Below are 57,671 nucleotides of genomic sequence, written 5' to 3' on the forward strand. Positions count from 1 at the left end.
CTTTAAGCAAAGTTTTACGTTCTTCCGAAACATTATCAATATTTCGCATCAAATTATCATAGCCATTTGTTTGTACTTCATGACTGTCATAATACAACTCAAGAAATTCAGTCTTTCCAGACTTATAATCCTCAGAAGAATATTTATCATTAAGGATTATGTTCTGAATTGAATCGGCCCTTTTAAATCTTTCGTATAAACTAACTGATTCTGTAATATCAGTTACTAAATCTATTTGAATCTCTTTAAGAATTGTTGTTATCTTTTCTTTATTTATTCTTTTTTCATTGGCATTGTTTATATAAAGTGCAATAAGAATACCTATTACCACCAATATTATTTCACCTATGGCATAGACAAGATATTGGCTCACTTTATTTTGAGTCAATAATTTTTGTCGAATTTTTTGAAAAAATCTAATCATCCTTATTAAAACAAACCTCCCTGAATATTTCCTTTTATTTTTCCAAGATGTTTGTAAGCAAGTTCTGTGACTTCACGGCCACGTGGCGTGCGCATTATGAATCCTTGTTGAATTAGAAAAGGTTCATATACCTCTTCAATAGTTTCTGAACTTTCACTTACAGCCGTGGCAATCGTAGTAATTCCTACTGGGCCACCTTTAAATTTATCAATAATAGTCGCTAATATTTTATTGTCCATTTCATCCAAACCATGTGCATCAACATTTAACGCCTCTAAAGCAAATTTTGCTATTTTAATATCGATACTTCCATTGCCTTTTATTTGCGCAAAATCTCTAACACGACGCAACAAAGCATTTGCTATTCTTGGTGTTCCTCGACTTCTTCCTGCTATTTCAATAGCGGCTTCCATTGAGATTGGAACTTCTAAAATAGAGGCACTACGTTGCAAAATAGTCGTTAAAAGTTCGGTATCATAATATTGCAACCTACTTTGAATACCAAATCTGGCTCGCATTGGGGAGGTTAACAATCCTGAACGTGTGGTAGCTCCGATAAGGGTAAACGGGTTTAAATTGATTTGAACGGTTCGCGCATTTGGACCTGATTCAATCATGATATCTATCTTGTAATCTTCCATGGCGGAATACAAGTATTCTTCAACTATGGGGCTTAAGCGATGAATTTCATCAATAAATAAAACATCTCTTTCTTCAAGATTGGTTAACAAACCAGCTAAATCTCCTGGCTTGTCTAAAACTGGACCAGAGGTTACTTTAATGCCAACACTCAATTCGTTAGCAAGAATATGTGCCAAGGTCGTTTTTCCTAATCCTGGTGGACCATGAAATAGTGTATGGTCTAATGCTTCACTTCTTTGGTTTGCTGCCTCAACGAAAATTTTAAGATTCTCCAACACTTGATCTTGGCCCGTAAAATCGTCAAAAGTAAACGGCCTTAACTTTCTTTCTACATCATTTTCTTCTGGAGAAAAATGGTCGTTTGTTGCATCTAGGTTTTCATTCATAACAAACAAATATAAAGAAAAAGCCTTTCTAAAAATAGAAAGGCTTTTCAATATTAATGGTATTTTGTTTTAATTCAAAATGGTAAATTCACAACGTCTGTTAATATCATATTCTTCTTCGGCACAAATACCTTCTTTAACACAGTTGTTAAGTGGCTGCATTTCACCATAACCAACACTTTTCAATCGGTTTCTCTCAATACCTTGGCTTACCACGTATTCTAACGTAGACGCTGCTCTTTGTTTTGATAATTTTAAGTTATAGTCATCTGCTCCGCGTGCATCTGTATGTGCAGACACTTCTACTTCCATAGATGGATATTTTTTCATAAGGTCTACCAGAACATTTAATGTAATGGCAGCATCTTTGCGAATATTTGATTTATCAAAATCGAAGAAAATTTTATCTAACTCTATTTGTACAACGCCTTCTTCGGTTTCTTTAACTTTTTCTTCAGCATCAGCAAAAGCCTCTAAGGATAAATATATGTTATGTTGAATTTTTCCTTCACTATCTGTTGAAAATTCTACATCCTGAGGAATATAGGCTTTACGGGTTCCACGAACTCTATATTTCTTATTTGGTTCTATTTTGAAAAGGTAATATGCATCTTCTTTAACAATAGCATCTTGAATTACATCACCTGCTTCATTAAACAAAGTAACTAACGATCCTGCTAGTAATTCTTTGCTGTTTTTATCTTGAACAATACCTTCTACTTGATATTTAGATAAGACATTTTCTTCTCTTTCAAATCCATAAATTCTGTCATAACCCGTTCTGTTGGATGACACAAATCCTTTGTTCTCTTTTTCTCTTATAACATATGCAAAGTCATCAACGTTACTATTGATTGAACTTCCCAAATTTACTGGGGTATCAAATGTATCATTCACCATATTACTTCTAAATACATCTAAACCACCAAAACCTTCATGACCAATGGATGAAAAATATAATACGTTATAATCACTTATAAATGGAAATTGTTCTCTGTGTTTAGTGTTTATGGTTGTTCCTAAATTTTCTGGTTCTCCATAGGTTCCACCATCATTAATGGCCACTTTATAAATATCAAAACTTCCTATAGTTCCGGGCATATCGCTAGCGAAGTAAAGTGTTTTCTCATCTTTACTTAATGCTGGATGCTCTGTGCTATAGCTGTTTGATGTAAAAGGCAATGCCGTAACATTTGTCCAAACACCATCAACCAATTCTGCTTTATAAATCTTGATATGAGCAATTCTTTCTTCTTGTGTTTTTTTACGAGCGTTGTTAGTTCTATTAAAATACATGGTTTTTCCATCTTTCGTAAAAACCGCATTACTCTCATGAGATCCTGTATTGATAGCTTTTGAAAAAGGTGTAATGTTTTCTAAAACACCATTTATATTTAACGTAGCATGATACAAGTCTAAATAAGGTAAGTCATTCCAAGAATATTCCGGATTATCTTTATTTCTTGAGGATGCAAATACAACTTCATTATCGTTATAAAACGATAAACCAAAATCACTTCCTGCATTTGGATTATCAATTTCCTTTAACTTAAACATATGAGGTGTTGATGACTCTAAAGATTCAATAAACGCATTCGTATTAACGGGTTTATTAAAATATCTGCTTAAATGCTTATCTGCCTCTTTATAATTTCTCACACCCTTTAAAGCCTGAGCATACCTGAAATTATATTCTATATCAATTGAGTCCCCATACTCAAGAAACAATTCTCTATATGTTATAATGGCTTTTTGAAGACTCGTATTGTAGTAATAACTATCTGCCAAATTTTGAAGTACTTCTTGAGTACGCTCTTTGGTTTCATAAATTTCTGCCGCTTGATTATAAGCTCTCATTTCAAAAAGCTTATTCACGCGTTTTAAATTTCCTTTTTGCGCCAATGCAATTCCACTAACTAGTAAAAGGCTTGCAAGTATGTATTTATTTGTTTTCATAATTGTAATCATTAATAATTAGAAGAATCTTGGTGAACGGTCGTAACCTCCTTTAAAACCGAATAAATCAATATCAAACAAAATAAATATTTCATGAGATCCTGAACTATAACTGCTTAAATTAGAGGTTGTATAATCATAAGCATAGCCTATTCTTAACTCTGGCGTTATTCTAAAATTAACCAATGCACTTACGGCATCACCAAGTCTATAACCTAAACCTGCTTCTAGCCTTTCATTGATAAGAACATTTGCTGTAATATCAAGTGCCAATGGCGACCCTTTTACAGCTTTCGCCATAAATGCTGGTTTAAACTTAATATCTCTATCTATATCAAACACATAACCACCAGTAAAGAAATAGTGCACACTTTGGACACCCGTTGTTTTAATTCCATTTTCGTTTTCAATATGCTTAGTAGACAACATATTTGGAGCCGATAACCCCAAATAATAATTATCTGTAAAGAAGAAAGCTCCTATTCCTAAATTCGGGAACGTTTTGCTTATATTTTCATTAAAAGCAATATCTGTGCTTACATCACCAGATTGTAAAATGAATCCATCGAAGTTGGCATTAAAAAATGTAAAGCCAGCTTTTAAACCCAGCGATAATTTACTTTCAAAACCAACTGGTAATACATATGCGAAATCTGCATAAATATTATTTTCATCAACGACATCTCCTATATTGTCATTTGTAAATGAAATTCCTAATTCAATTTTTTCATTAACCGGAGTATGAGCAAAAAAGGATCCTGTTTTTGGTGCGCCTTCTACGCCTACCCATTGTGTTCTGTAAAGTCCTCCTAAGTTAAGTATGCCTTCGTCTGCCGTTGCATATGCAGGGTTAACTACACTCATGTTATACATATATTGTGTAAACTGAGGATCTTGTTGAGCAAAGCCTTGTATAGACCAAAGAGTCAAACATAACAAAGCAGCTATTTTATGATATCTATTTAAATTTTTCATTGTTTCTTAAATTTTAATTTATCTATAAATTATCTGCTTAAGTATAAGCGACCTTGTTCTGGTTTATTTTCATTATCATTAAATTTGAAGACATAGAAATAGACGCCTACCGCAAGTTTACCGTTCCCTATGCTCGATTGATTGGATATTCCATCAAAGCGAGGTGTAGCCGAATTTCCTTTATAAACCACATTTCCGTATCTATTGAAGATTTCAATTTCAAAATTCGGATATAATATTTCTAAATTATTGTAACTGTATGTATCGTTAACACCATCACCATTTGGTGAAAATCCATCAGGTAAAATTAATTTCCCACATGATGTTAAATCTGGTGTAATTGATAAGCGCACAGCACTTTCACAACCTGTTGCGGCATCATATAATGAAGCATAATAGGTTACGCCATTGCTCAATATTGAACTGCTTGAAAGAGGTGAACCACCTGTTTCAGTATCATACCAAACAATGTTATCTAATGTTGAATTGTACTCAGAAATGTTTAATGTTAAATCCATAATCGTTGGATCGTCATTAATACATAGTTCTTGATTTTGATCTATAACTGTTGGTGTAGGCGAATCGTTCACTGTCACATCTACTTGTACATTTTGTGATGATTCACAGCCTGTAGCATTAGTTTGCGTTGCAAAATAATCTTCACCATTAACAAGAACATCCGTTGCATTTAATACTGTTGTTAAAGCAGCATCTGAATACCAAGTAATAGTTCCTGTTGCACTCAATGATGCGTCCAAATCAGCAACAGTAGGATTATCTACCAAACAAAATGCTGGATTAGAATCTACAACTGTTGGTGCAGAACTATCATTAACTGTCACCGTAATTTGGGAAACTGCATCTATTGCGCATGGTGACGCTGCTGCTACTGTATAAGTATAAACTCCCGAAGCATCAGTATTTGGATTAAATTCTCCTGTTCCACTTGGTAAAGCTGGTGACCAAACACCATTCGTGTCTGGAGTTCCTCCTAATTGAGTAAATAAATCTATCGTTCCGTCAACAATACAAATTGAAATCGTATTATCAGTTCCAGCATCTGGAGCTTGAGTGACTGTTACAACAATATCACTTGAATCTGTTCCACATGCATTTGATATGGTATACGTATATGTTCCTGAAGGATCTACTGCCGGATCAAAAACACCTGTTCCGCTTGTTAAAGCTGGAGACCATGTTCCACCTGCATCAGCACTTCCTATGAGTGTAAATAAATCTGTTGTTAGGTCCACGCTACATGCATCTAAAGTGTTATCTGATCCCGCGCTTAATGGCGTTTCAATAGTCACTGTAATATCGGTAAATGCATCAGTACAAGGTGAGCTAGCCGTAACATAGTATCTAAATTGATACGTTCCCGGACTTACTAAGGTTCCATCAAATAGATTTCCTGTTAAAGCTCCTGTTCCATCCGTATCTTGCCAAGCGCCACCAGCATCTTGCGTGCCATCTAATCCTGTAAATAGGTCAATGGCATTATTATCTTCACAAGAAGAAATTGGTGTTGCACTAGGACTCCCTGAATTTGGAGATTGATATATAATGGCCGTGACAGCTACTCTATTTAATGATTCACATCCAACGGTTTGCGAAGCGTAATACACTTGCCCATCAATTAAAGCCGAAGTTCCTGCTAGTGCAGTGCCTCCTGAAGCAATATCATACCATTGAATGGCTGTACCTGTTGCTACTAACTCTAATACTGTTGCTGTATCACAAAATTCCTGAGTTGCGTTTATTACTGTTGGAGCAGGTGTGTCATTTATTGTTATACTTACCGTAACATCGACATCGTCACACGTACCAATAGCAGTTACATCATAAGTGAAATTATAAGTACCTACCGAAAGGCCATCTAATGTTATTGTGTTTCCACTTAATAATCCAGTGGTATCGTCATCTCTCCAAGTTCCTGTTTGATCTTCTCCATCTAATAAATCAAATAAATCAAATATTTGTCCTGTAGTTATTTCAGATATACAAAACTCTGGAAATATTGCTACTGGTGTTCCTGATTCTGGTGCAGGTTCTATAGTTACAACCACTGTTGAACTATTTGTACAACCATCAACACTTGTTATACTATACGTGAAATTATATGAGCCTATTGTTAAGACTGTTATATCCACATCACTTCCTGTTAAGGCACCAGTTGAACTATCATCAGACCATGTTCCTCCTGCTTCATTACCTGTTAATTGACCAAATAAATCTAATGGTGAATTGGCTGCTAAATCATTCTCACAAAATAGAGCTGTGGTTGGTGTTCCTGTATTAGGTTGTGGATTGATTGTAATTTGAACCGTAACATCGACATCTGAACAACTTCCGATTGGAGGTACAGAATATGTGTAATCATAGGTTCCATCTTCAAAAGATGAAATATCTATTGGGTTTGAAACTATTGTTCCTGAAGTATCTGTTCCTTGATACCAAGTTCCGTTAGTATCTTGGGTTCCATCTAATAATGTAAATAAATCAAATGGAGAACTTGATGCTGTATCTTCTTCACATATTTCTATTGGGGCTAAAGCAACTCCAGATTCTGGTGCTGGCTCAATGGTTATCGTTATAGTCTCTGAATCTTCACAAGTCCCATTTGATATGGTATACGTATACTGATATGGACTACCTACAACGGTAAATCCAGTAATATCTATATTATTTGAAACTGTATTAGTAGAAGAATCGGTCCACGTTCCACCATTATTATCTTGTGCGCCATCTAAAGCACTAAATAAATTAAAAGGTGAATTTGTAATTAAATCATTCTCACAAAATGTTTGATTTATAGCAATTCCAGCACTAGGATCTTGTAACACCACAACTTGAACCGTTGTTGATTCTTCAGGACAAGGATTTGGCAAGACATTTTGAGTATATGTAAAATTATATATTGCTGGTGTAAGTACCGATAAATCTATTGGTGAACTAACTATAGGATCTGTACTCAATGTACCTTGAGTCCATTGACCTCCCGGATCTTCGTTATCTAACAACGTAGATAAATCAAATGCTATTGGTAAATCTTGAACACAATATGTAGCCGGATTATTCGCTGAAATAGTTCCAGATGTAAATGTTTCGTTTATAGTAATCGTAACATTTGATGAACTTTCCGGACAAGCTCCGTTAGCTGGAACTGTATAGGTAAATGTATAAACTCCTGCGGTAGTTAGTGTTGAAATATTAACAGTTCCAAAATGGTCGGTAGATGTTGTTAATGATGCATCATTAGACCAAGTTCCATTCGGGTTTGGAGAGCCTCCTAGCAGATCAAATAAATCGAAATCTGTGGTTGGAACATTATCATCACAATATTCTAAACTTCCCGGTGTACCAGGATCAAAAGGATCATTAATTGTTACTGTAACCGGAACGGCATTACTATCGCATAAAATATCATCAATTTGCACGTAATATGTATTTCCATCTACTAAGGTTGCAGACAATGGTAATACAGGAAGAATTGGATTTCCATTAATATCAACATTATCATACCAGCTAAAAGCGCCAGTTGTTCCAGGATCTAAATCACCAATTGTATAACTGGCAGCCGAACAAAACGCTTGGGAACTTGCTGGTGTAGGATCTGCAGGGGCAATGGATATAATTGATTTTCCGAATTTAATCTGACTGGTACATGAAGAACTGTTTTCAAAAACACTATAAAGGTTTACAATACCAGAAGATAATAGGTCTGAAACATTTGCTTGTTCCGTTAATGCAAAGTCTTTATAAACAAATACATTTCCCCCTGGCGGAATAAATGATGCCAATGTATCATCAATATAGTCTTGGATGGTTGCATTATCATTGCTACAATAAAACTTATCTAAAGAAGCTCCAATTGGTACCGGATCGACTTGAAAAGTTACAGTTACTGAATTTCTGGAAACACAAGAACCTAAGCTATCATCTGCATAATACGTTCCTGGAGATACTAATTCTGTTGAGCCGAAGTCAATACCTCCTGTTAAGGCACTGTACCATACAATACCGCCGCCTTCGTCAGTAGCAAAATCTGCACTTAAATCGGCAAATGTATAGCCGGTAGCATCGCAAATAGCCGGTGGTGTTGAATCTGGTATTGTTGGACATTGAGCATTCGCTGAAATTAATGTCCAAATAAAGACAAAAATATAAGTTGTATAATCTAATACATACCTAAAAAGGGATTTTGTTTTCATAGATTTGGTAAATTAGTTACGTTAGTTTTACTAGGAAAAATCAAGGTTTCAATAACTTTTTATCCTATTAATTAATTCTAACAGGGTGCAATTTAACGATTTTTTTGGTATTTCATCGATTTTTTTCAATTATTTTACATTTAAACGTAAAAAAAATGATTTCGTCGATAAATCTACTAATTATTTGTACGTTTTTTCCTATTAATTTATAAGAATGCACAAAAAAGCCCATTTAAACAATGGGCTTTTTAATTATATAAATATGAGTATACTAATGCTGAAGTTCTTCTTCACCTTCCATTAAAGGCACATTTTGAGGAACAAAATCTTGTTCATGTCCGGGTTTACTATAATCATAAGACCAACGATATACATGAGGTATCTCACCGGGCCAGTTTCCGTGCATATGCTCTACAGGCGTTGTCCATTCTAATGTATTAGATTTCCATGGGTTTTGTACAGCTTTCTTTCCATAGAACATGCTCGCAAAGAAATTATATAAATACACTATTTGAACAACACCTCCAACTAAGGCAAAAATGGTAATAATAACATTCACATTGGCCAAATCATCAAATAATGGAAAGTTTGTATTTGTATAATAACGTCTTGGTAAACCTGCCATTCCAATAAAATGCATAGGGAAGAAAACGCCATAAGCACAAACGGCCGTTACCCAAAAATGTATATAACCTAAATTCTTATTTAGCATTCTACCAAACATTTTTGGATACCAATGATAGATACCAGCAAACATACCATATAATGCCGATATACCCATTACTAAATGAAAGTGAGCAACCACAAAGTATGTATCATGTACATTAATATCTAAAGCACTATCTCCAAGAATGATTCCTGTTAAACCTCCCGTGATAAACGTCGATACAAATCCAATAGAAAACAACATGGCTGGATTCATTTGTATATTACCCTTCCATAAGGTTGTGATCCAGTTGAATGCTTTAACAGCTGAAGGAATCGCAATTAATAATGTAGTAAATGTAAATACAGATCCCAAAAATGGATTCATTCCTGAAACAAACATATGGTGACCCCATACAATGGTTGATAAGAATGCTATGGCTAATATAGAAGCAATCATAGCTCTATACCCAAAAATTGGTTTACGTGAGTTTGATGCCATAATCTCAGACACAAGTCCCATCGCTGGTAAAATTACAATGTACACTTCAGGATGTCCTAAGAACCAGAATAAGTGTTCAAATAATACTGGTGACCCACCTTGATAATGCAACACTTCACCTTGAATAAAAATATCTGACAAGAAAAACGAGGTCCCAAAACTTCTATCCATAATTAATAAAAGTGCTGCTGATAATAACACTGGGAAAGAAATAACTCCGATTACAGCAGTTATGAAAAATGTCCATATTGTTAATGGAAGTCTTGTCATTGACATTCCTTTAGTTCGTAAATTAATTACAGTAACAATATAGTTTAATGATCCTAACAATGAAGATGCAATAAAAATAGCCATTGAAACAAGCCATAAGGTCATCCCTAATCCTGAACCACCCTGAGCCATTGGCAATGCACTTAATGGCGGATAAATGGTCCAACCTGCTGCTGCAGGTCCAGCCTCAACAAATAATGAAATAACCATGATGACACTTGAAAGGAAAAACAACCAGTATGATACCATGTTTAAAAATCCTGAAGCCATATCACGCGCACCTATTTGCAATGGAATTAATAGGTTACTAAACGTTCCGCTTAATCCCGCAGTTAATACAAAGAATACCATAATAGTACCATGAATAGTTACTAATGCTAAGTAAATATCTGCATCCATTACGCCATCTGGTGCCCATTTACCTAACAAGGCTTCAAATAAAACATTAGGCTCTTCAGGCCAAGCCAATTGCAAACGGAACATCATAGACATTAATACGCCTATAACGCCCATAATAGTACCTGTAATAAGGTACTGCTTAGCAATCATTTTATGATCCTGACTAAATATATATTTAGTTACAAAGGTTTCTTTGTGATGATGTCCGTGGTCTTCTTCGTGAGAATGAGTATCTTCGTGTGCTGACATAATCTATTTATTGGTAGTTAACTTATTAGTTTTAATTAATTAAAGAATTCTTAAATACGGTTTGCTCTTTAATCCAAGCATCATATTCCTCCTGAGTTTCTACTATTATTTTCATTTGCATATTGTAATGTGATTTACCGCAAATTTTATTACATAATAATAAATAATCAAATTCGTAACTATCAAGAGGTTCTTCTCCTTTAGCTATTAATTCTTTACTTTTCTCAACTCTAATTTTATTAATATTAGTAACCTTTTCTGTTATTTCAGGAGTTTGACGCATCTCTGCCGTTGTTACACTAGGCGTAAATCCAAATTGTGTAATCATTCCAGGAACACAGTTCATTTGTGCTCTAAAGTGAGGCATATATGCAGAGTGCAACACATCTTGAGAACGCATTTTAAATAATACTGGTCTTCCTACAGGCAAATGTAATTCAGTTGTTATAACATCATCTTGAGCGTCAGGATCTGATTCATCAAGCCCTAAAATATTAGCTTTATCAATATCAATTAATCTAACATTTGCTTTCCCTAGTGTATTATCTTCTCCAGCATATCTCGCTTTCCAATTAAATTGTTGCGCATATAACTCAACTACCAAAGGATCATCACTTTCATCAATACTTGTAATATTAATCCATGTATTCATCCCATAAATAATTAAACCTGCTAAAACAATTACAGGAATAATGGTCCATATAAATTCTAATTTATTGTTATCTGCGAAGAATAATGCCTTTTTTCCTTTTTCTCCTTTGTATTTATAGGCAAAATAATGAAGTAAAAACTGCGTGATCGTTTGAACAATAAAAATAAGCGTCAACGAAATAATCATTAAGTTATCAATTTGCGGGCCATGTTCTGAAGCCGAATTTGATAATAATGGTAAATCTCCCCATTTAACGAAGGATACTATAGTAATAACATATATGAAAGCTAAAAAAGCCATCATTATATATCCATTAAGTTTATTATCCTTATCAGTGGCTACTTGCGAGTTTTCAACTTTCGCTTGGGCTAAATCAAAAATCTTAACCATTTGCCAAATGGCTACTAAAATAAATACTAAAATTATTACTGTTAATAAAGCTGTCATTTGTGGTAGTTGAAGTTCTTTATATATATTTTATTTATATCTAATTAATAATGAAAATGTTCACTTTCTTTTCTAAAAGGATATCCTTTTACAAGCAGTGGTGCTTTTGTTAAAGCTGTAAATACAACAAATATGAAGAGTCCTGTAAAAAGTAATAGTGAACTAATTTCAGGGATTCCTATAAACCATCTATCTCCAACTGTTGCAGGCATAATCATATTAAAAATATCAATATAATGACCTGCCAAAATTACCATTCCAGTCATTACAACAAACCAAGGAATACGTTTATAATCTGCATTCATCAACATTAAAATCGGAAATACAAAATTCATGACTACCATTCCTAAGAAAGGTAATTTATAATCACTAAAACGAGTTACAAAATACGTTACTTCTTCAGGTATATTTGAATACCAAATTAGCATAAATTGAGAGAACCATAAATACGTCCAGAAAATACTAAAAGCAAACATATATTTAGCAACATCATGTAAATGATTTTCATTTACAAATTCCAAATAATTTCTAGATTTTAAATATATGATTATTAATGATAATACCGTAATACCAGATACAAACATACTTGCAAAAACATACCATCCAAATAAGGTGCTAAACCAATGTGGATCAACACTCATAATCCAATCCCAAGACATCATAGACTCTGTGTAAATAAAGAATACTAAAAATCCTGCAGCAATACGAAATGCTTTTTTGAAGTTACTATTATCTTCAGCTGTATCCTGCGCAATTGAGAATTTACGGGCAAAGTAACGGTACAAACTCCAACCTGCAATAAAAATCAATCCTCTAATAATAAACCAAGGCACATTTAAGAATGATGATTTACCATCAATTAATTTATCATAATGTTCACTTTCAGGATTTATTACTTCCGGATCCATCCACATAAATATGTTATTATGACCAATGTAATGAGACGCCGCTGCAATTCCTAAAACAATTAAGGCCCCCGGCAATACATAAGCAGTCATACCTTCCATTACTCTAAAAAGTACTGGAGACCAGCCTGCCTGAGACGCAATTTGTATCGCATAAAACGCAAGGATTCCTAAAGAAATCATCATAAAGAAAAATGCTGCAACATACAGCGCAGACCAAGGTCTATTTGCTATTTGATGTTGAACGTGTTCTGCATGTTCATCGCCGTGATGCACTTCTTCTGCACTCACTTCATGAGTAGATTCACCATGAGCTTCTTCAGCTACAGTATGCAACGCAGCTTCTTCATGGCCTCCTCCGTGTGCAGAAGCTTCTTCTGCAAGCATTGTTTTTACTTCTTCTAAAGATTTATGAGATGTCATAAAACCATATCCAACACCTAACAACCCTAGAACTATTAGAGCGAAAGAAAATATTCTTAATTTATTTGAAAATGTATACATATCTAATATAATCTTACTTTTCTAAATCTGCTTTTAATTTAAGCACATAGGATACTACTTCCCAACGTTCTTTTTCATTCAATTGGCTTGCGTATGAGCCCATTGCGTTTTTTCCAAAATACATAGTGTGATAGATACTGCCTTCATTAATTGCTCTTGCAACATCATCGTATCCAGGTACACCAAGAATTTTTTCTCTTTTTACCAAGTTTCCTTGTCCGTCACCTTTAGTTCCATGACAAATACCACAATAAACATCATACAATATTTTAGCATTTTCTAAATCAACTTGTGTTGAATCTAGAGGGCTTTTTAATGTTTCCTTGGCTAAAAGATATCCTTCATTTGTATTTTCGTATTCAAATAAACTATGTCCTCGTGAAATAGTTCCGTCTGCTGGCAACTGAGCTTCTACACCATTGGCAAAGGCATCAGACTCACTATAAGTTTCATAACCAACAGATTGATACATATTGGGCATGAATTGATAGTTAGGTGCTGTATCTTTTCTACAAGATGTCAATAATAGTATGACAACTAGTATTCCTGCTATTTTAATTAAGCTTTTCATATGATTCATTAATGGGCTTTATCAACTAAATTTATCTCTACTGCACCTGATTCTTTTAATAACGCTGTTAATTCATTTTCATTACCTGAAACAGGTATCTCCATTAAAAAATGATCATCTGTTGTTCTAGGATCAGGGTTTTCAGATTTTTTAAACGGCCACATTCTACTTCTTAAATAAAAGGTTATAACCATTAAATGCGCCGCAAAAAATACGGTTAATTCAAACATAATAGGCACAAATGCCGGCATATTTTCAATATAACTAAAACTCGGTTTACCTCCTATATTTTGTGGCCAATCTTCAATCATTATAAAATTCATCATCACAATAGCGACGGTTAAACCAATACAACCATAAATAAATGATGCTATAGCAATGCGCGTTGGTGCTAATCCCATCGCTTTATCTAGTCCGTGAACCGGAAAAGGTGTATATATTTCTTCTATATGATATCGTTCTGCCTTAACTTTCTTAACGGCATCCAACAAGACATCATCATCATTATAAATAGCGTGAATTACTTTCGAAGCTTCCATATGCTACTCGTTATTATTTTTTTGGTTAGTGTCGTCTCCTGAAACATATTTCGCAGAGGTTCTTTCATCTGTACCAGTTCCAACTAGACTCTTACCTGATTCTCTTATTTTCTTATATCGTTCTCCAGAAGATTTTAATATAGTTTTTACTTCTGCTTGTGCAATTACAGGGAATGTTCTTGAATATAATAAGAATAACACAAAGAAGAATCCAATAGTTCCAATGAAAATTCCTATATCAACAAATGTTGGGGAGAACATGGTCCAAGATGATGGTAAGTAATCTCTATGTAATGATGTTACAATAATAACAAAACGTTCAAACCACATCCCGACATTTACTACTATTGATATAAAGAAAGAAAACATGATACTTGTTCGTAATTTCTTAAACCACATAAATTGAGGTGAAAACACATTACAACTCATCATTAATAAATACGCCCACCAGTAAGGTCCTGTTGCTCTGTTTAAGAACGCATATTGTTCATATTCTACACCAGAATACCATGCAATAAATAATTCAGTAATATATGCCACACCAACTATCGAACCTGTAATCATAATTACGATGTTCATTAACTCAATGTGTTGTACCGTAATATAATCTTCAAGGTTACATACTTTTCTCATTATAATAAGCAAGGTGTTAACCATGGCGAAACCAGAGAATACCGCACCAGCAACAAAGTATGGTGGAAAAATAGTGGTATGCCATCCAGGGATCACCGATGTTGCAAAGTCAAATGATACAATAGTATGCACAGACAGTACTAGTGGTGTTGCTAAACCAGCAAGCACTAAAGATACTTCTTCAAAACGTTGCCAATCTTTTGCTCTTCCAGACCATCCAAAACTTAATAAAGAATATATTTTCTTTTGAAATGGCTTCACAGCTCTATCTCTAATCATTGCAAAATCAGGTAATAAACCAGTCCACCAGAATACCATTGAAACTGATAAATACGTAGAAATTGCAAATACATCCCAAAGTAATGGCGAATTAAAATTTACCCACAAAGACCCAAATTGGTTTGGAATTGGTAATACCCAATACCCTAACCAAGGACGACCCATGTGAATTATTGGAAATAATCCAGCTTGAATTACTGAGAAAATTGTCATGGCCTCAGCAGAACGGTTAATTGCCATCCTCCATTTTTGACGGAATAATAAAAGTACCGCGGAAATAAGTGTTCCCGCATGACCAATACCTACCCACCAAACAAAGTTTGTAATATCCCAAGCCCAACCTACGGTTTTGTTTAAACCCCAAGTTCCAATCCCTGTTGATATGGTATAAATGATACATCCAATTCCCCAAAGAAATGCAGCTAGTGCTATAGAGAAAACTATCCACCAAGATTTATTGGCCTTTCCTTCAACAGGTTTTGCCACATCAATCGATACATCGTGATATGATTTTTCTCCTGTAACTAAAGGTCTTCTAATAGGTGCTTCGTAATGAGACGCCATAATCCTTTTTAAATTATTTCTTAATTAATCTATTATGCTTCCGTAGTATTAACCACTTTTGTTTGATACATCACGTTTGGTTTTGTCCCTACGCTTTCTAACAAGTGATACATACGGTTATCTTCTTTAAGTTTTGCAACTTTACTTTCTTTATCATTGATATCTCCAAATACCATTGCTCCGTTACTACATGCAGCAGAACAAGCTGTTTGGAATTCTCCATCTGTAATAACACGTCCATCACGTTTGGCATCCAAAATTGTTTTTTGTGTTTTTTGAATACACATTGAACATTTTTCCATCACACCACGCGAACGAACGACAACATCTGGATTTAATACCATACGTCCTAAATCATCATTCATATGATAATCGAACTCATCATTTTCATTATATAAGAACCAGTTGAAACGTCGTACTTTATAAGGACAGTTATTTGCACAGTATCTAGTACCTACACAACGGTTATAAGCCATATGATTTTGACCTTGGCGACCATGTGATGTTGCCGCTACCGGACAAACAGTTTCACAAGGCGCATGATTACAATGCTGACACATCACTGGTTGAAATGCTACTTGAGGGTTTTCTGAAGCGCTTTCCATTTCCCTTAAAGCCGTTTTAGTTCCAGTAAACCAACCTTCGGAATTTTCTTTCTTTTCATTATCACCTTCAAATGTTTCTTCTGAAGAATAATATCTATCAATACGCAACCAATGCATATCACGACTACGTCTAACTTCTGTTTTTCCAACAACCGGCACATTATTTTCCGCGTGACAAGCAATAACACAAGCTCCACAACCAGTACAGGCGTTTAAATCAATTGATAGATTAAAATGATGTCCTATAGAACGATCAAATTCATCCCATAAATCCACATCAGGAGACGTTACAGGTGTTTCTTCATGATTTAAAGAAACCGTAGGAATAGCATTCCAATGGTCTTTATCTTTTGTATTAAATATTTCTAGCGTTGTTTCTTTAATGATATCTCCACGACCCATCAATGTATTTTGCAACTGAACACAAGCAAATTCATGCTCACCAGAAGCCAGTTCAACCGTTACTTCCTGTACGTTATTAAAACCATGATATAATGCGTACGCATTAACGCCGGTTTGCATTTCAGTTTTTAAACCTTTTGTTTTTCCGTAACCAAATGATAAACCTACAGAACCTTTTGCTTGCCCCGGTTGTATAATAACTGGAACTTTAAGTGTTGTTCCATTAACCGTTACATTGGCATAACTACCATTTAGAGCGCCATTAGCAACATAGGTATTTACGAAACCTAAAGTATGTGCATCAGCTTTAGATACGGTTAAATAATTGTCCCAAGATGTTCTTGTAATTGGGTCCGGAAACTCTTGTAACCATGGGTTATTGGCCTGTTGACCATCACCCATTCCAGTTTTAGTATATAATGTTAGCTCTAAGGCACTTGATTTAGCTGATGCTGCTAAAGCTCTAGCCGCATTTCCTGAAGGTGTTTCTAAATTTCCAGAAGCATCTGTTGTATCAGCAGTTTCAGTAGCTATGGTGCCAACAAATATTCCATCATGCAATGCTTGATTGAAAGAACTTCCACCTAAAATAGTAGTTCCCCAAGCATCTTTGATGTAATCATGGTAAGAAAGATCATTTCCTGTCCAAACTAATAAAGCTTCTTGAATTTGTCTTGTGTTAAATAATGGACGAATAGTTGGTTGCGTTAACCCATAATGTCCTTTTTTAATTTCAACATCACCCCAAGATTCTAAATAATGAGGCGCGGCCGCTAATATTTTCGCTTCAGAAGATGTTTCATCTTCTTTCATTGAAAAGACAACTGATAATTCAGTGTTTTTTAATCCTTCAGAAAAGTCCGAAGCATTTGGTAAGGTATACACTGGATTTACACCACTCATGATAATCGCGCCAACGTTTCCTGCCTTCATATCAGCAATTAAAGTCATCACTTCTTTATCATTACCTTGTCTAGTTTTTATAGGAGTTGCTTTATCAAAAGCTTTACTATTCAAATATTCATTGATTTCAAGAACAACGGTTTGTGCATTAATATCTTGAATCCCTGTAACGACTAAACCATTACTTCCAGCTTTCTTTAATTGAGAAGCCGCTTTTTTAACAGCATCATCAATATGTTCTGGCAACGTTCCTGAAACAGAACCACCAACAACATAACTATATAATTTTGCTAAGGCAATTTTTTGTTCACTTGGCGTTAATGGGACACGTTTATCTGCATTAGCTCCAGTTAAAGACATATTAGACTCAAACTGAATGTGACGAGACATTTTACCGTGATCTGGAATCCTGTTTTTTGAATATCCAGAATCAAAACCACCACCTTGCCAGTCTCCTAAGAAATCTGCGCCAACAGACACAATAGTCATTGCTTTAGAAAAGTCGTAATTAGCTAAACCACGGTCACTATATTTTGCTTGATAAGCATCTAATGCCGTAGATTCTGAAATAGCATCATACACTACATGACGAACATTACCATATTTTTCTTTGAATTCTCCTATTAATTTACTTGTGGATGGACTAGCAAACGTTTGTGTTAACAACACAATCTCTTTACCAGAATCTTTTAGAGCCGTTAACTTTTGTACAACTTCTGCATCTAATTCATCCCAAGAAATAGAACTTCCATTCTTTTTTGGACTTTGAACTCTTAAACTATCATACAAGCCTAAAACTGAGGCATTCACTCTAGCATTGGCACTGCCATTGGTTACTGCTAAAGCATTATTTTCAATTTTAATTGGACGACCTTCTCGAGTTTTAACTAAAACACTTGCAAAATCATACCCATCTGCAATGGTTGTTGCATAATAATTAGCAACACCAGGAATAATCTCTTCTGGCTGCACCACATAAGGTATAGATTTAATAACAGGTCCTTCACAGGCTGCCAAAGAAGCTGCTGCTGTACTAAAACCTACATATTTTAAGAAATCACGACGTGATGTTGAAGAAGCTTCTAATGAATCTTTATTACCTAAAAATTCATCTGTAGGAATCTCTTCTACAAACTCGTTTTGCTTTAGCGCCTCAACAATAGAGCTGTTTTCGTTAAGCTCCTCAACACTTTTCCAGTATTTCTTGTTTGATGACATATTATATAATTGAATTACTTCTTAATAAATTAATAATGACACTTACCACATTCCAATCCGCCCATTTGAGCAGCTGTCAATTTCTCTACACCATACTTCTTAGATAATTCATCATGAATTTTAGTATAGTATTTGTTGTCTCCTACATTAACATTAGTTGTTCGGTGACAGTTAATACACCAACCCATTGTAAGAGGTGAAAACTGACTTGCAATTTCCATTTCTTCAACAGGACCATGACATGTCTGACATTCTATTCCTGCGACACTTACGTGTTGAGAGTGATTAAAATAAACAAAGTCTGGTAAATTATGAATTCTCACCCATTTTACTGGTTGTGAATCTCCGGTATATTGCTGAGCGGCATCATCCCATCCTGCTGCGGCATATAATTTTTTAATTTCTCCATCATAAAACTCTTTAGTGTACTCAACAGATGTTTCGCCTTTGTACTCGTAAATAGATTTATGACAGTTCATACAAATATTTAAAGATGGAATACCTGAATGCTTACTAACCCTCGCTGAAGAGTGACAATATTTACAATCGATCGCGTTATCACCGGCGTGAATTTTATGTGAAAAATGTATTGGTTGAACAGGTTGATACCCTTGATCTACACCAATTTGCATTAAATATCCATAAACAAAATAAGCACTCGCTAACAACAAGAATATAGATGTTACTAACACTAAAAATTGATTTTTAACAAATGCCTGCCAAATAGAAGTCCGGTGTGCTTCTGGCAACTCTATCTCTTTAGCTATAGCAAAACTGCGAAGTGTCCTATTTACAACATATAAGCCAAACGCTAAAAGAGCAAATAAAATTACTAAGGCTCCTAAAATAAGCTCATTAGATACATTTGAATTTGGATCAGCTGTTGTTTGAGTGTCTGCTTGAGCAGTAACAGGCTCAGCTTTGTCTTGAGCCGTATAAGCTAAAATGTTATTAATATCTTCGTCAGATAAGGTAGGGAAAGCAGTCATTGCTGTACCACCGTAATCATTATACACCTTATTCGCGTAAGCATCTCCAGATTTAATAAGTCCAGCACTATTACGTATCCAAGCATATAACCATTCTCTATCCAAACCTTGTTCATCTGCTAAACGGGTTTCAACATAACGCAATGCAGGACCCGTCATCTTTTTATCTAATTGATGGCAAGCAGCACAATTGGCATTAAACAATGATTTTCCTTTTGCTATATCTCCTTCTTGAGCTGAAAGTGAGGTAGAAAACGCTAATAAAAGAATTAAGGACAAACTTAAAAAGTTGTTGCTTAATTTACAGTGAATCAACTGTCTCATATTATTGGTTAAATTAACTTCTAAATTTTGGTATGATTTTTTCTTATACTAAATAAAAAAAAAGCAAAGTTATAAACGTAGGCAAAAATAATATTTAAACTCGATTATAGAAATGTAGACATACTATAATTGTTAATTTAGACATATTCTAAATAATAATAATTACCTATTTAAGTTTATAACTTATACATTTGTAATAAAAATAAATAAAAATGAAAATATTTAGTTTGAAAATAAGCATATTAGCGTTTATCTCATATATAAGTCTAGGAGTAAATATATATGCCCAAGAAGGGAATGTAACAGTACATCAAGATAAAAATATTGACGTTTTGTTAAAATTAAAAAAAGAAATGAACAAAACTGAAAATTTAACTGATCGTTATAAGATACAAGTGTATTCTGGCAATCGTTCTGAAGCAGAAAAAACAGAAAGCAAATTTAATACTACTTTTACTAGTTGGCATTCAAATATGGTTTATGAATATCCCAATTTTAAAATTTGGGCGGGAAGCTTCGCTACACGTTTAGAAGCAGACAGGGCTTTAAAAGAGATTAAAAAAACATTTTCAGGAGCTTTTATTTTTAAACCAAAAAAAGAAATTAAATAAAAATTCTTATTACGATTCAAACAAAAAAGTCCTTTCAAAATTAATGAAAGGGCTTTTTTTATATAATCCTTGTGAAAAATTTATTTCAATTTTTTCTTAACTTCGATTTCATGGAAGGCTTCAATTATATCACCTTCTTTTATATCATTGTAGTTTTTAATTTGCATTCCGCAATCATATCCTTTTGACACCTCTTTAGCATCATCCTTAAATCGCTTTAAAGAAGTTAATTCACCAGTGAAAACTACGACTCCATCCCGGATTAATCTAATCCCTGAATTTCTGAAAATTTTACCATTGGTAACCATGCACCCTGCAATAGTTCCAATTTTTGAAACTTTAAACATTTCTCTAATTTCTGCGGTACCGGTAATCTCTTCTTTAAGCTCTGGAGATAACATACCTTCCATAGCGTCCTTAAGATCATTGATAGCGTCATAGATAATTGAATATGTTCTGATATCAATTTCTTCTTTATCGGCAATCATTCTTGCGTTTCCAACTGGTCTCACATTAAAACCAACAATAATAGCGTCTGAAGCCGATGCTAATAATACATCACTTTCAGTAATAGCTCCAACGCCTTTATGTAATATATTAACTTGAATTTCTTCAGTTGATAATTTCTGGAATGAATCGGTTAATGCCTCAACAGAACCATCAACATCTCCTTTAAGAATAATATTTAATTCTTGGAAATCGCCAAGAGCAATACGACGACCAATTTCATCAAGTGTAATATGACGTTGCGTACGCACTGATTGTTCACGTTGTAATTGAGCCCTTTTTGTGGCTATTTGTTTTGCTTCACGCTCATCTTGGAAGACATTAAATTTATCTCCAGCTTGTGGTGCACCATCTAAACCTAAAATAGACACAGGTGTTGACGGACCAGCTTCAACTACATTATTGCCTCGTTCATCTTGCATAGCTTTTACCTTACCACTGTTTTTTCCAGCTAAAACGTAATCGCCTATACGCAAGGTTCCAGCTTGCACTAAAATGGTTGAAATATATCCTCGCCCCTTGTCTAAATATGCCTCAACAACAGTACCATTTGCAGGCTTATCTGGATTCGCTTGAAGTTCGAGTAGCTCTGCTTCCAGTAATACTTTCTCTAACAATTCTTTTACACCTGTACCTTCTTTTGCTGAGATATCATGTGATTGAATTTTTCCGCCCCAATCTTCTACTAATAAATTCATCTGAGCAAGTCCTTCTTTAATTTTATCAGGATTTGCATCTGGTTTATCTATTTTGTTTATTGCAAAAACTATTGGAACTCCAGCAGCCTGCGCATGTGAAATGGCTTCTTTTGTTTGTGGCATAATATCATCATCTGCTGCAACCACAATAATAGCTAAATCTGTTACTTGAGCACCACGAGCACGCATCGCAGTAAACGCTTCGTGACCTGGTGTATCTAAGAACGCTATTTTTTGTCCGTTATCAAGCTCTACGCCATAAGCACCAATATGTTGAGTAATACCACCTGACTCTCCTGCAATCACATTTTCCTTACGAATATAATCCAAAAGCGATGTTTTACCATGATCTACGTGACCCATCACTGTTACAATAGGAGCGCGTGGTTTTAAATCTTCAGCTTTATCTTCAACTACTTCTATAGATTCTTCTATATCAGTAGTTACAAATTCTACTTTGTATCCAAACTCCTCCGCAACAATACTTAAGGTTTCAGCATCAAGACGTTGATTCATCGTTACCATCATTCCTAATGACATACATGCCGAAATAATTTCAGTAACACCAACATCCATCATAGTTGCAACTTCACTGGCAGTAACAAATTCAGTTACTTTAAGTACTTTGCTTTCTGCAGCTTCTAACTGTTGATCAATTTCAGTTTGTTCTTTGTGTTGATCTCTTTTATCTCTTCTATATTTCGCACCTTTTCCTTTGCTAGATTTACCTTGAAGTTTTTCAAGTGTTTCACGCACTTGTTTTTTTACATCTTCTTCACTTGGTTCTTCTTTTACAAGAGTACGTCTGTTCCCTCCTTGAGGTTTTCCTTTAAACCTATCATTCCCTCTATTTGAAGGACCTCCACCAGGCTTGTTTTGTCCGGGTTGAGTCCCACCAACTTTACTGATACGACGACGTTTCTTTTTATTGGTGCTTTCTGCTTTTTTAGAATCTGGTTTCTTTTCTTCCTTCTTTTTCTTAGGCTTATTAAATTGAGTTAAGTCAATTTTATCCCCAGAAATTTTTGGTCCAGAAAGCTTTTGATATTGTGTTTTTACTTTTTCTTCAGGAACAGTAATCCCTTCTTCATTTACAGTTTCTTTTTTAACATCTTCAGCTTCCGAATCTGCAACAGGTTTGGGTTTATTAACTTCATCTGGTTTTGGTTTCTCAACAGATTCTTTATTAGTGATTTTTGGTTCTTCACTAAATACTTGCGCTTCCTTTACTTGCGCTTCCTTTTTTGGTGCTTCCTTTATTTCTTTCGCTTCTGGAGAACTCTCTTTTTCTTTTCTTTTTGGGTTTAAATCAATTTTACCTACAGCTTTTGGTCTTGAAATAACAGTAGATGCTTTAATAATCTCTTCTTTTCTAGCTTCTTGCTTCTGCTTTTCCTCAAGCTCTCGTTCCCTTTGTTCACGAAGAATTTCTTTCTCTTTAAGTTTAGCTTCACTAACTTCTTGAGACGCAACTTTTTTGTTTGCATCTGTTTCAAATTCATTAGAAAGAATATTGTATACTTCCTCTGAAATTTTTGTAGTAGGTCGCTTCTCAATTTCAACGCCTTTAGAATCTAAAAATTCTACGGCGCGATCTAAAGAGATATTTAATTCACGTAATACTTTATTTAATCTAATTGTTTCAGCCATAAATTGCCTTTAATATACCAAATATATGTTATTCTTCAAATTCTTCACTTAGAATTCTAATAACGTCTTTAATTGTTTCTTCTTCTAAGTCTGTTCGCTTAACTAAATCTGCAACATCTTGTTCTAAGATACTTTTCGCAGTATCAAGACCAGCTTTGCTAAATTCTTCAATAATCCATCCTTCTATTTCATCAGAGAACTCAGATAATTCTACATCTTCTTCCGCACCTTCTCTAAACACATCTATCTCATAACCTGTAAGTTGACCTGCTAAACGAATATTATGTCCACCTCTACCAATAGCCTTACTAACTTCTTCTGGTTTTAAGATTACTTCTGCACGTTTAGTCTCTTCATTAATTTTAATGGAAGTTACTCTTGCAGGACTCAATGCTCTTGTGATATATAACTGTAAATTATTCGTGTAATTAATAACATCAATATTTTCATTTCCTAACTCACGAACAATACCGTGAATTCGAGAACCTTTCATACCCACACAAGCACCAACAGGATCTATTCTATCATCATAAGAATCTACAGCTACTTTAGCTTTTTCCCCTGGAATTCTTACTACATTTTTAATAGTAATTAATCCGTCAAAAACTTCTGGTATTTCTTGTTCAAATAATTTTTCTAAAAACATAGGCGAGCTTCTTGACATAAGGATGGTTGGTTTAGCGCCTTTAAGCTCAACACTATCAATAACACCTCTTACATTATCTCCTTTTCTAAAAAAGTCTGAAGGTATTTGCTTGTCTTTTGGTAAAATTATTTCGTTCCCATCATCATCTAATAATATAACAGCTCTGTGACGAATATGATGTACTTCTGCCGTGTAAATTTCTCCAACTAAATCTTTAAATTGTTTGAATATGATTGTATTATCATGCTCATGGATTTTTGAGATTAAGTTTTGACGCAATGCTAAAATAGCTCTTCTTCCTAGCTCTACTAACTTTACCTCTTCAGACACATCTTCACCAACTTCAAAATCGGGCTCTATCTTACGTGCTTCAGATAATGAAATTTCTTGGTTTGGTTCTTCAACTTCTCCATCAGCTACAACAATCCTATTTCTCCAAATCTCTAAATCGCCTTTATCTGGATTCACAATAATATCAAAATTATCATCATCTCCATATTTCTTTTTTAAAGCACTTCTAAAGACATCCTCTAAAATAGCCATTAACGTTACACGATCAATTAATTTATCGTCTTTAAATTCCGAAAACGATTCAATTAATGCAATATTCTCCATAACTCTTTTGAATTAAAATTTAATCATCACTTTTGCTTCTACAATATCATCATAAGCTATCACAGCTTCTTTCTTTACCGTTACTTTACCTTTACCTATGGGTTTAGGTTCTCTAACTTTCCACTCTAAAAAAATACTTTCATCAGACACTTTCTTTAGAATTGCTTCAACTTTATCTGAAGCCGTTTTCACCTCTATATTTCTACCAATATTTTTGTTAAACTGTCGTTTGTTAACTATTGGTGAAGTTGCTCCAGCAGAGGCTACTTCTAAGGCAAAATCAACATCTTCCCTATCTAAATTATGTTCAATGGCTCTGCTGATAAATATGCAATCATCGACAACAACACCATGGTCCCCATCAATAATAATCTTGATTTTATTATCGTCAGAAATAGACATATCCAAAAGAAATAAATCTGTTCTTTCTTCTAATGCCTTATCAAGTAAATCTTTAACAGTGTTTTTAAACATTTTTTTATAAAAAGAGGGGACTTATCGTCCCCTCATTCTCTAGTTTTACCTTACAACGCGGCAAATATATAATATTTTAATTGATTTTTAAAGTAATATTCATAAATTTATGTCCATAATAGCTTTGCTAACCTGAACTTAAAATAATGAAAAAAATACTAATACCTACTGACTTTTCTGAACAAGCTGAAAACGCTTTAAAAGTAGCTGCCCAATTAGCTAAAAAACATAATGCTGAAATTTATTTACTTCACACGTTAGAATTACCGCTTCAGAAAGTTGATCCTTTAAGTACAGCTCAAAACTTACCAGAAGCCATGTACTTTATGAAATTAGCTCACAAACATTTTGAAGAGTTATTAAAAAAAGAATATTTAAAAGGTATCAATGTTCATGAAATTGTAGAGTTTTATGAAACGTTTAGAGGTGTTTATCAAGTATGTAAAAAACACCATATTGACTTAATAGTTATGGGGTCTCACGGCACTAACAGCTTTAAAGAAATGCTGATTGGCTCTAACACAGAGAAAGTGGTAAGAACATCTGAAGTCCCTGTTTTAGTTATCAAGAAAGAACATCCTGTTTTTAAAATAGATGATTTTGTTTTTGCTTCTAACTTTAAAGATGATTACAAAAATCAATATATCAAAGCTACCAAATTTGCTAAATTATTTGATGCCAAATTACATCTTTTAATGGTTAATACGGCCGGTCATTTTATAACAACTCACGATGCTAATGAACGCATGAAAGATTTTGCGGCATGTTCAGATTTTGAAAATTTTACAGTAAATATGTATAATGATTTAAATATTGAAAAAGGAATTATGAAATTTTCACAGTCCATATCAGCAGATTTAATCGGTATGTGTACACATGGTAGACAAGGTCTTTCTAACTTTTTTAATGGCAGTATAAGTGAAGACCTAGTAAACAATGCCAAAAGACCTGTAATGACTTTTAAAATTGATTAATTTTTAAATAATCTTTAAAAAACAAAAAAATCCTAACCTTTAAAAAGTTAGGATTTACAATTATTGTTGGCCTACTAGGGCTCGAACCTAGACTCTTCTGGACCAAAACCAGACGTGTTGCCAGTTACACCATAGGCCAAAATGTAATTGAGGGTGCAAATTTAGCACAAAGTTTTATTTGCACAAGTATTTTATTGAAAAAAAAATAAGATGAATCATACGTTTTATAAAAATGAATCAAAGTTCATTTAATTATGTTTTTGTTGTTTTTTGATATTTAGCAACTGTACACTGTAACAAATATGTTAACACTAACCAAATACTATAACATCATTTCATATTTATTATTAAATTCGCCATCATAAATAAAGAAACAATCACATGACATATTTCAACTTTAAGAAATGGAACACCATTACTGGTTGGTTCACTTTTTTAATAGCTTTTATAACGTATGGTTTAACGGTTGAGCCTACAGTAAGTTTTTGGGATGCTGGAGAATATATTTTAACTTCATCAAAACTTCAAGTTGGCCATCCGCCAGGGGCGCCTTTATTTCAAATGTTTGGAGCGTTTTTCTCTATGTTTGCCTTTGAGCCTTCAAAAATTGGATTTATGATGAATATGATGAGTGCCATAGCTAGTGCATTTACCATTCTATTTATGTTTTGGACCATTACGCTGTTACTTAAAAAATTACTGATACATGAAAAGGAATTATCGCAACAAAAAGCGATAGCCATTTTAGGTAGTGCACTTGTAGGTAGTTTAGCATTTACATTCACAGATTCTTTCTGGTTTAATGCCGTTGAAACAGAAGTGTATGCCATGGCGACCTTAATTATGTCTATTTTATTCTGGCTAGGATTACGTTGGGAACAAGAGATGGACGAGCCAAGAGGTAATCGTTGGCTTATATTAATTGCTTTTGTTATTGGTTTATCATTTGGTGTGCATTTTATGGGCTTACTTACCATTCCTGCCATAGGTCTTATTTACTTCTTTAAAAATTATAAAACGGTTACCGTTAAAAATTTTATTATAGCCAATATTGTTTCCATTGCAATTCTATTATTCATCTTTAAATTATTAGCGCCTAACATTTTAAAAATATTTAGTGCCTTTGAAATTTTCTTCGTGAATTCTATAGGACTACCATTCAATTCAGGTTCTATAATTGCTGGAATTCTTTTAATAGGTGTTATCTATTATGGTTTAAATTATACCCGTAAAAAAAATTATATTCATCTAAATACAGGTATTCTCTGTGTAACCTTTATTATTATCGGGTTTTCTACCTGGTTACTGCTCCCAATACGAGCGAATGCCAATGTGGTGATCAATGAAAATAACCCTTCAAGTGCCAGAGAATTATTAGCCTATTACAACTTAGAGCAATATCCAGAAACCCATTTGTTTTATGGGCCTTTGTTTACAGATCAATACGCATATCTTGACGAAAACAATCCATATGTAGATGATAAACCGAAGTACGAAAAAGATGAAACTAAGGGTGAATATGTCATTGTAAACGATTATAAAAACGCCAAACAAAATTACAACTCAAAACACGCCGCCATACTTCCAAGAATGTGGAGCGCCGAACATGCTGAAAATTACATGATATTTTCTGGTTATTTAGATTTTAAATTAAAACCTGAATACCAGATGCAAAATGAGCTAAGAACACTAGTTACCAATTTCAAAAACGATGTCGCTCAAGGTAATGTTGATTACGAAGACTATAATACTTTTTTAAAACGATACAAAAGCTACATTGATATTGAAAAACCTTCATTAGCCAGCAATATTTCGTATATGCTGCAATACCAACTCGGCTACATGTATTGGAGATATTTTATGTGGAATTTTACCGGACGACAAGATGATATTCAAGGCAGGTACGATAATCATGGTAATTGGATTAGCGGTATAAAACCTATTGACGAATGGCATTTAGGGTTGTCTCAAGACAATCTTCCTAGTGATGTAGAAAACAACAAAGCCCGAAATACGTACTATTTTTTACCTTTAATTTTAGGTTTAATAGGTTTGTTTTTTCTGTTTAATAAAGACAAGAAATTATTTTGGACGATGCTGGTCTTTTTCCTTTTTACAGGGTTGGCTATTCAGTTTTACACCAATGTACGTCCGTTTGAACCAAGAGAACGCGATTACTCTGTTGTAGGCTCCTTTTATGTGTTTGCCATTTGGATTGGTTTTGGAGTTTTTGCTATTTATGATGGACTTAAAAAACATGTATCTTCTAAACTATTAGCTCCTGCTGTAGCTATAGTTTGTTTAGTTTTAGTTCCAGGAATTTTAGCAGCAAACAATTGGGATGACCACGACCGGTCTGATAAATATACGGCCAATTCTATGGCTAAAAAGTACCTTGACTCTTGTGCTGAAAATGCCATTTTATTTACCATTGGGGATAATGACACCTTTGCACTTTGGTACGCTCAAGAAATTGAAGGCTACAGAACCGATGTGCGTGTAGTAAACACCAGCTTATTTCAAACAGATTGGTATATAGACCAAATGAAGCGTAAAGCTTATGACAGTGACCCTATTCCTTCACAGTTAACCCATGATCAATATAAATACGGGACAAGAGACTATATTATCAAAGAAATTATTGTTGAAGACACTTTAGATGTTAAAGATTTTCTTAATTTCATAACAAGTGATAATCCAAGAACAAAATATAAATACATCTTACAACAACAAGATATCGATATAAGTCAAATAAGAAATCAAGATTTAAATGCAAACTATTTACCTACGGAATATTTACGTCTTCCTGTAAATAAAGAAAATGCTTTAAAATATAGTATTGTAAAACCAGAAGATGAAGATAAAATAGTGCCTTATATTGTCATTCGGATTAAAGAAGGTGCGCTCTATAAAAACAGGTTATTAATGTTGGATGTTGTTGCTAATAATGATTGGAAACGACCCATTTACTTTACTGGAGGAAGTTTTGGAGATGACGATTATATTTGGATGAAAGACTACCTGCAACTCGATGGGATGTGTTATAAATTAGTACCTATAAAAACTCCTGTTGATAAAGCTAATCCTTTTGATATGGGACGCGTAGATAGTGATTTAATGTATGAAAAAGTTAAAAACTGGTATTGGGGAAATAGCGGAAGTCCAGATATTTACCACGACCCTGAAACTAGAAAAAATTCTATTTCATATAGAGGTAATCTAGCCAGATTAATCGAACAATTGATTAATGAAGACAAACTAGATAAGGCCGAAGAAATAGCTGATATCGCTATGACCAATATGCCTGTTGATTATTTTGGATTTTACACCTTGCTAGAACCATACATAAGTACATATTACGAAGTTGGGAATAAAGAAAAAGCACAACAACTATTCAAAGATGTTGCTGAAAAATATCAAGAAAATTTAACCTATTACAGCAGTTTAACTGTAAGCAATCAAGAACGTTTGTTTGAAGATATTTACACAGATATTCAGCGTTATAAAGGGTTGGTCGATGTATTATTAAGCTACGATACAGATTTTGCAAAAACTGAAAGTGAAATATTTAATAATTATTTAAGGCTTTTTAATCATTTTTATGGAGATGACACAGTCGAAGAAGCGCCTTTAGACAAAGATATTCCTGTAGATAGTAGTTTAGAAATTAACTAAAAATGTCTATAGTTCCTGTAAAAACGCCTTCGGTGGTTCAAAAAATGTTTCCAAAATATGTATGGAACATGGTAACTTCTGAGCCTGTTATTTATCTAACTTTTGATGACGGCCCTATTCCAGAAATCACAGAAAGTATCTTACAGCTTTTAAAAAAGTATGATGCCAAAGCGACGTTTTTTTGCATTGGTGATAATATTGAAAAACACCCTGATGTTTTTAAAAAGATAATTAATGATGGACATTCCGTTGGGAATCATACATACAACCATTTAAAAGGTTGGAAAACTAAAACGAAGGAATACCTTAAAAACGTATTAAAAGCACAAGAAAAAATGGATGATTTTATGGGAGAGCATCTTATGTTATCACATAAATTATTTCGCCCACCTTACGGACGCATAAAACTTAAACAATCGAAGCAACTTGCAACATTAGGCTATAAAATTATTATGTGGGATGTTTTACCTTTTGATTGGGATAAAACCTATTCAGAAGAAAAAGTATTAGAGCATATTATTAAAAATACTGAAAAAGGAAGCATTATTGTGCTTCATGATAGTCTAAAAGCATCAAAAAATATGCTTTATGTACTCCCAAAAATTTTAGAATATTACACCCATTTAGGATATTCGTTTAAAGCATTAAAATTATAAGTACTGCTTTATAATGCCGATCAAGGTATTGGCATCCTGCTCTCCGCTTTGACGCCATTTCATCTCACCATTTTTATAAATAATCAATGTTGGCAAGCCTTTGACCCTAAGTGCTTCGGCAAGTTCTTGGTTCTTTTCAACATCAATTTTAATAACCTTTGCTTTATCTCCAAGAGCAGCTGCTACATCTCTTAAAACTGGATGCATTGCTGTAGATTGATCATTCCATTCAGTGAAAAAATCTAACAAAACTGGAATATCTATATCTATTAGTTCTCCAAATTTTGACATATTCTATTGTTTATTAGTCAAATGTACTTATACAAACCTACGTATTTTTTTCATATTATAAATAATCACAGTATTTTATAATACAATTGTGAATCTATTAATATAAAAATACACAATTTCTTTATAACTACAACACATGCTTACAATTAAGCCATCTTAGCCCCCTTTTTAAGTTCAATAACAGTTATCTCTGGCCATATGCCTACACGTCCTGGAAATGCATGATATCCAAAACCTCTATTTACATTAATATACCTTCCAAATTCAGAATACAAGCCAGCCCATTGTTTGTAAACATATTGGGACGGACTCCACTTAAAAAATCCTGGAATTTCTATGCCCATTTGCAAACCATGGGTGTGACCACTCAAGGTTAGGTGGTAATTAAAATCATCGTGCTTTACTTTATATTCCCAATGAGACGGATCGTGAGACATAAGTATTTTAAAATCATCCCTTTGTATTCCCAAAGACGCTTGTTCTAAATCTCCTGCCTGATTAAAGCCTTTTCCCCAATTTTCGACACCAACCAACGCAATTTTTTGCCCATCTTTTTCAATATATCTATTTTCATTTAAAAGCAAATCAAAGCCTATTTTAGGGTGAACTTCTTTAACCGCTTGAAAATTCTTTACTTTATCGTCTTTTGAAGGCCAATCAACATAATCGCCATAATCATGATTTCCTAAAATAGAAAATTTACCATAGGGCGCTTCAAAGTCCTTAAATACATCTATCCAATTATCCATTTCGTCAGCCTTATTATTTACAATATCACCTGTAAAAAGAAGAAGATCGGATTGTTGCTCATTTATTAAATCAATGCCGTATTGAATCTTTTCTTTGTTTGTAAAACTCCCCGAATGAATATCAGATATTTGTGTAATAGTAAACCCATCAAAAGCATCGGGTAAATCGTCAAAAGTTAATTGATATTTTAAGACTTTATAATTGTAACGCCCTTGAAAAATGCCATATAAAAAGGCGGCAAACGGAATAGCGGCGATGCCTAGAGCTAATTGAGAAATAAATAAACGCCTACTAGCTATAGGTTGTGTTGGACTTGATGACACATATGATATCCCTTTTTGAAACATTCTAAAAACATCTTCACCAAACATAACAATCACGAGAACCAACTTTGGAATTAAAAAAGTAATTAATAATCCTGCTGCTAACTGAAACCCTTTGGTTTGCCCAGCGCTTCTTGGTGTTGCGTACAACGTATAAAATAAATTAAGATAAATTCCTAAGGCTATAAGAATCCAAATCACCCTAATAACCTTACTGTTTGAAATGGTTTTAAGTGCCTGAAAGGCATAAAACTCAACAACAAAAAAGATGATAGAAGAAATTAAAAGTGCCACTATAAAGCGAGACATAAGCTGTTTTTGTTTCAAATTTATAAAGTAAAATACATTATGACATGGTATTTAATGTAAGATTAACAATTTATTAGTCTAATACTAATAGAAAAGCTTAAGAAAATACTTAAGCTTTTTAAATTAAATTCCACACACAACCTAAATTTCTATTACAGAAAAGATGACTATGGGGGCTAAAAACCTTATATCAATCTACAGAACCTCAAAAAAAAAGCGCGTAATATAAAGTTTTTCTTATTTCAGATAATGTGTGGAATTATAAATTACCATTTTATATATTCTTCATTACTTCCGTCACTATCAATTTGATAATGAAAATCTATCTCTAATAAACCAGCCTCACCACTATAAGTATCAGTGCCTGCTGAAGAGTTTCTAAATAATCTGCACACTAACATATTAGACAGTGTTTTATCAGTAGCAACAATACCTCCGCTACCTAAAGGAGTAATAACATGTTCATATAAAGCAAAGATTTATAAACCGTATTTATAAGATTCTTTGAAACTTCCTTTTTTAATTATCTTAGATGACAATTACAATAACTATCTATTTGATGAAATATCAATTTTGATACTAATTAATAACTATTATTATTTTATATTCTTTCTAACCTTTAACAAATGAAAACCGATCCATTAAAACTAACCTCTGCTTTCATTATTCTATTGTTTATGCTCTCTTGTAAAAAAGAAATTCAGATTTTAGAATCTGCTCCAAAAGACAAACCTTTAATATCATACGTAAATCCATTTATTGGAACTGGTGGTCATGGTCACACGTTTCCTGGAGCTACATTGCCCTTTGGGATGATGCAATTAAGTCCCGACACTCGCCTTGATGGTTGGGATGGTTGTTCTGGTTATCATTACAGCGATAATTATATCTACGGGTTCTCACACACCCATTTAAGCGGAACAGGTGTTTCAGACTATGGTGATATATTGTTAATGCCAACAAATAAACAATGCTTTAACAATGGTGCAGATGGAAAATCAGGTTACAGAGCACCTTTCTCTCATGATACTGAAATTGCAGAACCTGGCTATTACAAAGTACATTTAGACAGTACAGATATAGATGTAGAACTAACCGTTTCAAAACGAAGTGGTGTACATAAATACCAATTCTCTTCGTCTGAAAAGCAATATGCCATTGTAGATTTAATTCATCGTGATAAGGTTTTAGACGCTCAAATTGAAAAGGTTTCTGATACTGAAATTACTGGTTACCGGTTTTCTGATGCTTGGGCAAAAGACCAACGCTTATTTTTTGTAATAAAAACATCGCATCCTTTTTCAGATGTTTTACAATCGCCACCAGAAGAAGGCATGGCAGGAGCACAAAAGATAGCTTTAAAGTTTTTAAACCCAAACAACGAACCCGTTTATATTAAAATAGGAATAAGCGCCGTAGATATTGCAGGTGCTAAAAAAAATCTGGACCAAGAAATTGGCAATAAAAGCTTCAATCAAGTTAAACAAGAAGCCCAAAATACTTGGGAACAAAAACTTGAAAAGATAGTTGTTGAAAGCAATACTAATGATTATAAAACCAATTTCTATACGTCTTTATATCATACCATGATTGCCCCAAATTTATATCAAGACGTTGATGGTCGATATCGCGGAATGGATTTAAACATTCATCAAACTAAAGATTTTGACTACTATACTGTATTTTCTCTTTGGGACACATATCGTGCTGCACATCCTTTATATACTATTATCGAGCAAGCTAAAACCAACGATTTTATAAACACTTTTATTGCTAAATATGATGAAGGTGGCATCATGCCTATTTGGGATTTAAGCGCTAATTACACGGGTTGCATGATTGGCTATCATGCCGCTCCAGTTATTGCAGATGCCTATTTAAAAGGTATAAAAAATTATAATGTAGAAAAGGTCTTTGAAGCCATGAAACATAGTGCTACACGAGATAAATTAGGATTAAAAAGTTATAAAAAACTTGGTTTCATTCCTGTGGAAGAAGAAAGCGAATCTGTTTCCAAAACCTTAGAGTATGCCTACGACGATTGGACCATAGCTCAAATGGCGAAAGCCATGGGAAAAGAAGTTGATTTTAAAATGTATTCTGAACGTGCGCAATACTATAAAAATGTATTCGATCCAGAATCCCAATTTATGAGAGGTCGCTTTAGAAATACATGGTTTACACCTTTCGATCCTTATGAGGTAAATTTTAATTACACTGAAGCCAACGCATGGCAGTACAGTTATTACGTTCCGCAGGATGTCTCAGGATTTATGACACTTCTTGGTGGAAAAGATAAACTAGACGCTAATCTTGATAACCTTTTTGCCGCAAAAGCAGAAACTTCTGGACGTAATCAAGCAGATATTACTGGTTTAATTGGCCAATATGCACATGGCAACGAACCCAGTCACCATATGGCCTATCTCTATAATTTTGTAAATAAACCATACAAAACACAAGAAAAAGTACATACAATTTTAACGCAATTGTACAAAAACCAACCTGATGGTATTTCTGGAAATGAAGATTGTGGACAGATGAGTGCTTGGTATGTGTTTAGTAGCTTAGGGTTTTATCCCGTAACTCCTGGAAGTAACCAATACATTATTGGAACTCCATTATTTGAAAAAGCTACAATCAATCTAGAAAATGGGAAACAGTTCAACATTCGAGCTAATAATTTAACTAAAGAGAATTTATACATCAAATCTGCTTCATTAAACGGCAACAATTTAAATAAAACATTTTTATCGCATAATGATATTGTAAATGGAGGTGATTTAGTATTTGAAATGAATAATCAACCCTCAGATTGGGGAATAAATGAAGGCCAAGAACCGAAAACCGAAATCAAAGAAAACCTAATCACACCAGCGCCTTTTATTGCTAAAGGCGATATTGCTTTTAAAGGTGAAACCAGAGTGGTTTTAGAGAATGTAGATAAAACGGCTATTATTGTTTATAGTTTAAACGATAATGAATTTAAAGAATATAACACACCTCTTGTTATTTCGGAAGCTTCTAATCTGAAAGTTTATTCAGAAAAAAACGGAATAAAAAGCGCAACAATCGAAACACAATTCTATAAAATTGATCCGAATATTTCAATCAAATTAGAAACAGAATATGCTAACCAATACAATGGTGGCGGAACCAACGCTCTTATTGATGGTGTTTATGGCACAGAAGATTTTAGAACAGGTACTTGGCAGGGTTACTGGAATGAAGATCTTATTGCCACCGTTGATCTTGGTCAAGAAAAAAAATTAAGTGAAATTTCTATAGGATTTTTGCAAGATCAACGAAGTTGGATTTTTTATCCCTCAGAAGTAGAGTTCCTTTTGTCTAAAGATGGTAACAACTTTATTAAATTGCCATTGACTAAACGAACATTTGATACAAAAACTTCAGAAGATGTTCAAATTACAAAAGTTTTATACTTTATTAAAGACCCATCAAAATACCGTTATGTTAAAATCATCGCTAAAAAATTAGGAAAACTTCCAAAATGGCATTTAGGCTATGAACACGATGGGAAAAGCTGGATTTTTACTGACGAGATCACCATAAAATGAACATTATGAAACTAAGAATATTTTTAAATTACAATAAATACAGTCAGTCTTAGTGCAATAAATCTAACAGTGCTTTTATTTTATCTACATTAGAAATTGCAATTGCAGTTTCATTAAAATGCTTTTCACTATTCATTCTTATTTTAGGAATGCCTTTTGTATATTGAAATTCAGAAAGAGAACAATGAATTTCCTCAAAACCAGCATTTTTGAATTTCAATGCATTTTCTAAAGATATACCGCCAGCTGGCAATATAGTTATATTTCCTTGTGAGTATTCTTTTAATTTTGTTAAAGTTATTAAACCTTCTAAAGCGGTAACTTCTTGACCAGATGTTAAGACACGATGCACTCCTATTTCAATCAAATCATTTAAACTATTAAAAGTGTCCGGGACCCAATCAAAAGCACGATGAAACACAAAAGGTAAAGGTTTAGCGAGCTTTACAAGTTCATGTGTTCGTAATACATCTATTGAGAAATCTGTTTTTAATACCCCTGAAACAATTCCTGCACAACCCAGCTCTTTGCAGATTTCAATATCTTTTTTCATAATATTAAATTCCTCAATAGAATATGTGAAATTTCCACTTCTTGGTCGTATCAAAATAAAAACAGGTATAGATAGTGTTTCTATAACCTGCTTAATCAACCCGTAGGACGGGGTAATACCTCCAACCGCCAATTCGGTGCATAATTCAACACGGTGCGCTCCTGCTGCTTCTGCATTGCTAGCAGAAGCATACGAATTTGCACAAATTTCAACTATCATAAATTATGACTTAATAAGACGTTTGAAAATACGTTATTTAATTTCATCAGTTATGTTTTCATATAAAACTACTAATATTCATAAAAATATTCTAGTTAATTATCTATATCTTGGTATTTTAGTTCTATGTAAAAAACAAAGCCAATCATTTAAACAAGGATGTATCTATTCAAAATAGATCTTTTATTACAATAAATTCATGGAAAGACGAAAGTTTTTAAAAAATTCAACGCTTACAGCAGCTGGTATTATATCTACGCCTCTTTTGGCCTCCTTTGAAAAGAAAAATAAGAACAGGTTACGCAATACTGCGAAATCTGTTTTACCAATGGTAGTTTCTACCTGGCATGTTAAAAACGCAACTGCTAAAGCTTGGGAAGTACTTCAAAATGGAGGAAGTGCACTAGATGCAGTTGAACAAGGTTGTATGGTTGAGGAAGCTAATGAAAAAGGACAATCGGTTGGCAAAGGAGGTTTGCCAGACAGAGATGGCAACGTTACCCTAGACGCCTGCATTATGGATAAACATGGTAATTGTGGTTCTGTGGTGTATCTTCAAAATATTACACATGCTGTATCGGTTGCTAGAAAAGTTATGGAGCAGACACCTCACGTGATGCTAGCCGGTGAAGGAGCAAAACAATTTGCCATCTCAAAAGGATTTAAAACAGAAAATTTATTAACAGAAGCTTCAAAAAAAGCGTGGAAAGATTGGAAAGTTAAAAGTGCATACAAACCTATTATTAATATAGAAAACCATGATACTATAGGCATGATAGCGATAGATAAAAATGGTGATATTTCTGGTGCTTGTACCACTAGTGGTTTGGCTTATAAAATGGGTGGGCGCGTTGGCGATAGTCCAATTATTGGTGCTGGTTTATTTGTAGACAATGAAATTGGAGCATGTGTTGCAACTGGTTTAGGTGAAGAAGTCATTAAAACAGTAGGAAGCTTTTTGGTAGTAGAATTAATGAGACAAGGAAAAACGCCTCAAGAGGCTTGCGAAGAAGCTATCAGCAGGATTGTCAACAAACCTAATAGTGATTACAAAAGCTTTCAGGTGGGTTATATCGCCGTAAACAAGGAAGGTCAAACAGGAAGTTATTCAATTCACCAATGGTTTAGTATGACCAAATTTCAAGATGGTAAAAATGAGCAAATCCAATCAAATTATTTCTTAAAAAACTAAGTCTTGTTAACAAATATTACTTCAAACCTGCGTTAAGTTTTGTAGTTTTGGTATTCTATCAATATTTCAAATATGTCAGAACAAAAACGTCTATTTTTAGTTGATGCCTATGCCCTTATTTTTCGTGGCTACTATGCCTTTATAAAAAATCCTAGAATCAATTCAAAAGGTCTTGACACGTCGGCTATTATGGGGTTTATGAATTCCCTTTTAGACGTTATAAAACGTGAACGTCCAGATCACCTGGCTGTTTGTTTTGATAGAGGCGGCAGTGTAGACCGTGTTGAAATGTTTGAAGCGTACAAAGCCAACAGAGACGAAACACCCGAAGCCATTAAAATAGCAGTTCCTTATATTGAACAAATCCTAAAGGCCATGCATATTCCTATTATGGTTAAGGAAGGATTTGAAGCTGATGATGTGATAGGAACACTTTCAAAACAAGCCGAAAAAGAAGGTTACAAAACGTTTATGGTGACTCCAGATAAGGATTTTGCGCAGTTAGTATCTGAAAATATTTTTATGTACAGACCCGTTTTTGGCGGTGGTTACGAAACATGGGGCATCCCCGAAGTTCAGAAAAAATTTGAAGTAGAAAACCCATTGCAGGTTATTGACTTTTTGGGTATGATGGGAGATTCATCCGATAATATTCCAGGATTACCGGGTGTTGGCGAAAAAACAGCAAAAAAATTCCTTGCACAATACGGCAGCATGGAAAACTTACTCGCTAACACACATGAGCTAAAAGGAAAAATGAAAGAAAAGGTTGAAGGAGCCAAAGAATTGGGAATGTTATCCAAAAAACTAGCGACAATCATGCTTGATGTTCCTGTGGAATTTGATGCTAAAGATTTTGAATTAGACCAGCCAGATGTCGAAAAAGTAACGGGAATTTTTGAAGAATTAGAATTCAGACAGTTGCTTACCAATTTTCAAAAAACATTTTCAAATGAAGTTCAATCGGCCTCAGATATCGCAAAAGACAACGCATCAAAAAAAGAAAAAGTAGAAACGAAAGCTACAAACACCAGTGCTGGAGCCGGACAGTTTTCTTTATTTGGCGGTAATTCAGAAGAAGATATTACAGCAAATTTCAGTAGCCGAAATACCATTGAAACGACCTCTCATTTCTATCAAAGTATAGCCTCTGGTATGGCAACGAAATTATTCATTAATAATTTAATGAAGCAAACCTTTGTTTGTTTTGATACCGAAACCACAGGTATTAACCCCATCACTGCTACTTTAGTTGGTATTTCTTTTTCTTGGGAAGTGGGCAAAGGCTTTTACTTGCCATTTCCTGAAAACAGGGAGGAAGCCCAAGCAATCATTGAACAATTACGGCCATTTTTTGAAAATGAAAACATTCAAAAGATTGGACAAAATTTAAAATACGACATTAAAGTTCTTCATAAATATAATGTAAAAGTAAAAGGTCCTTTATTTGACACCATGTTGGCTCATTACCTTATAAACCCAGATATGAGGCATAATATGGATGTATTAGCGGAAACGTATTTGAATTACACTCCGGTTTCTATAACAGAACTGATTGGTAAAAAGGGGAAAAATCAACTTTCAATGCGAGATGTTCCTTTAGAAAAACAAACCGAATATGCTGTTGAAGATGCCGATATCACATTGCAACTAAAAGAACATTTTGAAAAAGAATTGGGCGAAGCCAATACACAAACTCTTTTCGATGAGATTGAAATTCCGCTATTACGGGTATTAGCAGCTATGGAATTAGAAGGTATTAATCTTGATAAAGATTTTCTAAATTCTCTTTCTGAGCAACTCAACATAGATATCGCTAAACTTGAAAAGTCTATTTACAAAGCCGCTGGTGAGGAATTTAATATCGCATCACCAAAACAATTAGGAGATATTCTTTTTGATAAACTAAAACTAGTTGATAAACCTAAAAAAACCAAAACAGGTCAATATGCAACTGGAGAAGATATTTTAAGTTATTTGGCAAAAGAACATGACATTGTTAAAGATATTTTGGAGTATCGCGGACTTTCTAAATTAAAAAGCACCTATGTTGATGCCTTGCCAAACCAAGTAGAAGCCATAACAGGCAGAGTTCATACCGATTATATGCAAACCGTTGCTGCCACAGGTCGTTTAAGTAGTAACAATCCTAATTTACAGAACATTCCGATTCGTACAGAACGCGGAAGGCAAGTTAGAAAAGCCTTTATTCCAAGAGATGAAAATTATACGCTTTTAGCTGCAGATTATTCTCAAATAGAACTGCGCATTATTGCTGCCTTAAGCGAGGAAGAAACAATGATTCAAGCCTTTAAAAATGGTGAAGATATTCATGCAAGCACCGCTTCAAAAGTGTTTAATATCCCTTTAAATGACGTGACACGCGAACAACGTAGCAACGCCAAAACCGTAAACTTTGGTATAATTTATGGAGTTTCGGCCTTTGGTTTAAGTAATCAAACCGATTTAACACGAAGTGAGTCAAAAGAATTAATTGATACCTATTATGAAACCTATCCTAAATTAAGACAATATATTAATAATCAAATTAATTTTGCTCGAGAAAACGGGTATGTGCAAACCGTTTTAGGAAGGCGTCGATATTTAAAAGATATTAATTCCAGAAATGCCGTTGTGCGCGGGGCAGCAGAACGTAATGCCGTAAATGCACCTATTCAAGGTAGTGCAGCAGATATTATTAAAATTGCTATGATTCGTATTTTTGATAAATTAGAAGCCAGTAATTATAAAACTAAAATGCTATTACAAGTACATGATGAATTGGTGTTTGATGTCTATAAACCAGAACTTGAAAGCATTAAAACCTTGGTGAAAACCGAAATGGAACACGCATATAAACTTGAAGTCCCATTAGATGTTGATTTGGGCGTTGGTAATAATTGGTTGGAGGCGCATTAAAGGGTTTTTTAACATCAATTTTTTTATAATGGCGTATCTTGGGTTGGAGGTTTGGTAATTTTAAAAATGAATATTGTAATTCAAAAAGCTATCGTCGATTCTTCTTACTCCGAAACTTAGCTTTATCTTTTCGTTTATTAAAAGGAATGGCATCATCATAAGTATTCTTTGGTTCACCTTGAGGTTTATTTTTACGCCACTTCTCATTTTTTTCTGGCAGCAGTACTTTTAATAAATCTTGACGTCCCAACTTATTAAGCGTGTTTTTAATCCAGGCTTTATTTTCATCTTTATACCAAAAGAAAAAACGATGTTGTTCATCCTTTTCTTTTTTAGTAACTGGTGTTTTTACTTTTTGAAGTGTGTAAGGATGATAGCCGCTATAATATATAACTGTAGCAACCGTCATAGGTGTTGGTGTAAAACCTTGTACTTGCTCTAACTGAAATCCCATATCTTTAGTTTCGGCTGCTAAATTTGCCATATCCTCCACTTCACAAGCAGGATGATTCGAAATAAAATAAGGTATCAGCTGTAACTTCAACTTATGCTTAATATTAATTTTATCAAAACGCTCTTTAAACTTATGGAAATACGTAAATGACGGTTTTCGCATTAATTTCAAAACAGGGTCACTAGTATGTTCTGGCGCTACTTTAAGTCGACCAGAAACATGCTTTGTCATTACCTCTTCGGTATAATCATCAAGTTCTTTTGGATCCGCATTTTTATTGAATTCTGGCACCAGCATATCATGGCGAATACCACTTCCTATAAACGATTTTTTAACTTTCGGATGACTATCAACCGCTTTGTATAAATCAGTTAAAGGCTTATGAGATGTATCTAAATTGCTGCAAATAACTGGCGAAATACAACTAGGTGCTACACATTTATCGCAAATAGACTGTACCTTACCTTTCATCTTATACATATTAGCACTTGGTCCACCAATATCAGATAAGTAACCTTTAAAATTTGGCATATTTGCCACTGTATCAACCTCTCTTAAAATAGATTCCTGACTACGAGAAGCAATAAACTTACCTTGATGCGCAGAAATAGTACAAAAACTACAGCCTCCAAAACAACCTCTATGAACGTTAATGGAAAACTTAATCATTTCATACGCAGGAATAGGTCCTCGCTTATTGTATTTGGGGTGCGGCAAACGTGTATAAGGCAACTCAAAAGACGCATCAATTTCGGCTTCCGTCATTGTAGGATATGGCGGATTTATAATCAACATCTTATCACCTACTTTCTGAAAAATACGGCGTGCTGCTAACTTATTAGATTCTTGTTCTATAATCTTAAAATTAGAAGCATAAGCTTTTTTATCCTTTAAACACGCTTCATGAGATTTTATTGTAATATCTTCCCAATTGCTATTTTTAGGAACTTTTTCATTAGAATCAACTAAAATAGCGGTTTGTTCTATAGTGTTTAAATTAGAAAACGGCACCCCTTTTTGAAGCAAACGGACGACCTCGCGCAAAGGCTGTTCACCCATACCATACACCAACATATCTGCTTTAGAACTTTCTAAAATAGATGGCATCAATTTATCACTCCAATAATCGTAATGGGTTACACGACGCAAAGATCCTTCAATCCCACCAATTAAAACAGGCACATCTGGCCATTTTTCCTTTAAAATATTAGAATAAACCGTTACTGCATAATCTGGCCTAAAACCAATATCTCCATTAGGTGTATACGCATCTTTATCTCTGCGCTTCTTATTTGCATTATAGTTGCTAAGCATAGAATCCATACACCCCCCAGTTACTCCAAAAAACAACTTTGGAGCGCCCATTTTAACAAAATCTTGAAGATTATCATTCACATTAGGTTGTGGTACCAACGCAACACGCAAACCATAACTTTCTAAAATTCGACCAATAACTGCTGGTCCAAACGATGGATGATCTACATAAGCGTCACCACTAAATAGAATAACATCTAGTGCATCCCAACCGCGTATTTTAACCTCTTTGTTTGTGGTAGGCAACCAATCTGAAAGTTTTAATTCTTGCATAGCATTGCAAAAATAGACAAAAATCAACTCCTACAGTTTATTTATTATGAGTAAACCTTTAATCTATTAATCCTGTAAAGGAGTTCAAATAAATTAGACTTTTTTAAAATTGAGTATTTTGAAAACTATTACGCAAATAAAAGAAGTAATTTTTTTATTACTTTTAATCTTCCAATTTTCATTTAATCCAAGAACAATCCATCTAAATATGAAAATTTCAAGAACCCTTTTAATATTATTTTTTCATGCTTAAGTTATATTATGTATGCTCAGGAGTTAGCGTTTGCAAATCTGTTACAAAATATTGATAACAGAGAAAAGACATCATTAAATGGGCTTTGGGATATTATTGTCGATCCACTTGAGAACGGTTATTACAACCATAGAATGCAACCAAGAAACAATGGTTTTTTTATTAATAAAAAAATGCAATCACCATCTTATCTTATTGAGTATGTTTTTGATACAAGTTATCAACTTATGGTCCCAGGTGATTGGAATACACAAATGGATAAACTATATTATTATGAAGGAACTGTTTGGTATAAAAAAGACTTTCATTATAATAGAAAAAAAGATGAAAATTAGATGGGTTTATATTAAATACGAAAATCAACTAGTTAAAGTATCCAATAATCACAAAAACTCAAAAACCATATATTTATGTCATTAACTCATTATATCGATTAGAATTTCTTTGAAGGAAAATGATTCTACATATTTGTTATCTTTGGTTAATGTGTCAAATCTTTTTGAATTTTTACTTAATGAAGCATTCGAAACCCTCTTGCAACCAATAATAAAAAATAAATGAGAAAAATAGGACTAGCCCTTGGAGGTGGAGCAGTTTTAGGTGCTGCTCACGTAGGAGTACTGAGAGCTATCAATGATATTGAGCTTAAGATTGATTATATTTCCGGAACCAGTATAGGAGCCTTTGTTGCAGCATTTTATGCTTTTGGGAAAAACCACAAAGATATTGAGGATATTGCATCAGAATTAACGTGGATAGATATTACAAATATATCACTTTCACGCTATGGGTTACTTTCAAATAAAAAATTAGGTGACCTCATTGTGAAACATATTGGTGACGCACAAATAGAAGATGCTAAAATCCCTTTAACTATCATTGCAACAAATGCTGGAAATGGCGAAAAAGTAGTTTTAAATAAAGGATCTGTTGCTAAAGCCGTTATGGCGAGCACATCGATTCCTGGAATATTCATACCGGTAGAGAGCGATGACAATATGTTACTTGACGGTGGAATTGTTGAAAATGTACCCATAAATACAGTAAAAGAAATGGGAGCAAATTTTATTATCGGCATTGATTTAAATGCCAAGCATACCTATCAAAAACCAAATAATATTCTAGATGTCATTTTAAATAGCTTTCATTTTATTATGAAACAATCTACGAAACTACAGACTAAAAATGCTGATATATTGATTCGACCAGATTTATCATCATTTAATAGATCTGATATAGACCAAGTAGAAGACCTCATGACCAAAGGCTATGAAGATGCTAAAAAATCATTTAAAAAAGCGAAACTTAATAAAAAAATGAATTAGCTTCAAGATGGCATCTACAACCTTAAAAGAAAACTTAAATTTTAAATAGCTTTTTCTACAAACTTTTATTCATAAAAATTACAGAAATCTCATTTGATTTTTTTTAATAAAAATACTCTTATTAATGGACTAAAAAATTCTAATAAGACCTCAATTAGTTCAACAGTTTTAAGCTTTAAAAAGACATTCACTCACTTATCAAAAAAATTACCACTTGACTATTTGGTAATCACATAGATTATCGTAAATTTGCAAACTCTTTTTGAGAGAGGAATGTTTAATTAGAAAAAATAATAAGTGTGGACACATTAAGCTACAAAACGATTTCAGCAAACAAAGCTACTGTAAACAAACAGTGGGTTTTAGTTGATGCTGAAGGTCAGGCGCTTGGTCGTTTAGCTTCTAAAGTTGCAAAACTTTTAAGAGGCAAACACAAGCCAAACTTCACACCTCACGTTGATTGTGGTGATAACGTAATTGTTATCAACTCAGAAAAAATCAGTTTATCTGGTAACAAATGGAACGATAAAACGTACATTCGTCACACAGGTTATCCTGGAGGTCAAAGAAGTTTAACTGCTACAGAATTGTTTGGAAAAGATCCTGCAAGAGTAGTAGAAAAATCAGTTAAAGGAATGTTGCCTAAAAACAAATTAGGGGCAGATTTATTCCGTAATCTAACAGTTGTTGTTGGTTCAGAGCATGCTCATGCTGCACAAAAACCAGAAACAATTAATTTAAACGAATTCAAATAATGGATGTAATTCACAAAATTGGCCGTAGAAAGACGGCTGTTGCTCGTGCTTATGTTGCTCCAGGAAAAGGCAACATTACAATTAATAAAAAAGACTTAGCTAATTACTTTACTACAGCTACCTTACAGTACAAAGTAAAGCAACCTTTAGTTTTGACTAACAATGACGACAACTTTGATATTACAGTAAATGTATATGGAGGTGGTATTACTGGACAAGCAGAAGCTGTTCGTTTAGCCCTTTCTCGCGCAATGTGTGAGATTGATGCTGAAAACAGATTAACACTTAAACCAGAAGGTTTATTAACAAGGGACCCTAGAATGGTAGAGCGTAAAAAATTCGGACAGAAAAAAGCGCGTAAAAAATTCCAATTCTCAAAACGTTAATATTATCGTTGAATTCACTTTCAACAAAAAACAAAATTTTAAACAAGTTATTGTTGTCCTAGTCCAAAAGACAGGATTTAGTTTAGCATCTAAATGATTAAGGCGAATTTTTAAAAATGACCACTTAATCATTGCTAATTCAACAGAACGTAAACTATTACAAAAATGGCAGTAGAAGTAAAAGAATTACTTGAAGCAGGTGTACACTTCGGTCACCTAACACGTAAATGGGATCCAAACATGGCTCCTTACGTATATATGGAGCGTAACGGTATCCATATTATTAATCTTTATAAAACAGCAGCTAAAATAGAAGAAGCAGGGGCAGCGCTTAGCAAAATTGCTAACTCTGGTCGTAAAATTTTATTTGTTGCTACAAAAAAGCAAGCAAAAGATATTGTTGCTGAAAAAGCAGGAGATATCAACATGCCTTACATCACAGAAAGGTGGCCAGGTGGTATGTTAACTAACTTTGTTACTATTAGAAAAGCTGTTAAAAAAATGGCATCAATTGATAGGATGAAGAAAGACGGAACGTTCATGACGCTTTCTAAAAAAGAGCGTTTACAAGTTGACCGTTTAAGAGCTAAGTTAGAGAAAAACTTAGGTTCTATTAGTGATATGACACGTTTACCAGGTGCTTTATTTGTTGTAGATATTAAACGTGAACATATCGCGATTAAAGAGGCTCAAAAATTAAACATTCCAATTTTTGCAATGGTAGATACCAACTCAGACCCGCGTCAAGTTGATTATGTAATACCTGCAAACGATGACGCTTCTAAATCAATAGATAAAATTTTATCTCACGTAACATCTGCAATATCTGAAGGATTAGCAGAACGTAAAGCAGAAAAAGATGCTTCCGATGAAGGTTCAGATTTAAATGAAAAAGTTGTAACTAAAAAAACAGCTAAAAAAGAAACGGAAAAAGTAGTTGAGGAAACAACTGAAAAAGTAGTTGAAAAAACGACTAAAGAAACAGTTGAAAAACCAGCTAAAAAAGAAACTCCAAAAGCTAAAACTAAAAAAGTTGCAGCTGACGAAGAAGAATAATTAAAAACTAATAAAGCATACATAAGTCGTTTAATTATTTTCTTCATAGAAATCAATTGAGCGACTTTTTTAAATTTAAAACATATGGAATCTACAGTAAAAATAACTGCCGCAGAAGTAAATAAACTTAGACAAGCTACGGGTGCAGGAATGATGGACTGCAAAAAAGCTCTAGTTGAAGCTGGAGGAGATTTTGATAAAGCTATTGCAGTTTTACGTAAAAAAGGACAAAAAGTTGCCGAAAAAAGAGCTGATAGAGACTCTTCTGAAGGTGCTGCTATTGCTAAAATTAATGACGACCAAACAACTGGTGTTGCTATTGTATTAGGTTGTGAAACTGATTTTGTTGGTAAAAACGAGAACTTTATAGCCTTGGCTAATCAATTCGCTGAAGTAGCTCTAAATTGCGCTACTAAAGAAGAATTTTTAGCGGCAGATTTTGGCGGTATGTCAGTTGCTGACAAATTAACTGAGCAAACTGGGGTTATTGGTGAAAAACTAGATATTACTAGTTTTGAGAAATTAGAAGCTCCTTACGTTGGGTATTATGTACATATTAATAAAATTGCTGCTTTAGTTGGTCTTTCTGCAAAGGTAGACAATGTTGAAACTCTAGTTAAGGATGTAGCAATGCAGGTGGCTTCAATGGGTGCTACTACCTTATCTTATAAAGATTTTGACCCTGCATTTATTGCTTCGGAAACTGAAGCTAGAATTGCTGTAATTGAAAAAGATAATATTGAATTAGGTCGTTTAGGTAAAACACTTAAAAACGTACCTAAATATATTTCGATGGCGCAATTAACTCCAGAGGTAATAGCGCAAGCTGAAGAAGATGCTAAAGCTGAGTTAAAAGCTGAAGGAAAACCAGAACAAATCTGGGATAGAATTTTACCAGGAAAAATGGAACGTTTTATTTCTGATAACACAACACTTGACCAAGAAAAATGTTTATTAGATCAAAACTTTATTAAAGATGAGAAAATAAATGTTGCTAAATACGTAGCATCTTATGGAGACGTTGAAGTTACAGGTTTTAAAAGAGCTACTGTTGGATAATTAATTACAAGCCCTTTTCATTGGGTACTTAAATAAGATAGGCCATTATACTTTGAAGTATAATGGCTTTTTTTTATAACAAAAGATCTCAAACAAATTAAGATCATATTTAAATTTTATCTACTCACTGTCATTTTGATAAATTGGTCTTCGGTAAACAACAAAAAATTGATTAGTTTTGTTAAACGTTAAAGCACATTATGAAGTACAAAAGAATCCTACTTAAATTATCTGGCGAAGCCTTAATGGGAAGTCGTCAATATGGTATAGACCCAGAACGTTTAGCCGAATATGCAGAAGATGTAAAAACGATTACAGACCAAGGTGTTGAAGTTGCTATAGTTATTGGTGGTGGAAACATCTTTAGAGGTGTTTCTGGAGCTAGCAAAGGTATGGATCGAGTTCAAGGAGACCATATGGGCATGTTAGCAACTGTTATTAATGGTTTAGCCTTACAGAGTGCTTTAGAAAATGCAGGAATCCCTACAAGGTTGCAGTCTGCCATAAAAATTAACGAAGTTGCTGAACCTTTTATTAGAAGAAGAGCCATGCGACACCTTGAAAAAGGACGTGTTGTTATTTTTGGAGGTGGCACAGGAAATCCATACTTCACAACAGATTCTGCTGCCGTTTTAAGAGCTATTGAAATTGAAGCTGATGTTATTTTAAAAGGAACACGTGTTGATGGAATTTATAATGTCGATCCAGAAAAAGATGCAAAAGCGATAAAATTTAATAGTATTTCTTTTGATGAAGTTCTTAAAAAAGGATTAAAAGTTATGGATACAACTGCATTCACACTTAGCCAAGAAAACGATTTACCTATTATTGTATTTGATATGAATAAAAAAGGAAATCTTTTAAAAGTTGTTTCTGGAGAAAATATTGGTACTGAAGTTAATTGCTAATCTAAGGCATTTTTTTTATATTAATTGAAAATTAAAGTTATTAGTGATGAATGAAGATATACAATTCATATTGGACACAGCTAAAGAAGCCATGGATAATGCTATTAAGCATTTAGAAAAACAATTTGTAAATATTAGGGCAGGAAAAGCTAGTCCCGCCATGCTTGGAAGCGTAATGGTTGATTATTACGGCTCGCAGACACCTCTAAATCAAGTTGCCAATGTTAATACACCTGATGGAAGAACCATTACAGTACAACCTTGGGAAAAAAGTATGCTTCAAGAGATTGAAAAAGCGATCATGGTGGCTAATTTAGGTCTTAACCCAATGAATAATGGTGAAACAATTATCATCAATGTACCTCCCTTAACTGAGGAACGTAGAAAGAATTTAGCAAAGCAAGCTAAAGCGGAGGCAGAAGATGCTAAAATTGGTGTTAGAAGTGCTAGAAAAGATGCCAACAGCGATATTAAAAAATCGGACGTCTCAGAAGATTTACAGAAAAATGCAGAAATTGATATACAAAATTTGACAGACAAGTATGTTAAAACAATTGATGATATTCTTGAAGTCAAGGAGAAAGAAATTATGACTGTATAATTTGAGAAGCGACTAAAATGTCGCTTTTTTTTTAACATTAACTTTTTTTTGCATTGATGGTAAAACTCAGCACCTTTATTTACATTGTGTTTTTTTCTTGTGTTTTGCATTCTCAACCTATTTTAGAAAATAAGGAAGCCTCTAAACAAGACACCATAAAAAAAAAGGAGTTTTTAAAACAACTTAATAATGGCTACTTCCCTACTAAATATTTTAACTTCGATTTAAAATACCTTATAAAATACAACCAATATGAAGCCTTAAGAACAGGCCTTGGCGGCATAACGAATGATGCTTTTTCAGAAAAACTAAAATTAAATTCCTATGTGGTATATGGGTTTAGAGACCATCGATTTAAATATAGTTTCGGTACAAGTTTAAGATTAGGAGAAAGAACAAATACGTGGTTAAACGCATCATATACGGATGATTTACAAGAGTCAGGTAGTTCTGCTTTTCTTACAGACAAGCGTCAATTTCAATTATTTGAACCACGTTTATTAAATATTAGCTTATTTCATAAACATACAACTAGAGCAATTTCCTTAGAACATGAATTTAGTCCTAATCTTCAAACAGAAACACAATTAGCAACAAGTTATATTGTACCAACTTACAATTATAACTTTTTAATTAATAGGAATAACTATGACTCTTTTCATGTAAGCACAATAAAAACATCGTTACAGTGGAGTCCGTTTGACAGATATATTTTATCAAATAACAGATATCAAAAAACCGTAAATGGGTATCCTAAATTCACATTACAATACACAAAAAGTATCAATGGGTTGATTGATGGAGATTTTAATTTCTCAAAACTTGATTTTAGAGCAATCCATCAAATAAACCATGCTAATAAGTCACTTTCAGAATTAACAGTAGTCTCCGGAACAACTAGCGGAGAAACACCGTTAACGCATTTATATCACGCATATCCAAATAACATTAACAAAGAAACCATTCTGCAACGTTTTTCAGTCGCAGGTATTAATAGTTTTGAAACCATGTTTTTTAATGAATTCTTTTCAGATAGATTTACTACATTTCAATTAAAGCATTTTTTTAAACCCTTTAGAATCTCAGCGCGATTTAAACCTCAATTAGTCATAATTTCAAGATATGCAATAGGTGATATAAAAAACACAGAAAGACATCAAAATATTACTTTTAATTCTTTAAACAAAGGATATACAGAATCTGGATTTGAATTGAATAAACTATTTTTTGGTTTTGGTTTAAGTTTCACGTATCGTTATGGGGCATACCATCTGCCAACAATTGGCGATAATGTTGCTTTGAAGTTCACATTTAACGTAACATTATAACACTATAATCATTTCTAATACGTTGTTTTTTCTACCTTTGCGCATCTTTTATACAAAACATGTTAAAACTTTTTACAAAAGATTTTTGGGACATCATTGCAAGACTCATTTTAAGAAATAAAATAGTCATTCTACTTGGTCTTATTTCTGTTACAGTATTCTTCAGCTTTCAGTGGGAAAATATGAGGTTTACCTATACAGAAGCCAACTTATTACCTGATGATCACGAGGTAAATGTGACTTACAATAACTTTCTAGATAAGTTTGGCGAAGAAGGTAATCTTATTGTTTTAGGAGTTAAAGATTCAACACTTTTTACTGTTGAAAAACTGAACGCTTGGAATAAACTATCGGACGACTTTAAAAAGCAAGAAGGCGTTGAAATGGTAGTTTCAATAAAAGATCTTCAAAAACTTGTTAAAGATAATGTAAATGAAAAATTTGTTCTAGAGCCCTTTATAAAAGATTCTATTGCCACAATGCAACAAATAGAAACTCTAGAACATGATTTGTTTAAAAAATATCCTTTTTATGACAATTTTTTGTTTAATAAAGAAACAAAAACCATAAGAACTGCAATTTATTTAAATAAAGATATTGTAAACACCTCTGCTAGAAAAGATTTTGTAATTTCTGTATTACAACCTAAGATAAAAGCATTTGAAGATGCAAACAATTTAGACGTTAGAGTCTCAGGAATGCCTTACATCCGAACTTTAAACTCACAGAATATTATTGATGAAATAGGGTTGTTTATTATAGCTGCCTTACTAGTAACATCGCTCATTTTCTTTTTCTTTTTTAGATCGTTTAGAGCCACCTTAATATCGCTTATAGTAGTTTGTACTGGAGTGATGTGGACCTTTGGTATTCTAGGGCTATTAAATTATGAGATTACCGTTTTAACAGCGTTGATTCCTCCCTTAATTATTGTAATTGGAATTCCAAACTGTATATTTTTAATTAATAAATATCAACACGAAGTAAAACTTCATGGTAATAAAGTAAAATCACTACAACGTGTTATCACAAAAATTGGTAATGCTACATTAATGACCAACGTAACAACAGCATCTGGATTTGCAACATTTATTTTAACGGAAAGTAAATTATTAAAAGAGTTTGGTACCGTAGCATCATTAAGCATCTTAGCCATTTTTATTTTATGTATACTAATTATTCCAATATTATATTCTTTCTTACCTTATCCGAAAGAGCGCCATTTAGAGCATTTAAATAGACGTTGGATTGGATATTTTGTCGACTGGATAGAACGTATAGTTAAGCAAAAACATATTGCTATTTATGCCACAGCTGTGTTGCTCATTATTTTGAGTTTTATAGGGATCTATCAAATTAAGATTTCAGGAAGTTTAATCGAGGATATGCCTAAAAATGCTGATTTTTTTAAAGACATTCGCTTTTTTGAAGAGGAATTTAATGGCATTATGCCTTTAGAAATTATGGTAGACACGAAACGTAAAAAAGGCGTCATGAAATTATCTACTTTAAGACGCATGAATGAACTTGAGGGGTTAATTATTGAAATACCAGAATTGTCAAGACCAATATCTGTGGTAAGTTTAGTGAAATATTCGAAACAGGCTTATTACAATGGGAACCCAAAACATTACCAGTTACCTACATCACAAGAGAATAGTTTTATTTTATCGTATGCTAAAAACTCAACCTCAGACGTAGGTTTGTTTAAAAACTTTGTTGATAGCACAGGTCAATATGCACGTATTACCACCTTTATGAAAGATATTGGTACTGATAAGATGGAGTATATTGAGGAAAATATTCAGAATAAAATAAACAATGTTTTTCCAGAAAAACAATATAATGTCACTATGACTGGTAAAGCACTGGTGTTTCAAAAAGGCACAAAATACTTAGTAAAAAATCTTGCCATATCACTTACGCTTGCCATATTTTTAATTTCATTATTTATGGCTTATCTCTTTAGGTCCTTTAAAATGATTATTGTATCTCTTATTCCTAACCTATTACCTTTATTAATTACTGCAGGTTTAATGGGATATTTAGGTGTTCCTATAAAACCATCAACGATATTAGTTTTTAGTATTGCCTTCGGAATTTCCGTAGATGACACCATTCACTTTTTAGCAAAATACAGACAAGAATTACAAGCTAACCATTGGAGAATTAAAAAGTCGGTATACGCTGCCTTAAGAGAAACCGGTGTGAGTATGTTTTACACTTCAATCGTTTTGTTTTTTGGATTTTCCGTATTCACCATTTCAAATTTTGGTGGTACTGTTGCATTAGGCGCATTAGTATCTGTTACGCTGTTATTTGCTATGTTATCAAACCTCATTCTTTTACCTTCGTTACTACTTTCGCTAGAAAGAAGTATTGCTAATAAAAATGTGTTGAAAGAACCAGCAATCAATATTATTCCCGATGATGAGGAAGAAGAAGAAGAAGAAGACTTTAAAAGCTAAATTTTAATCGTCAAGTTATATTTTGGGTTGATTTTTGAAATTGATGAAACCAAAACAATCATTTGGACATTACCTCTGACTTTTAAAAAAAAAAAATATTAACAGATGAAACCTTTATATTTGCACTTTAAAATTTAACAGTAATGACATCACATACCATTTCAGAATTATTAACTAAAAATACCATACTACCTGAAGTAGAAATTAAAGGTTGGGTAAGAACTTTTAGAGCCAATCGCTTTATTGCATTAAATGATGGTTCAACTATAAATAATATCCAGTGTGTTGTAGATTTTGAAAATACAGATGAAGCTATTTTAAAACGCATTACTACTGGTGCTTCTGTTCATATTAAAGGAGAATTAGTAGAAAGTCAAGGTAGAGGGCAAAACGTAGAAATTATAGTAAAGTCTATTACTATTTTAGGAGATTCTGATCCAGAAACATTTCCTATTCAACCTAAAAAACACTCGTTTGAGTTTTTAAGAGAAAATGCTCATTTGCGCACCAGAACAAATACGTTTAGTGCCGTAATGAGGTTGCGCTCTTCGTTATCTTTCGCCATTCATAAATATTTTAACGACAATGGTTTTTATTATATGCATGCCCCAATTATTACGGGAAGTGATGCCGAAGGTGCTGGTGAAATGTTTAGAGTAACTAATTTAGATGCAAAAAATCCGCCTTTAACAGAAGAAGGAAAGGTTAATTATTCTGAAGATTTTTTTGGAAAAGAAACGAATCTAACGGTTTCGGGGCAGTTAGAAGCAGAAACCTATGCCATGTCTCTTGGTAAGGTCTATACATTTGGACCGACGTTTAGAGCTGAAAACTCAAATACTTCTAGGCATTTAGCAGAGTTTTGGATGATTGAACCCGAAGTAGCCTTTATGGATTTAGCTGGAAATATGGATTTAGCTGAGGCTTTTTTAAAATATGTTTTAAAATATGTTTTAGATAACAACCGTGATGATTTAAATTTTTTAGAAAAAAGGTTGTTAGATGAGGAAAAAACAAAACCTCAAGCCGAGCGGAGCGACATGAGTCTAATTGAAAAATTAAATTTCATAATCGATAACAACTTTAAACGTGTAAGTTATACTGAAGCGATAGATATACTTAAAAATAGCGCGCCAAATAAGAAAAAGAAATTTAAATATATCATAAAAGAGTGGGGCTCAGATTTACAAAGTGAGCATGAACGTTTTCTAGTTGAAAAACACTTTAAATGTCCTGTTATTTTATTTGATTACCCGGCTAACATTAAAGCCTTTTACATGCGTTTAAATGAAGACGGCAAAACGGTTAGAGCTATGGATATTCTATTCCCAGGCATTGGTGAAATGGTTGGTGGTTCTCAACGTGAAGAGCGTTTAGAAGTTCTCAAAGAAAAAATGGCTGCCTTAGATATTGATGAAAAAGAATTATGGTGGTATTTAGACCTTCGTAAATATGGTACGGCTGTGCATTCTGGATTTGGTCTTGGGTTTGAGCGTTTAGTTATGTTTGCAACAGGAATGACAAATATTAGAGACGTAATTCCATTTCCAAGAACACCACAAAACGCAGAATTCTAGTGTATACAACCTCTATTTGGTTTAAAATTCAAGTAGGTTTTTAATATAGTTTTTTTACTTTTATATAAACCAATTATTCAATATGCTTAAGCAACAGTTACAATTTAAACTTTCGCAAAAATTGTCACCGCAACAGATTCAATTAATGAAATTGATTCAGTTGCCAACGCAAGCTTTTGAACAACGTCTTAAGCAAGAACTAGAAGAAAATCCCGCCCTTGAAGGAGGTAAAGAGGATATTGAAAATGATTATGACTCAGATTTAGATAACTCTTCAGATGATTTTGATGATACCGAATCCATAAACACGGAAGATATTAATGTTGATGAATATTTAAGTGATGACGAAATTCCTGAATATAGAACGCAAAGTAATAATTATAGCGCTGATGATGAAGAAAAAACAATGCCATATGCTTCTGGAACATCATTCACTCAATATTTAATAAATCAACTAAACACCTATCGCCTTTCGGACGATGAGCGTGATATTGCAGAGTTTTTAGTTGGAAGTGTTGATGATAGTGGTTACATCCGCAGATCGCTTTCAGACATCATGGATGACCTTGCTTTTACTCAAAACATCTACACAACAGAAGATAAAATAGAACATCTTTTAAAAATAGTTCATGAGTTAGATCCTGGTGGCGTTGGTGCCAGAAATCTTCAAGAGTGTTTGAGTATTCAATTACACAGAAAAGAAAAAACATTTAATGTTGAGTTAGCTATTAAGATAATAGATTCTGCTTTTGAGCAGTTTACGAAAAAACATTACCAAAAGCTTATTCAGAAATTTGATATTTCTGAAGAACAATTAAAAGGTGCTATTTCAGAAATTGAACACTTAAACCCGAAGCCTGGTGGTTCTTATTCTGGCAATAATAGAATTGTAGAGCATATTGTACCCGATTTTGCTATTAAAATTGTTGATGGCGAGTTAGAACTCACCCTTAATGGTAGAAATGCACCTGAACTTCATGTTTCTAGAGAGTATCATAATATGCTAAAAGGCTATAAAGATTCTAAAGATAAATCGAGTTCTCAAAAAGATGCTGTTGTTTTTATCAAACAAAAGTTAGACGCAGCAAAATGGTTTATTGAAGCCATTAAACAGCGGCAACAAACTTTATTTGTTACCATGAGTTCGATTATGCATTATCAAAGTGAGTATTTTTTAACAGGTGATGAACGCAGCTTAAAACCCATGATTTTAAAGGATATTGCCGATGAAATTGACATGGATGTTTCAACAGTTTCAAGAGTGGCCAACAGTAAATATGTTGACACGCCTTACGGAACTAAACTAATAAAAGAATTCTTTTCTGAGTCTATGAAAAACGATCAGGGTGAAGATGTTTCTACCAGAGAAATTAAAAAGATTCTTGAAACCGTTATTGAAGAAGAAGACAAAAGAAAACCATTGACAGATGAAACTTTGGCTGCTATATTAAAAGAAAAGGGATATCCGATAGCAAGAAGGACTGTAGCTAAATACAGAGAGCAATCAGACATTCCTGTTGCTAGATTACGTAAAAAAATATAATGAATCGTCTTTTAAAAAGTATTTCGTTCATTTTTCATCCACTTATTATTCCTTTACTTGGCGTCATTTTTTATTTTATAAAATCTCCAAGGTATATTCCTTTACAAATCATACAAGCGAAATTAATTTCACTATCCATACTTACCATAATATTACCTATTTTACTGTATTTTCTATTAAAGACTTTAGGCAAGGTAAAATCTATTTATTTAGAAAATACCAAGGAACGTATATTTCCTTTACTCGTTAATTGTATGGTTGTTCTATTAGTTTTAAATAGAATTTTATCTTCAAGTCAAATTATTGAATTATATTATTTTTTTGTGGGTATTTTAATATCTACCATGGCCTGTCTTATTTTAGCCATTTTAAAATTTAAAGCTAGCATACATATGATATCCATAGCAGGTTTGTTTATGTTTTTTATAGCCTTAAGCATTCACTTTAGCATTAATATAAATGGTACGTTGGCTATTATGTCTATAATTACCGGTGCTGTTGCTACTTCAAGATTACACGTAAAGGCTCATACAAGTATTGAACTTATAATTGGATTCTTCATTGGTTTTATTCCCCAACTCATACTGCTAAAATACTGGTTATAAAACATAGAACATAAGGCCTATTTTAATAGCATTGATGTCTAAATGTTGCCCGTCTAACTCAACGTTATTAGAAAAAATAGGATTCAAAGCATAATACACATAAAAATTCCATGTATTGTAACCGGCGCAAAGAGATAATCCGTATTGAAATTTATTAAAGTCATCTATTCCGTTGTAATTATTTACATTTGGTTCTCCCACATATTTACTTGTATTTGCAAACAGATAACTTACCTTAAACCCCGTATAAATTCTCCAAAACTCATATTTAGTTGCGTTAGAGGTACGCCATCTAAACTCTATTGGTAATTCAATTAAATGATTGGAAAACTTGTTTTTCGTATAGGTATTATCATCCTCTAAAATAGAATAACGATATACTCCTGAAACATCTTGAGAAATTTGTAAATTTTGATTAAATGAATTCGCTGAATACCCTAGACCAACTCCTATTGCTATATTTCGTTTTTTATTTAATGGCATATCCTTAATAAACCCTAGATAAAACCCTAACGAAAATCCATTTTGAGATAAATTATCTGGTTTGTTTCCTAAAATATTATACGTGACTCCAGCATAAAATTGATCTTCCTTGTACAATGAATCAATAGACCTGTTTTCTATTTCTTGAGAAAAAGAAACTTGAAACACTATAAAAAAAAATAAAAAAAATAAATTCTTCATGTATCTAAGAATCTGTAAAAATCACAAAAAAGGCATTTTGATAACTCAAAATGCCTTTTTTCTAATATAAAATTAAGATTTAGGATTTAACGTCTATCAAAAACATTACCTTTTTTAGTGGTATAATTAATTTTTAATGCGTTTACTTTTCGTAATTCTTGTTTAATATCTCCTACTATTCCCATATTAGCATCTTGATCTACTTTTAAAGCAGTCGTTAAAAATGGAACTAATTCTTCTCTTTTAGA

Annotated in this window: 42 protein-coding genes, 1 tRNA gene and 1 pseudogene (1 of these 44 running past the window's edge); 20 read left to right on the forward strand and 24 right to left on the reverse strand. The window is 33.4% G+C overall.

All coding sequences use genetic code 11. The features are described from left to right. From AC15TD_RS02595 to AC15TD_RS02655, 13 genes and pseudogenes are all read right to left on the reverse strand, one after another. Positions 1-373: pseudogene (locus AC15TD_RS02595) on the reverse strand (hypothetical protein); the annotation flags it as partial. Between the two features lie 56 nt (positions 374-429). Then, complete coding sequence (ruvB, locus tag AC15TD_RS02600; protein ID WP_484450582.1) at positions 430-1,452, reverse strand: Holliday junction branch migration DNA helicase RuvB; 1,023 nt, start codon at positions 1,450-1,452, stop codon at positions 430-432. 69 nt (positions 1,453-1,521) lie between these two features. Beyond that, positions 1,522-3,408, reverse strand: a complete 1,887-nt coding sequence (locus AC15TD_RS02605) for an OmpA family protein (protein WP_484450583.1) — start codon at positions 3,406-3,408, stop codon at positions 1,522-1,524. A gap of 18 nt (positions 3,409-3,426) precedes the next feature. Beyond that, positions 3,427-4,383, reverse strand: coding sequence for a PorP/SprF family type IX secretion system membrane protein (locus AC15TD_RS02610; RefSeq protein ID WP_484450584.1), 957 nt, complete (start codon positions 4,381-4,383; stop codon positions 3,427-3,429). Positions 4,384-4,412: 29 nt separating this feature from the next. Next, positions 4,413-8,594: an Ig-like domain-containing protein gene (locus AC15TD_RS02615; protein ID WP_484450585.1), complete on the reverse strand. Its 4,182-nt coding sequence runs from the start codon at positions 8,592-8,594 to the stop codon at positions 4,413-4,415. Between the two features lie 271 nt (positions 8,595-8,865). Beyond that, complete coding sequence (locus AC15TD_RS02620; protein ID WP_484450586.1) at positions 8,866-10,659, reverse strand: cytochrome c oxidase subunit I; 1,794 nt, start codon at positions 10,657-10,659, stop codon at positions 8,866-8,868. Between the two features lie 31 nt (positions 10,660-10,690). Next, positions 10,691-11,758, reverse strand: coding sequence for a cytochrome c oxidase subunit II (locus AC15TD_RS02625; RefSeq protein WP_484450587.1), 1,068 nt, complete (start codon positions 11,756-11,758; stop codon positions 10,691-10,693). A gap of 44 nt (positions 11,759-11,802) precedes the next feature. Then, positions 11,803-13,167 carry a quinol:cytochrome C oxidoreductase gene (locus AC15TD_RS02630; protein WP_484450588.1) on the reverse strand — a complete coding sequence of 455 codons (1,365 nt, stop codon included), beginning with the start codon at positions 13,165-13,167 and terminating at the stop codon, positions 11,803-11,805. Positions 13,168-13,180: 13 nt separating this feature from the next. Beyond that, complete coding sequence (locus tag AC15TD_RS02635; RefSeq protein WP_484450589.1) at positions 13,181-13,738, reverse strand: c-type cytochrome; 558 nt, start codon at positions 13,736-13,738, stop codon at positions 13,181-13,183. Positions 13,739-13,746: 8 nt separating this feature from the next. Beyond that, entirely contained in the window at positions 13,747-14,277 is a 531-nt protein-coding gene (locus AC15TD_RS02640; RefSeq protein ID WP_484450590.1) for a DUF3341 domain-containing protein, read from the reverse strand. Positions 14,278-14,280: 3 nt separating this feature from the next. Next, the gene (gene nrfD / locus AC15TD_RS02645; RefSeq protein WP_484450591.1) at positions 14,281-15,753 is read right to left on the reverse strand and encodes an NrfD/PsrC family molybdoenzyme membrane anchor subunit; all 1,473 of its coding nucleotides are present in this window, start codon (positions 15,751-15,753) and stop codon (positions 14,281-14,283) included. Between the two features lie 32 nt (positions 15,754-15,785). Continuing rightward, complete coding sequence (locus tag AC15TD_RS02650) at positions 15,786-18,881, reverse strand: TAT-variant-translocated molybdopterin oxidoreductase (RefSeq protein ID WP_484450592.1); 3,096 nt, start codon at positions 18,879-18,881, stop codon at positions 15,786-15,788. Positions 18,882-18,910: 29 nt separating this feature from the next. Further along, entirely contained in the window at positions 18,911-20,194 is a 1,284-nt protein-coding gene (locus AC15TD_RS02655; protein WP_484450593.1) for a cytochrome c3 family protein, read from the reverse strand. 212 nt (positions 20,195-20,406) lie between these two features. Between AC15TD_RS02655 and AC15TD_RS02660 the strand changes: the two genes are divergently transcribed. Next, the gene (locus tag AC15TD_RS02660; protein ID WP_484450594.1) at positions 20,407-20,805 is read left to right on the forward strand and encodes an SPOR domain-containing protein; all 399 of its coding nucleotides are present in this window, start codon (positions 20,407-20,409) and stop codon (positions 20,803-20,805) included. Between the two features lie 80 nt (positions 20,806-20,885). On the opposite strand, the gene infB is transcribed toward AC15TD_RS02660, so the two are convergent. From infB to rimP, 3 genes are read right to left on the reverse strand one after another with little or no spacing between them, the layout of a single operon-like run. Next, entirely contained in the window at positions 20,886-23,660 is a 2,775-nt protein-coding gene (gene infB / locus AC15TD_RS02665) for a translation initiation factor IF-2 (protein WP_484450595.1), read from the reverse strand. Between the two features lie 28 nt (positions 23,661-23,688). Continuing rightward, positions 23,689-24,921, reverse strand: coding sequence for a transcription termination factor NusA (nusA, locus tag AC15TD_RS02670; protein WP_484450596.1), 1,233 nt, complete (start codon positions 24,919-24,921; stop codon positions 23,689-23,691). Positions 24,922-24,933: 12 nt separating this feature from the next. Beyond that, a complete protein-coding gene (gene rimP, locus AC15TD_RS02675; RefSeq protein ID WP_484450597.1) occupies positions 24,934-25,395 on the reverse strand; it encodes a ribosome assembly cofactor RimP in 462 nt (153 codons plus the stop codon). A gap of 146 nt (positions 25,396-25,541) precedes the next feature. Between rimP and AC15TD_RS02680 the strand changes: the two genes are divergently transcribed. After that, entirely contained in the window at positions 25,542-26,369 is an 828-nt protein-coding gene (locus AC15TD_RS02680) for a universal stress protein (RefSeq protein WP_484450598.1), read from the forward strand. A gap of 66 nt (positions 26,370-26,435) precedes the next feature. Here AC15TD_RS02680 and AC15TD_RS02685 read toward each other — a convergent pair. Further along, positions 26,436-26,508, reverse strand: a tRNA-Gln gene (locus AC15TD_RS02685). 242 nt (positions 26,509-26,750) lie between these two features. Between AC15TD_RS02685 and AC15TD_RS02690 the strand changes: the two genes are divergently transcribed. Together AC15TD_RS02690 and AC15TD_RS02695 are read left to right on the forward strand one after the other, a co-directional pair. After that, positions 26,751-30,044 carry a glycosyltransferase family 117 protein gene (locus AC15TD_RS02690; protein ID WP_484450599.1) on the forward strand — a complete coding sequence of 1,098 codons (3,294 nt, stop codon included), beginning with the start codon at positions 26,751-26,753 and terminating at the stop codon, positions 30,042-30,044. A 2-nt stretch (positions 30,045-30,046) separates the two neighbouring features. Then, on the forward strand, positions 30,047-30,700 hold the full coding sequence (locus AC15TD_RS02695; RefSeq protein ID WP_484450600.1) for a polysaccharide deacetylase family protein: 654 nt from the start codon (positions 30,047-30,049) through the stop codon (positions 30,698-30,700). Here AC15TD_RS02695 and AC15TD_RS02700 read toward each other — a convergent pair. From AC15TD_RS02700 to AC15TD_RS02710, 3 genes are all read right to left on the reverse strand, one after another. Next, positions 30,695-30,991: a thioredoxin family protein gene (locus AC15TD_RS02700; RefSeq protein WP_188649607.1), complete on the reverse strand. Its 297-nt coding sequence runs from the start codon at positions 30,989-30,991 to the stop codon at positions 30,695-30,697. The genes AC15TD_RS02695 and AC15TD_RS02700 overlap by 6 nt on opposite strands. A gap of 146 nt (positions 30,992-31,137) precedes the next feature. Then, positions 31,138-32,373 carry a metallophosphoesterase gene (locus tag AC15TD_RS02705; RefSeq protein WP_484450601.1) on the reverse strand — a complete coding sequence of 412 codons (1,236 nt, stop codon included), beginning with the start codon at positions 32,371-32,373 and terminating at the stop codon, positions 31,138-31,140. A 266-nt stretch (positions 32,374-32,639) separates the two neighbouring features. Next, entirely contained in the window at positions 32,640-32,774 is a 135-nt protein-coding gene (locus AC15TD_RS02710; protein ID WP_484450602.1) for a hypothetical protein, read from the reverse strand. A 225-nt stretch (positions 32,775-32,999) separates the two neighbouring features. Between AC15TD_RS02710 and AC15TD_RS02715 the strand changes: the two genes are divergently transcribed. Beyond that, positions 33,000-35,951, forward strand: coding sequence for a GH92 family glycosyl hydrolase (locus tag AC15TD_RS02715; RefSeq protein ID WP_484450603.1), 2,952 nt, complete (start codon positions 33,000-33,002; stop codon positions 35,949-35,951). Between the two features lie 49 nt (positions 35,952-36,000). On the opposite strand, the gene AC15TD_RS02720 is transcribed toward AC15TD_RS02715, so the two are convergent. Further along, positions 36,001-36,723, reverse strand: coding sequence for a copper homeostasis protein CutC (locus tag AC15TD_RS02720; protein ID WP_484450604.1), 723 nt, complete (start codon positions 36,721-36,723; stop codon positions 36,001-36,003). Positions 36,724-36,922: 199 nt separating this feature from the next. Between AC15TD_RS02720 and AC15TD_RS02725 the strand changes: the two genes are divergently transcribed. Then, complete coding sequence (locus tag AC15TD_RS02725) at positions 36,923-37,915, forward strand: isoaspartyl peptidase/L-asparaginase family protein (RefSeq protein WP_484450605.1); 993 nt, start codon at positions 36,923-36,925, stop codon at positions 37,913-37,915. 72 nt (positions 37,916-37,987) lie between these two features. Continuing rightward, on the forward strand, positions 37,988-40,834 hold the full coding sequence (gene polA / locus AC15TD_RS02730; RefSeq protein ID WP_484450606.1) for a DNA polymerase I: 2,847 nt from the start codon (positions 37,988-37,990) through the stop codon (positions 40,832-40,834). Between the two features lie 88 nt (positions 40,835-40,922). On the opposite strand, the gene AC15TD_RS02735 is transcribed toward polA, so the two are convergent. Beyond that, a complete protein-coding gene (locus AC15TD_RS02735) occupies positions 40,923-42,875 on the reverse strand; it encodes a YgiQ family radical SAM protein (protein WP_484450607.1) in 1,953 nt (650 codons plus the stop codon). A gap of 261 nt (positions 42,876-43,136) precedes the next feature. Here AC15TD_RS02735 and AC15TD_RS02740 point away from each other — a divergent pair, with 261 nt between their 5' ends. From AC15TD_RS02740 to AC15TD_RS02800, 13 genes are all read left to right on the forward strand, one after another. After that, positions 43,137-43,463, forward strand: a complete 327-nt coding sequence (locus AC15TD_RS02740; protein WP_484450608.1) for a hypothetical protein — start codon at positions 43,137-43,139, stop codon at positions 43,461-43,463. A gap of 222 nt (positions 43,464-43,685) precedes the next feature. After that, positions 43,686-44,453, forward strand: coding sequence for a patatin-like phospholipase family protein (locus AC15TD_RS02745; protein WP_484450609.1), 768 nt, complete (start codon positions 43,686-43,688; stop codon positions 44,451-44,453). A gap of 299 nt (positions 44,454-44,752) precedes the next feature. Beyond that, positions 44,753-45,208: a 50S ribosomal protein L13 gene (rplM, locus tag AC15TD_RS02750; protein ID WP_166962755.1), complete on the forward strand. Its 456-nt coding sequence runs from the start codon at positions 44,753-44,755 to the stop codon at positions 45,206-45,208. Beyond that, on the forward strand, positions 45,208-45,594 hold the full coding sequence (gene rpsI / locus AC15TD_RS02755; RefSeq protein WP_484450610.1) for a 30S ribosomal protein S9: 387 nt from the start codon (positions 45,208-45,210) through the stop codon (positions 45,592-45,594). Before rplM ends, rpsI begins: the two co-directional genes overlap by 1 nt. A gap of 165 nt (positions 45,595-45,759) precedes the next feature. Then, positions 45,760-46,650 carry a 30S ribosomal protein S2 gene (rpsB, locus tag AC15TD_RS02760; protein ID WP_484450611.1) on the forward strand — a complete coding sequence of 297 codons (891 nt, stop codon included), beginning with the start codon at positions 45,760-45,762 and terminating at the stop codon, positions 46,648-46,650. Between the two features lie 84 nt (positions 46,651-46,734). Continuing rightward, positions 46,735-47,709 carry a translation elongation factor Ts gene (tsf, locus tag AC15TD_RS02765; protein WP_484450612.1) on the forward strand — a complete coding sequence of 325 codons (975 nt, stop codon included), beginning with the start codon at positions 46,735-46,737 and terminating at the stop codon, positions 47,707-47,709. Between the two features lie 200 nt (positions 47,710-47,909). Continuing rightward, positions 47,910-48,617 (forward strand): UMP kinase, encoded by a 708-nt coding sequence (pyrH, locus tag AC15TD_RS02770; RefSeq protein WP_484450613.1) that lies wholly within the window; start codon positions 47,910-47,912, stop codon positions 48,615-48,617. 46 nt (positions 48,618-48,663) lie between these two features. Then, positions 48,664-49,218 (forward strand): ribosome recycling factor, encoded by a 555-nt coding sequence (frr, locus tag AC15TD_RS02775; RefSeq protein WP_484450614.1) that lies wholly within the window; start codon positions 48,664-48,666, stop codon positions 49,216-49,218. A gap of 56 nt (positions 49,219-49,274) precedes the next feature. After that, positions 49,275-50,546, forward strand: a complete 1,272-nt coding sequence (locus AC15TD_RS02780; protein ID WP_484450615.1) for a hypothetical protein — start codon at positions 49,275-49,277, stop codon at positions 50,544-50,546. A 59-nt stretch (positions 50,547-50,605) separates the two neighbouring features. Beyond that, complete coding sequence (locus AC15TD_RS02785; protein WP_484450616.1) at positions 50,606-53,014, forward strand: efflux RND transporter permease subunit; 2,409 nt, start codon at positions 50,606-50,608, stop codon at positions 53,012-53,014. Between the two features lie 143 nt (positions 53,015-53,157). After that, positions 53,158-54,591 (forward strand): asparagine--tRNA ligase, encoded by a 1,434-nt coding sequence (gene asnS / locus AC15TD_RS02790; protein ID WP_484450617.1) that lies wholly within the window; start codon positions 53,158-53,160, stop codon positions 54,589-54,591. An 82-nt stretch (positions 54,592-54,673) separates the two neighbouring features. Continuing rightward, entirely contained in the window at positions 54,674-56,134 is a 1,461-nt protein-coding gene (rpoN, locus tag AC15TD_RS02795) for an RNA polymerase factor sigma-54 (protein ID WP_484450618.1), read from the forward strand. Then, complete coding sequence (locus AC15TD_RS02800; protein ID WP_484450619.1) at positions 56,134-56,739, forward strand: hypothetical protein; 606 nt, start codon at positions 56,134-56,136, stop codon at positions 56,737-56,739. The genes rpoN and AC15TD_RS02800 overlap by 1 nt, the downstream gene beginning before the upstream one ends. On the opposite strand, the gene AC15TD_RS02805 is transcribed toward AC15TD_RS02800, so the two are convergent. Both AC15TD_RS02805 and AC15TD_RS02810 read right to left on the reverse strand, forming a co-directional pair. Then, positions 56,734-57,423 carry a porin family protein gene (locus tag AC15TD_RS02805; protein ID WP_484450620.1) on the reverse strand — a complete coding sequence of 230 codons (690 nt, stop codon included), beginning with the start codon at positions 57,421-57,423 and terminating at the stop codon, positions 56,734-56,736. The two genes, AC15TD_RS02800 and AC15TD_RS02805, sit on opposite strands and share 6 nt — an antisense overlap. Positions 57,424-57,509: 86 nt before the next feature. Further along, a protein-coding gene (locus AC15TD_RS02810; protein ID WP_484450621.1) for an ExbD/TolR family protein crosses the window boundary here: on the reverse strand, positions 57,510-57,671 show its 3' portion. It continues 315 nt past the right edge of the window; only the last 162 of its 477 coding nucleotides appear in the window; the start codon falls outside the window, past its right edge — the gene reads right to left on this strand; it ends in the stop codon at positions 57,510-57,512.

Source organism: Yeosuana sp., assembly GCF_057126245.1.

Excerpts from the sequence above, each read along its gene's own strand:
- ruvB (WP_484450582.1), bottom strand. The coding sequence starts at position 1,452 with ATGAATGAAAACCTAGATGCAACAAACGACCATTTTTCTCCAGAAGAA.
- AC15TD_RS02605 (WP_484450583.1), bottom strand. The coding sequence starts at position 3,408 with ATGAAAACAAATAAATACATACTTGCAAGCCTTTTACTAGTTAGTGGA.
- AC15TD_RS02610 (WP_484450584.1), bottom strand. The coding sequence starts at position 4,383 with ATGAAAAATTTAAATAGATATCATAAAATAGCTGCTTTGTTATGTTTG.
- AC15TD_RS02615 (WP_484450585.1), bottom strand. The coding sequence starts at position 8,594 with ATGAAAACAAAATCCCTTTTTAGGTATGTATTAGATTATACAACTTAT.
- AC15TD_RS02620 (WP_484450586.1), bottom strand. The coding sequence starts at position 10,659 with ATGTCAGCACACGAAGATACTCATTCTCACGAAGAAGACCACGGACAT.
- AC15TD_RS02625 (WP_484450587.1), bottom strand. The coding sequence starts at position 11,758 with ATGACAGCTTTATTAACAGTAATAATTTTAGTATTTATTTTAGTAGCC.
- AC15TD_RS02630 (WP_484450588.1), bottom strand. The coding sequence starts at position 13,167 with ATGTATACATTTTCAAATAAATTAAGAATATTTTCTTTCGCTCTAATA.
- AC15TD_RS02635 (WP_484450589.1), bottom strand. The coding sequence starts at position 13,738 with ATGAAAAGCTTAATTAAAATAGCAGGAATACTAGTTGTCATACTATTA.
- AC15TD_RS02640 (WP_484450590.1), bottom strand. The coding sequence starts at position 14,277 with ATGGAAGCTTCGAAAGTAATTCACGCTATTTATAATGATGATGATGTC.
- nrfD (WP_484450591.1), bottom strand. The coding sequence starts at position 15,753 with ATGGCGTCTCATTACGAAGCACCTATTAGAAGACCTTTAGTTACAGGA.
- AC15TD_RS02650 (WP_484450592.1), bottom strand. The coding sequence starts at position 18,881 with ATGTCATCAAACAAGAAATACTGGAAAAGTGTTGAGGAGCTTAACGAA.
- AC15TD_RS02655 (WP_484450593.1), bottom strand. The coding sequence starts at position 20,194 with ATGAGACAGTTGATTCACTGTAAATTAAGCAACAACTTTTTAAGTTTG.
- AC15TD_RS02660 (WP_484450594.1), top strand. The coding sequence starts at position 20,407 with ATGAAAATATTTAGTTTGAAAATAAGCATATTAGCGTTTATCTCATAT.
- infB (WP_484450595.1), bottom strand. The coding sequence starts at position 23,660 with ATGGCTGAAACAATTAGATTAAATAAAGTATTACGTGAATTAAATATC.
- nusA (WP_484450596.1), bottom strand. The coding sequence starts at position 24,921 with ATGGAGAATATTGCATTAATTGAATCGTTTTCGGAATTTAAAGACGAT.
- rimP (WP_484450597.1), bottom strand. The coding sequence starts at position 25,395 with ATGTTTAAAAACACTGTTAAAGATTTACTTGATAAGGCATTAGAAGAA.
- AC15TD_RS02680 (WP_484450598.1), top strand. The coding sequence starts at position 25,542 with ATGAAAAAAATACTAATACCTACTGACTTTTCTGAACAAGCTGAAAAC.
- AC15TD_RS02690 (WP_484450599.1), top strand. The coding sequence starts at position 26,751 with ATGACATATTTCAACTTTAAGAAATGGAACACCATTACTGGTTGGTTC.
- AC15TD_RS02695 (WP_484450600.1), top strand. The coding sequence starts at position 30,047 with ATGTCTATAGTTCCTGTAAAAACGCCTTCGGTGGTTCAAAAAATGTTT.
- AC15TD_RS02700 (WP_188649607.1), bottom strand. The coding sequence starts at position 30,991 with ATGTCAAAATTTGGAGAACTAATAGATATAGATATTCCAGTTTTGTTA.
- AC15TD_RS02705 (WP_484450601.1), bottom strand. The coding sequence starts at position 32,373 with ATGTCTCGCTTTATAGTGGCACTTTTAATTTCTTCTATCATCTTTTTT.
- AC15TD_RS02710 (WP_484450602.1), bottom strand. The coding sequence starts at position 32,774 with ATGTTAGTGTGCAGATTATTTAGAAACTCTTCAGCAGGCACTGATACT.
- AC15TD_RS02715 (WP_484450603.1), top strand. The coding sequence starts at position 33,000 with ATGAAAACCGATCCATTAAAACTAACCTCTGCTTTCATTATTCTATTG.
- AC15TD_RS02720 (WP_484450604.1), bottom strand. The coding sequence starts at position 36,723 with ATGATAGTTGAAATTTGTGCAAATTCGTATGCTTCTGCTAGCAATGCA.
- AC15TD_RS02725 (WP_484450605.1), top strand. The coding sequence starts at position 36,923 with ATGGAAAGACGAAAGTTTTTAAAAAATTCAACGCTTACAGCAGCTGGT.
- polA (WP_484450606.1), top strand. The coding sequence starts at position 37,988 with ATGTCAGAACAAAAACGTCTATTTTTAGTTGATGCCTATGCCCTTATT.
- AC15TD_RS02735 (WP_484450607.1), bottom strand. The coding sequence starts at position 42,875 with ATGCAAGAATTAAAACTTTCAGATTGGTTGCCTACCACAAACAAAGAG.
- AC15TD_RS02740 (WP_484450608.1), top strand. The coding sequence starts at position 43,137 with ATGTATGCTCAGGAGTTAGCGTTTGCAAATCTGTTACAAAATATTGAT.
- AC15TD_RS02745 (WP_484450609.1), top strand. The coding sequence starts at position 43,686 with ATGAGAAAAATAGGACTAGCCCTTGGAGGTGGAGCAGTTTTAGGTGCT.
- rpsI (WP_484450610.1), top strand. The coding sequence starts at position 45,208 with ATGGATGTAATTCACAAAATTGGCCGTAGAAAGACGGCTGTTGCTCGT.
- rpsB (WP_484450611.1), top strand. The coding sequence starts at position 45,760 with ATGGCAGTAGAAGTAAAAGAATTACTTGAAGCAGGTGTACACTTCGGT.
- tsf (WP_484450612.1), top strand. The coding sequence starts at position 46,735 with ATGGAATCTACAGTAAAAATAACTGCCGCAGAAGTAAATAAACTTAGA.
- pyrH (WP_484450613.1), top strand. The coding sequence starts at position 47,910 with ATGAAGTACAAAAGAATCCTACTTAAATTATCTGGCGAAGCCTTAATG.
- frr (WP_484450614.1), top strand. The coding sequence starts at position 48,664 with ATGAATGAAGATATACAATTCATATTGGACACAGCTAAAGAAGCCATG.
- AC15TD_RS02780 (WP_484450615.1), top strand. The coding sequence starts at position 49,275 with ATGGTAAAACTCAGCACCTTTATTTACATTGTGTTTTTTTCTTGTGTT.
- AC15TD_RS02785 (WP_484450616.1), top strand. The coding sequence starts at position 50,606 with ATGTTAAAACTTTTTACAAAAGATTTTTGGGACATCATTGCAAGACTC.
- asnS (WP_484450617.1), top strand. The coding sequence starts at position 53,158 with ATGACATCACATACCATTTCAGAATTATTAACTAAAAATACCATACTA.
- rpoN (WP_484450618.1), top strand. The coding sequence starts at position 54,674 with ATGCTTAAGCAACAGTTACAATTTAAACTTTCGCAAAAATTGTCACCG.
- AC15TD_RS02800 (WP_484450619.1), top strand. The coding sequence starts at position 56,134 with ATGAATCGTCTTTTAAAAAGTATTTCGTTCATTTTTCATCCACTTATT.
- AC15TD_RS02805 (WP_484450620.1), bottom strand. The coding sequence starts at position 57,423 with ATGAAGAATTTATTTTTTTTATTTTTTTTTATAGTGTTTCAAGTTTCT.